Raw genomic sequence first — 56593 nt, 5'->3', positions numbered from 1 at the left:
CAGGATGCGGAAGGCGACGCTGTAGGCCTCGGTGGCCCCGGCCGCGACCAGGATGATCGGGCTGAGGACCGACAGCAGCGCCGCCAGCCACCACCGCGACGGCGCGCCCCGCAGCGTGCGGAAGCCCGCCCAGAAGAACCCCGGCGCGCCCAGGAGAGCGCCCAGCGCCACCCGGCGCATCGTCTCGGAGTCGACGGTCTCGGCGAGAACGACGCCCCATGAGGATGTCATCGCCACAAGGAACGCGATCGACCACAGCAGCGTCGAGCGATGCGGTCGATCCAGGAACGCCACCCCGATCATGATGACGACACCGAGCGTCGCGACCGTGGCCTGCGCCAGCGCGAGATTCGGCCCGCTGAACGAGGGGATGCCGTCGATCATGCGTCGGCCGCCCGGGGCAGGACGACCTGGGCCGTGGTCCCCGCACCGACTTCCGAGGCGAGGGTGAGGGTTCCGGCATGCGCCTCGACGATGTCGCGGGCGATCCCGAGGCCCAGGCCCGTCCCCTGCGCCGTCTGCCCCGCTTCGGGCGAACGGAAATACGGCTCGAACACCCGGTCGATCTCGTCGGCCGGGATCCCGATCCCCGAGTCGATCACGTCCACACGCACGACGTCGCCGGCGACGGCCGCCCGCACCGAGACCGTCCCCTGGCGAGGCGTGTACTTCACGGCGTTCGTGAGCAGGTTGTCGAAGACCTGGCGAAGGCGGAAGGCGTCGCCCCGCACCGGCAGGACCGGCGGCAGCTCGGTGTGCAGGGTGATGTTGCGCGCCCGCGCGTTGGCCTGCACCCCGACCAGAGCCGCCTCCAGCACGCTTCGGAGGTCGATCTCATCCGTTCCCCGTGGCGCGGTGAACGACGATCGAGAGTCGCGGAGGGTCTGTTCGAGCATCGTGAGCATCCGCTCGGCCGAGGCCTCGATGACGGCGAAGTCGTCTCTGCTGGCGGGGTCGACGTCGCGTTCCAGCGCGAGCTCGGCGCGACCGAGGATGACGGTCAGGGGGTTGCGGATCTCGTGGGAGGCCATCGCGACGACCTGATCCCGCGCGCGCTGCGCCTGCAGCAGCGCGGTGACCTCGCGCGCGACCAGGAGCATGCTGGCCTCACCCTCGCTCCGCGATGCCAGCGGGCTCGCCGACACCGTCACGGCCCGCCACGCGCCCTCGGCGTCGAGGAGCCAGTAGGTCTCGGGCTGGAAGGCCTCGCCGCGTGCCGCGCGGGCGAACGGGCGCTCGTCGACCGGCACCTCCGGTCCGTCGATGCCGGTGTGCTCCACCACGGCCGCGTCGGTCGGGCTCTCCTGCTCGCCGAGTCCGTAGAGACCGCGGTAGGCGGCGTTCAGCGCAAGCAGTTCGCCGGTGGGAGACAGACGCACGATGCCCAGATCGATGCCGTCGATCATCTCGGCGATCCGCCGCTCCTGCGCTGTCGCGCGATCCAGCGTCGACCGCAGTCGGCGTGCCTGCTGACGCAGCAGCCGCTTGAACGCCCGGGTGCGCCGGGACCCCACGTGCAGGGTGATGCCGATGAAGCTCAGCACGATGACGATCAGCACCACGCGGATCGTGGAGTCGGTGCCGGGGCCGAGGCTGGCGACGACGAGGAGGAAGAGGCCGACCGCACCGAGCGCGACGGCGAGGGTGCGGGCGCCGTAGTGCAGCGCGATCCACACGATGGGGAAGGTCCACAGGAACGCGAACCGCAGGTCGCCCTCGAGGTTGAGCAGCCCGACCGCGAAGAGGTCGGCGAAGGGCACGATCAGAACCGCCGCGGCCGACAACCGCCCCCACGGCGCGATCATCGTGGCCGCGGTGATCGCCACGAGCAGCAGGATGCCCCCGCTGAAGGTCCAGCTGGCCAGCTGCCCCGGCTGGATGAACAGCAGCAGGATGACCACGGCGAGGACCGTCGCACCGAGCACGAGCTGGCTCAACCAGATCGATCGGGTTCGGCTGGAGATCGGCGCCGGAGCCAGCACGCGCGTATCCGGAGAGGTCGACCACGTCGCGGCCGGCGCGGGGGCGACGTCGACCGTTCGCGACCTGCCCCCCGACGACATACGCAGAGTTTAGCCACGGACGCCGAGGCACTCAGCCCGCCGTCGGAACCTCCGCCGGCTGCGCCGCCGTGATGTTCGCCGTCACCAGGATCGGCAGGTGATCCGACAGGCCCTGCGGAAGGGTGCGGACCCGATCGATCGTGAATCCGGATGAGGTCACGAAGTCGTAATGGCCGCGGAAGAATCGATAGCGGGTGTATGTGCGGGAGTCGCTGAGGCTGAGCTCGTACCCCTGCTCGCGCACCTTCTGCCCGAGGTTCTCCTTGAACACCGGGTAGTTGTAGTCGCCCACCATCAGCGTCGGAAGGCCCACCCCCAACTGCTCCAGCTCCGACAGCGCCGTGCGGATCTGATGACGGCGTAGCGAGTTGAGTGCCGTCAGGGGCGCCGCATGGAAGGACGCCACGATCAGGTCGGTGCCGTGATCGATGTCGTGCAGCCGCACCCCGAGCATCCGTTCCTCGGCGGGCTTCAGCAGGTGATCGTGCAGCGACTTCTTCAGCGCCAGGGCCCGCACCTCGACCGCGCGGAACGTGTTGGCGCGGTAGTAGACCGCAAGACCCAGCCGGTTGCGCGAGGTCGCGTCCGCGAGGCGGAGCCCCGCGATCTCGTCGGGGATGTCGGAGGTGTCGTACTCCTGCAGACACAGGACGTCGGCACCGTGGCGTTCGACGAGCTCGGCCAGCTCGCCCGCGGCGCGATGCTTGCGCAGGTTGTACGAGATCACTCTCATCGACGCCCAGCCTACGGCCGCGACGGGAGACGCGGGCTGACCAGGAGGTGTCCCATAAGCGATGATCAGGTTTCGTCACTCCGCTTCGCGTCGCGCCCGGGTCTGCTCGGCGCGGGCGGCGAGCAGGTCGTCGGAGGGGTAGCCCACCTCGGCGAGGGTCAGTCCGCGCGCGGCGAGGACGTGGATCTCGGGCACCTTCCCGCCGCGATCGCGGATCGCGGCGAGGTCTCCCGGATCGAGGCGCCCCTCCCCCACGGCGACGCACCCCCCGACCAGGGCCCGCACCATGCTGTGGCAGAACGCGTCGGCCCTGACGTCGGCGATCAGCACGCCGTCGGCGTCGCGGCGCCAACCGAAGTCCAGCAGGGTGCGGATGGTCGTCGCCTCCTCGCGCGGCTTGCAGTAGGCCGCGAAATCGTGGAGTCCGATGAGCGAGCGCGCCGCGACATCCATCCGCTCCTCATCGAGGTGCGACCGCACGCTCGTGGTGCGGTGGCGCTCGAGAGGGTCGTATCCTGTGGCGCGGTCGGCGATGCGGTAGACGTAGCGCCGCCAGACCGCCGAGAAGCGGGCGTCGAACCCCGCGGGGGCGAGCGTGGTCGCCCGCACCGCCAGATCGGCGTACGCGCCCAGCACCCCGTTGATGCGACGCGCGAGCTGCGCGACGGGACCGTGCGTCGTGCCCGGACTCGCCGCGCCGCGCGGCGCGCGCGCGGCGGCCAGACGTTCCTCCTGCGCCGGGTCGAGGTCGAGGTGGGCGACCTGCCCGGTGGCGTGGACGCCGGCGTCGGTGCGCCCGGCGACCACGACGCGCGGATCGCCGCTGAGCACGCGGCCGAGGGCGGACTCCAGCGTCCCCTGCACCGTCCGAAGGCCCGGCTGACGGGCCCACCCGCGGAAGTGCGTGCCGTCGTAGGAGAGATCGAGGCGGATGCGCACCGCACCAGCGTAGTTCGCCCCGGCCGAACGCCCCGAGCCATCGCCACGGGGCGTTCGCGAGAGCATCGCTCTCGGAGATTCCTCGGGGGCCGGGACGAGGACCGACGTACACTGTGGTGTCCCCCCGCAGGATCGTCGACCTGACCGGTTACCTCATGACGCTCACCGCCCCCATACGTCTCAGCGCCCCCAGCTCGCCGACCGCCGATCTTCCGCGCCGGTATGCGGGATTGGACGGGATGCGAGCGGTCGCCGTGGCGCTCGTGGTGATCTACCACCTCTTCCCCGCCATGCTGCCGGGCGGGTTCATCGGCGTGGACGTCTTCTTCGTCATCAGCGGGTTCCTCATCACGAGCCTGCTGCTGCGCGAGCACGCTCGGAACGGCCGGATCGCGCTGGTCGGGTTCTGGCGCCGACGGGCACGGCGGCTCCTGCCGGCGCTCGCGCTGGTGGTGCTCGTCTGCTCCAGCGCGGCGCTCTTCGTCGGCGGCGATGTGCTCGTGCGCCTGGGGGCACAGGTGCTCGGAGCGGCGACCTTCAGCTACAACTGGGTCTCACTGGCCGGTGACAGCGGCTACTTCTCCGCCGCCACCCCCGAACTCTTCCGTAACTTCTGGTCGCTCGCCGTCGAGGAGCAGTTCTACGTCATCTGGCCGCTCCTGCTGCCGCTGTTCCTCCTCCTCCCCCGCGCGTGGGCGCGTGCCGGGGCGGCCGTGCTGCTGGCGGCGGCCTCGGCTGCGTGGATGGCGGTGCTGGTGACCTCCGCTCTCGGCACGCCCGGCGGCGACCTCACCCGCGTGTACTTCGGCACTGATACCCACGCCTTCGGCATCCTGCTGGGGGTGGCCCTGGCGTTCGCCACGACGAGGGTGCTCGCGCGTCCGTCGGCGACATCGCGTCCGCGGTGGACCGGGCCGGTCGGCGCGGCGGCGATCTCGGGACTCGTGCTGCTGTCGTTCCTCGCACCGGTCGACGGGCTGGTGACCTTCCCCGGCGCGCTGGTGGCGGCGAGCCTCCTCTCCGCCGCGGCGATCATCGCCGGGGTGTGGCCCGGTTCGCGGTTCGGCACGGCCCTCGACACCCAGCCGCTGCGGTGGATCGGCGACCGCTCGTACGGCATCTACCTCTGGCACTGGCCGATCCTCGTCCTGCTCCTCGCGGGGCTCCAGGGCACCGGTGCCGAAGCCGGGGTCCCCGGGAGCGTCGGCCTCACCGCCCTCGCGCTCACCCTCCTCGCCGCCGAGCTGTCGTATCGCTTCGTCGAGACGCCGGTGCGTCGGCACGGGTTCCGTGGATCGCTCCGCCGGCTCGGGAGGGCGCTGCGCGCTGGCGCGGGCGCGCGCATCGGTGCGGTGACCGCCGGCGCCGTCGCGATCGCACTCGTGGCCGGGACCGGTGCCGCGGTCGCCGCGGCACCGACGGTGTCGTCGGGACAGGCGATGGTGGATGCCGGTCAGCGCGCGCTCGCCGAGGTCGACGCCCCCGCAGCGCCCGCTCCGACCCCGTCACCGGAGGCGACGGGGTCGACCGGCGTGGAGGGTGCCCCCGCGGCATCCGGATCATCACCTCCTGCCGTGCCGGGCGTCCCGTCCGGCGACAGCGTGCCCCGCCCCGCCCCGACGCCTGTGACGGGGGATCAGATCTCGGCGGTCGGCGACTCGGTCATGCTCGCCTCGGCCCCGGCGCTGCTCGAGCGCTTCCCCGGCATCGCCGTCGACGCGGCCGTGTCGCGCTCGGCGTGGGCGGGCCCGGGCATCCTGCAGCAGCTCGCCGACAGCGGGCAGCTGCGCCCGTACGTGGTCCTGGGCCTCGGGACCAACGGTCCGGTCGATCGCGACGCCCTGGAGCGGATGGCGACGATCGCGGGGACCGAGCGCACCCTCATCCTCGTCAACGCCTTCGCGCCGCGGGACTGGATCCCCGGCGTCAACGCCGAGCTGGCCGACTTCGCCGCGACGCACCCGCGCGTGTTCATCGCCGACTGGTCGGGGGCGATCACCCCGAAGCCCGAGCTGCTCGCCGGCGACCAGATCCACCCCGACTCCGGTGGCGGGACGGTCTTCGCCGACGCCGTCGGGCAGGCCGTCGAGCGCGCGGAGGAGCATCGCGCCCTCCTCGCCTACGAGCAGGAGCTGCGCGCCTGGCGGCGCGCGCACTTCACCGTCGGCCGCGAGTTCGAGTAGCCCCCGGCGGGGCCCCCGCACCAACGACGAGACCCGCCGCCCCTGGGGGCGGCGGGTCTCGGTACGACCGGGGTCGTTACTTCTTGTCGGCGTCGGCGTCGGCGGTGGAGTCGCCCTCCACCACGGCGTCCTCTGCGGCCTGCTCGGCGGCGGCACCCTCCTCGGGCGACTCCGAACCGGCGTCGGCACTCTGGTCAGCGGTGCTGTCTTCCACGGCGGCCTCCTCGGTGGTGTCCTCCGAGACAGTCTCCTCCGCGGCGGTGTCCTCCGAAGCGGGCTTGACAGCCGGGGCCGCGGTGGTCGACGTGCGCGAGCTCTTCACCTTCGGGGTGACCGGCTCCAGCACGAGCTCGATGACCGCCATCGGGGCGTTGTCACCCTTGCGGTTGCCGATCTTGGTGATGCGGGTGTAGCCACCCGGGCGGTCGGCGACCAGCGGCGCGATCTCGGTGAAGAGGACGTGCACGACCTCCTTGTCACCGATCACCGACAGCACCCGGCGACGCGCGTGCAGGTCGCCGCGCTTGGCGAAGGTGATCAGGCGCTCAGCCAGGGGACGCAGCCGCTTGGCCTTGGTCTCCGTGGTCTGGATCGACTTGTGGGTGAAGAGGGCCGCGGCGAGGTTCGCAAGCAGCAGGCGCTCGTGGGCGGGGCCGCCTCCGAGGCGGGGACCCTTCGTGGGCTTGGGCATGTCAGTTACTCCAGTCGAAAGTCAGTCGGGACGCCGCAGCTCAGGCGGTCTCGTCGTCGTAGCCGCCGTAGAAGTGCGCGCCGTCGAACCCGGGGACCGAGTCCTTCAGCGACAGGCCGAGCGAGACGAGCTTGTCGCGCACCTCGTCGACCGACTTCTGGCCGAAGTTGCGGATGTTCATCAGCTGCGTCTCCGAGAGGGCGACGAGCTCGCTGACGGTGTTGATGCCCTCGCGCTTGAGGCAGTTGTACGAGCGCACCGACAGGTCGAGGTCCTCGATCGGCATCGACAGCTCGTTGGACAGGACGGTCTCGACCGGCGCGGGGCCGATCTCGATGCCCTCGGCCTCGACGTTCAGCTCGCGGGCCAGGCCGAACAGCTCGGTCAGGGTGCGACCGGCCGAGGCGACGGCATCGCGCGGGGCGATGGAGGGCTTGGACTCGACATCCAGCACCAGCTTGTCGAAGTCGGTGCGCTCACCGGCACGGGTGGCCTCGACACGGTACGACACCTTCAGCACGGGCGAGTAGATCGAGTCGATCGGGATCTGCCCGGCCTCGGCGTACTCGTTGCGGTTCTGGGTCGCCGACACGTAGCCACGGCCGCGCTCGATGGTCAGCTCCAGCTCGAAGCGCGCGGTGTCGTTGAGGGTCGCGATGACCAGCTCGGGGTTGTGCACCTCGACGCCGGCGGGAGCGGAGATGTCGGCGGCGGTGACCTCACCGGCGCCGGTCTTGCGCAGGTACGCGGTGATGGGCTCGTCGCGCTCGCTGGAGACGACCAGCTGCTTGATGTTGAGGATGATCTCGGTGACATCCTCCTTCACACCGGGGATGGTGCTGAACTCGTGGAGGACGCCGTCGATGCGGATCGACGTCACGGCAGCGCCGGGGATCGACGACAGGAGGCTGCGACGCAGCGCGTTGCCGATGGTGTAGCCGAAGCCCGGCTCCAGCGGCTCGACGACGAAACGGCTGCGGAACTCCCCGATCTTCTCCTCGGTCAGAGTGGGACGCTGTGCGATGAGCACGATGTGTTCCTTTCAATCACGTGCCCGCTATATGACACGTGCGGTGGGTGAAGTATTGAGTTGTGTTCAGGGATGCCGCGGGGGCGCGCACCACGAGGGACCGCGCCCCGCGGCATCCGTGAGTCAGAGAGCGAGCGTCAGACGCGGCGACGCTTGGGCGGGCGGCACCCGTTGTGCGCCTGCGGGGTGACGTCCTGGATCGAACCGACCTCGAGGCCGGCGGCCGTCAGCGAACGGATCGCGGTCTCGCGACCCGAGCCCGGACCCTTCACGAAGACGTCGACCTTCTTGACGCCGTGCTCCTGCGCCTGGCGGGCGGCCGACTCGGCGGCCATACCGGCGGCGTAGGGGGTGGACTTGCGCGAGCCCTTGAAGCCCACACCACCCGAGGACGCCCAGCTGATCACGGCGCCCGACGGGTCGGTGATCGAGACGATGGTGTTGTTGAACGTCGACTTGATGTGGGCCTGACCCACGGCGATGTTCTTCTTCTCCTTGCGGCGCGGCTTGCGCGCGGCGGACTTGGCCTGTGCCATGTGCGTGTTCTCCTAAACCCTGCAGGCCGCGCTCAGCGCGCCTTCTTCTTGCCGGCGACGGTGCGCTTCGGGCCCTTGCGGGTGCGCGCGTTGGTCTTGGTGCGCTGTCCGCGCACCGGGAGGCCGCGGCGGTGACGCAGGCCCTCGTAGGAGCCGATCTCGACCTTGCGGCGGATGTCGGCGGCCACCTCGCGGCGGAGGTCACCCTCGACCTTGAAGTTGGCCTCGATGTAGTCGCGGAGGGCGATGAGCTGGTCATCGCTGAGGTCCTTCACGCGGATGTTCTCGTCGATCTGCGTCTCGGCGAGGATCGCGTGCGAACGGGTACGGCCCACGCCGTAGATGTAGGTCAGGGCGATGACCACGCGCTTATCGCGCGGGATGTCGACGCCGGCAAGACGTGCCATGCGGCTCTCCTAGGAGTTGGTGGAGGTGTGGAGCAGGATCGGTGCCCGGGCCTCCGCCCCGAGGTGTCCCCCTTGCGGGTTCTGATCCTGCCTGTGTGTGTTCAGTTATGGGTCTTCGTCGTGAGGTCTGAGCTCAGCCCTGACGCTGCTTGTGGCGCGGGTTGGACTTGCAGATCACCATCACGTTGCCGTGGCGACGGATCACCTTGCAGTGATCGCAGATGGGCTTGACGGAGGGGTTGACCTTCATGATGTTCCTGTTCGCTGTCTTCGCCGGGCACGCGGGCTCTCCCGAGCCGCGAGGGGCGTTACTTCTCGACCGGTCTAGCGGTAGCGGTAGACGATCCGGCCGCGGGTGAGGTCGTAGGGGCTGAGCTCCACGACCACGCGGTCCTCCGGAATGATGCGGATGTAGTTCTGCCGCATCTTGCCTGAGATCGTGGCGAGCACCTTGTGACCGTTGGTGAGCTCCACGCGGAACATCGCGTTCGGCAGCGCCTCGGAGATGACACCCTCGATCTCGATGACACCGTCTTTCTTCGCCATAAACTCGCTAACGCTTGCATGCAGACCGGCCGGTCTGCGGTGGATGGGATTGTGGTGCGGCGACACGCCAATGAAGGCGCAACGCACCAAAGATCAACTATAGGTGATATCGCACCCCGCGGCAAACCGTCCTTGCCCTTCGCCGGCGCACTTCCGCCGCCCGCCCTTCCGCGACGCGCCCTTCCGCGCCACCATGGGGATTCATCCGTCGCAGATGCACGCTACATGCGCCCTCGGCGTACATCTGCGACGGATGAAGGAACGGAGAGGGGCGCGCGAAGCGCGCGGGAGCGGGTGGGCGCGGGTCGCGGGTCAGGAGAAGAGCGGGGCGAGATCGACCGATGGATCGCCCGTGAGTTGCAGGAACTCACCGTTCAGCAGGACCGTCGGCGTTCCCACTCGCCCGGTCTCGGGATTCGGCGGCGTCTGCTGCGTCATCGATGACACGAACCCGCTGTACCGCTGCTCGCTCACGCACGCGTCGACACCCTCGGCGCCGACCGACCCCGCGATCTCGATCAGCTGCGCGTCCGTCAGGCCCGACGAGCCCTCCGCCGGCTGGTTGGCGTACAAGGCCTGCATGTACGACACCGCGGAATCGGGCGCCGTCTCTGCGACGCAGTACATCGCGTTGGCCGCGCGCGTGGAGTACTCGGTGCCCTGGGAGTACCGGTCGAGGATCGCGATCGGATGGATGCCCAGGGTGATGGTCCCGTCGTCGACGAGCTGCTGCATCGACTCGCCGTAGGCCTGCTCGAACTGGTTGCAGATCGGGCACATGAAGTCGATGTAGGTGTCGAGGGTCTGCTCGCCCGTCCCGACCTCGATGGCACCGGTCTCGGCGTTGATCGAGGCAGACTGGGGCGCCGGCCCCGCGTCATCCGTCGCGTTGTTCGACCACACCACGATCGCCGCCGTCACGACGAGCGCCAGAACCACGGCGACACTCACGAGAATCGCGAACCAGTTGACCTTGCGCGTGGCGGTTGCCATCGGCGTCCTCCCTGAAAATCCCGGCGCTACCGGATCGGTGCCGGGGTGACGCCGAACGGCGCGAGCCCGGCTGCGCCGCCGTCGGGCGCGGTGAGCACCCACACACCCTCATCATGCACCGCGACGCTATGTTCCCAGTGTGAGCCGGCCGAGCCGTCGACGGTCGAGACGGTCCAGCCGTCGTCCTCGACGAACGTCGCATCCGACCCCGCGACGACCATCGGCTCGATCGCGAGGGCGAGCCCAGGCCGCACCTCGGGGCCGGGGTCGTCGACGCGGTAGTTGAACACCGACGGCGACTCGTGCATCTTCCGGCCGATGCCGTGACCGACGTACTCGCGGAGAATCCCGTAGTCCTCGCCGTGAGCCCGGATGTAGTCCTCGATCGCCGCGCCGACGTCGGCGATGTGCCGGGCGGAGGCGAGCGCCGCGATGCCCGCCCACAGCGACCCCTCCGTCACCCGCGAGAGCTGCTCCCGCTCGGCGACGAGCTCGGGGCGCGACGGGTCGGGCAGGACGACGGTGAACGCCGAGTCGCCGTTCCAGCCCTTGTACTCCGCGCCGGCATCGATCGAGAGGATGTCGCCGGGTTCGAGCGGGCGGTCACCGGGGATCCCGTGCACCACCTGCTCGTTCACCGACGCGCAGACGGTGTGCCGGTACCCGCGCACCATCTGGAAGTTCGATTTCGCCCCGCGCGAGACGATCAGATCGGATGCCGCGGCATCCAGCTCCCGCGTCGTGACGCCGGGTGCGATGAGAGCCTTCACGGCGGCGAGGGCGTCGGCCGTGATGAGGCCGGGTTCGACCATCGCCCGCAGCTGCGCGGGGGTCTTGTAGATCGAGCGGCGCAGTCCCACGTTCAGACTCACGCGGCCGCGGGGCTCCCGAGCCCTCGGGCCCGGAGCGCGGCGAGGATGCGCTCGGTGATCTCGTCGACCGTGCCGGTGCCGTCGATCTCGTCGACGATGCCGCGCGTGGCGTACACGCCGATGATCGGCGCCGTCTCGCTCTCGTAGATCGCCAGGCGCTGCGCGATGACGGCCTCGGTGTCATCGGCGCGTCCCTGCTCGAGCGCACGCTTGCTCAGGCGGGCGATCGACTCCTCGCGGGGCACCTCGAGCACGATGACCGCGTCGAGCTCCTCCTCGCGGCCGCCCAGGAACTCGTCGAGGTGCATGACCTGCGGAAGGTTGCGCGGATATCCGTCGAGGAGGAAGCCGCTCGCGGCATCCTCCTTCGACAGTCGATCGCGCACGACCGCGCTCGTCAGCTCATCGGGGACGAGCTGCCCGGCGTCGATGATCTCCTTGACCTGCACACCGAGCTCGGTGCCGCCCGCGACGTTCGCGCGGAAGACGTCGCCGGTCGAGACGACCGGCACGCCGAGCGCCTCGGCGATGCGGACGCCCTGGGTGCCCTTGCCCGAGCCCTGTGGCCCGACGATGAGGAGACGAGCCATCAGCGCAGAAGCCCTTCGTAGTGACGCTGCTGCAGCTGGGCGTCGATCTGCTTCACGGTCTCCAGACCCACACCGACGATGATGAGGATCGAGGCACCGCCGAACGGGAAGTTCTGGTTCGCGCCCACCAGTGCCAGCGCGAACAGCGGCAGGAGTGCGACCAGGCCCAGGTAGATCGAACCCGGCAGCGTGATGCGGGTCAGCACGTAGTCGAGGTACTCCGCCGTCGGACGTCCGGCGCGGATGCCCGGGATGAAGCCGCCGTACTTCTTCATGTTGTCGGCGACGTCGACCGGGTTGAAGGTGATCGCGACGTAGAAGTAGGTGAATCCGACGATGAGCAGGAAGTACAGCGCCATGTACAGCGGGTGATCGCCCGAGACGAGGTACTGCTGGATCCACGCCACCCAGCCCGGAACCTCCTGGCCCGGCTGCGGCTGGTTGAACTGCGCGATCAGCGCGGGGATGTACAGCAGCGACGAGGCGAAGATGACCGGCACCACACCGGCCATGTTGACCTTGATCGGGATGTAGGTGTTCGTGCCGCCGTAGGTGCGCCGGCCGACCATCCGCTTGGCGTACTGCACCGGGATCCGCCGCTGCGACTGTTCGACGAACACCACCAGCGCGACCACGACCATGCCGACGGCGAGGACGAGGAGGAAGACCTCGAAGCCGCGCGACTGCGCGATCGCCCACATCGAGGCGGGGAACGCGGCGGCGATCGAGGTGAAGATCAGCAGCGACATGCCGTTGCCGATCCCGCGCTCGGTGACCAGCTCGGCGAACCACATGATGAGGCCGGTGCCGGCGGTCATCGTGATGATCATCAGCAGCTGCGCCCACCACACGTCGTTGGTGAGCAGCTGCTCGCACTCGGGGATGCCGGTGATGCCGAACAGCTGGCCGCTGCGCGCCACGGTCACCAGGGTGGTGGACTGCAGCAGCGCAAGGGCGATGGTCAGGTACCGGGTGTACTGCGTGAGCCTGGCCTGACCCGCCTGGCCCTCCTTGTACAGCGCCTCGAAGTGCGGGATGACCACGCGCAGCAGCTGCACGATGATGGTCGCGGTGATGTACGGCATCACACCGAGCGCGAAGATGGACAGCTGCAGCAGCGCACCGCCCGAGAACAGGTTCACGAGCGACAGCAGGCCCTCGGTCCCGGCGCTGTCGCGCAGGCAGGACTGCACGTTCGGGAAGTCCACGAACGGCGCCGGCACGTGCGCACCGAGTCGGTACAGGGCGATGATGGCGAGGGTGAAAGCGATCTTCCGCCGCAGATCCGGAGTGCGGAAGACACGCGCGATGGCGCTGAACAAGAGGCTGCCTCCATTGGGGATGCCGACGACCACGCGGGCACGCCGACTCCCAGGGTAACGCGAGGAGGGGCCGGAGCGAACTCCGACCCCTCCTGCAGGCCTTACTGGGCGGTGCCCGCCGACTCGCCGGCGGAGACCGAGCCGCCCGCGGCGACGATCTTCTGCTCAGCGGAGCCCGACACCTTGTCGACCGAGACGTTGAGCGCGACCGAGATGTCGCCGGTGCCGAGCACCTTGACCTTCTCGTTCTTGCGCACCGCGCCCTTGGCGACCAGGTCGCCGATGGTCACGTCGCCGCCCTGCGGGTAGAGCTCGGCGAGCTTGTCGAGGTTGACCACCTGGTACTCGACGCGGAACGGGTTCTTGAACCCGCGCAGCTTCGGCGTACGCATGTGGAGGGGCATCTGCCCACCCTCGAAGCCGACCTTGACCTGGTAGCGGGCCTTGGTTCCCTTGGTACCGCGACCGGCCGTCTTACCCTTCGAACCCTCACCGCGACCCACGCGGGTCTTGGCGGTGTGAGCACCGGGGACCGGGCGGAGGTGGTGCACCTTGAGCACGCCCGGGCGCGAAGCCGGGGCATCCTTCTTCGGCGCGCTCTTCGCAGCGGTCTCCTTCTTGGGCGCAGTCTTGCGCGCCGTGGTCTTCTTCGGCGCGGACTCGACGGCCTCGGCCGTCTCTTCCTTCTTCTCCGCCATCAGTCGATCTCCTCAACCTTCACGAGGTGGGCGACAGTGCGCACGTACCCGCGGGTCTGGGCGTCATCGGGACGGACGACGGTGTCGCCGATCCGCTTGAGACCCAGGCTCCGGAGGGTGTCGCGCTGATTCTGCTTCTCGCTCACCTTGGACTTGATCTGCGTCACCTTCAGACGCGCAGCCATCAGGCACCTACCTTCGCTGCTGCCGCGGCCTCGGCCTCGGCGCGGACCAGACGGGCGGGAGCGACCTGGTCGAAGTCCAGTCCACGGCGCGCGGCGACGTGACGGGGCTCCTCCAGCTGCTTCAGCGCCTCGACGGTCGCGTGGACGATGTTGATCGTGTTCGACGAACCGAGCGACTTCGACAGCACGTCGTGGATACCCGCGCACTCGAGGACGGCACGCACCGGGCCGCCCGCGATCACACCGGTACCGGCGGCGGCGGGGCGCAGGAGCACCACACCGGCGGCAGCCTCACCCTGGACGGGGTGCGGGATGGTCGAGGCGACGCGGGGCACGCGGAAGAAGTTCCGCTTGGCCTCTTCGACGCCCTTCGAGATCGCCAGCGGCACCTCTCGGGCCTTGCCGTAGCCGACGCCCACGAGCCCGTTGCCGTCGCCGACGACGACGAGCGCGGTGAAGCTGAAGCGACGACCACCCTTGACGACCTTCGACACGCGGTTGATCGTCACGACGCGCTCGAGGAACTGGCTCTCGCTGCGGTCGCGCGACCCACGGTCGCGGTTCGGGTTGCGCTCACGTCCACCGCGGCGCGGCTCGCGCTCACGCTCGGCGGGAGCGGTGGCGGCCTCGGCCGGAGCCTCGGCAGCGGCCTCTGCGGTCACGTTGTTCTCCTTGTTGTCACTCACAGGTTGAGCCCCCCTTCGCGGGCGCCGTCGGCGATGGCCGCGACACGACCTGCGTATCGGTTGCCGCCGCGGTCGAACACCACGTCGGAGACGCCGGCGGCCTTCGCGCGCTCAGCGACCAGCTCGCCGACCTTGCGGGCCTTGGCGGTCTTGTCACCGTCGAACCCGCGCAGGTCGGTTTCGAGCGTCGATGCGGATGCCACGGTGTGGCCCTTGCTGTCGTCGACGACCTGGACGAACACGTGGCGTGCCGAACGGGTGACGACCAGGCGGGGACGCTCGGAGGTGCCGACGACCTTCTTGCGAAGGCGGGCGTGACGGCGCGACCGCGCGTCGGACTTCGTCTTCACAGCCATGGTTACTTACCAGCCTTTCCGGCCTTGCGCCGAACGACCTCGCCGGCGTAGCGCACACCCTTGCCCTTGTACGGCTCGGGCTTGCGGATCTTGCGGATGTTCGCAGCCACCTCGCCGACGGCCTGCTTGTCGATGCCGCTCACGGTGACCTTGTTGTTGCCCTCGACCGTGAGCGTGATGCCCGCGGGGGGCTCGACGAGCACCGGGTGCGAGAAGCCGAGCGCGAACTCGATCGAGCTGCCCTTCTGCGCGACGCGGTAGCCGGTGCCGACGACCTCGAGGCCCTTGGTGTAGCCCTGGGTGACGCCGATGATGTTGTTGTTGATGAGCGTGCGGGTCAGGCCGTGGAGCGACCGCGACTCGCGCTCGTCGTCGGGACGGGTGACGATCACCTGGTTGTCCTCGACCTTGACTTCGATGGGACGGGCCACGGTGAGCGCGAGCTCGCCCTTGGGGCCCTTGACCGCGACGTCCTGTCCGGTCACCGTGATGGTGACGCCGGAGGGGATGTCGATCGGGAGACGTCCGATACGCGACATGTCAGATCACCACACGTAGGCGAGGACTTCCCCACCCACGCCCTTCTGCTCGGCCTGACGGTCGGTGAGAAGACCGGAGGAGGTGGACAGGATGGCAACGCCCAGACCGCCGAGGACCGTGGGGATCTCGGAGGACTTCGCGTAGACGCGCAGGCCCGGCTTCGACACGCGCTTGATGCCGGCGATGGACCGCTCGCGGTTCGGGCCGTACTTCAGCGTCAGGGTCAGCGTCTGGCCGACACGGGCGTCCTCGACGGCCCAGTCGGAGATGTAGCCCTCCTGCTTGAGGATGTCGGCGATGTGGGTCTTGAGCTTCGAGCTCGGCAGCGACACGGAGTCGTGGTGCGCCGAGTTCGCGTTGCGCAGACGGGTCAGCATGTCAGCGACCGGGTCTGTCATCGTCATTTCTTAGCTTCTTTCGTTCATGAGGTATCGGCAGCCGTTACACGACTGACGACCTTCCATGGTCAGGTGTTACTGCTGTGCGCCCTCGGCGCGGAAGGGGAAGCCGAGGTGGCGCAGGAGCGCGCGGCCCTCGTCATCCGTCTTCGCCGACGTCACGATCGTGATGTCGAACCCGCGGACGCGGTCGATCTTGTCCTGGTTGATCTCGTGGAAGACCGACTGCTCCTGCAGGCCGAAGGTGTAGTTGCCGTTGCCGTCGAACTGCGTGCCCGACAGGCCGCGGAAGTCGCGGATGCGAGGCAGAGCCAGGTTGACCAGGCGGTCCAGGAACTCCCACGCGCGGTCGCCCCGCAGGGTGACGTGCGCGCCGATGGCCTGGCCCTCACGCAGCTTGAACTGCGCGATGGACTTGCGGGCCTTGGTCACGACCGGCTTCTGACCGGTGATCTTGGTGAGGTCGTCGACCGCACCATCGATCACCTTGCTGTCGCGAGCTGCCTCGCCGACACCGGTGTTGACCACGACCTTCACGAGGCCCGGAATCTGCATGACGTTGGCGTAGCCGAACTCGTCCTGCAGCTTCTTCTGGATCTCGGACTTGTACTTCTGCTTCAGGCGGGGCTGGATTTTGCCAGCCTCGACGGCAGTTGCGCTGCTCATATTCAGAGGTCCTTGCCTGACTTCTTCGCGTAGCGCACGCGGACGGTGCGCTTCACGCCGTCCTTGACCTGCTCCTCGACGCGGTGACCGACGCGGGTCGGCTTCTTCGTCTGGGGGTCGACCAGGGAGACGTTGGAGATGTGGATCGGGGCTTCCATCGTTTCGATGCCACCCGTCTTGGTGCCGCGCTGGGACTGGCCCACGCGGTTGTGCTTGGTGACGAAGTTCACGCCTTCGACGATCACGCGGTTCTGCTCGGGAAGGACCTCGAGGACCTTGCCCTGCTTACCGCGGTCTCCGCCGCGCTCGGGCTTGGCGCCCGAGATGACCTGAACCAGGTCGCCCTTCTTGATCTTCGCCATGATCAGATGACCTCCGGGGCGAGCGAGACGATCTTCATGAACCGCTTGTCGCGCAGCTCACGGCCGACCGGCCCGAAGATGCGGGTGCCGCGGGGCTCCCCGTCGCTCTTCAGGATGACGGCGGCGTTCTCGTCGAACTTGATGTATGAGCCGTCGGCACGTCGGGTCTGCTTGACCGTCCGGACGACGACCGCCTTGACGACGTCACCCTTCTTGACGTTGCCGCCGGGGATGGCGTCCTTCACGGTGGCGACGATGACGTCGCCCACGCCGGCGTACCGACGGTTGGAGCCGCCGAGCACGCGAATGGTGAGCAGCTCCTTGGCGCCGGTGTTGTCGGCGACCTTCAGCCGGGATTCGTTCTGAATCATGTCTTACTTCGCCTTCTCGAGGACCTCGACCAGACGCCACCGCTTGGTGGCCGACAGGGGTCGGGTCTCGTTGATGAGGACGAGGTCGCCGATGCCGGCCGTGTTGGCCTCGTCGTGCGCCTTCACCTTGGACGTGCGGCGGATGACCTTGCCGTACAGCGGGTGCTTCACGCGGTCCTCGACCTCGACGACGATGGTCTTGTCCATCTTGTCGCTGACGACGTAGCCGCGGCGGGCCTTGCGGTACCCGCGGGCATCGGCGTCGCGCACATCGTGCTCGGCGCTCTCGTGGCCCTTGACCTGCTCCTTGGCGGCGTCGGCCTTCTTCGCGGTGGCCATCACTCAGCCCCCTCTTCCTTCGCGGCCGAGTCAGCGGCATCCGCCTTCTTGGCCTTCGTCTTCTTGGTCTTCGTCGCGGTCTCCACCGGCGCGGGCGTGGCACGGATGCCGAGCTCGCGCTCACGGATCACGGTGTACAGCCGCGCGATGTCGCGCTTGACGGCGCGAATGCGGCCGTGGCTCTCGAGCTGGCCGGTGGCCGACTGGAAGCGCAGGTTGAACAGCTCTTCCTTGGCCTTGCGCAGCTCCTCGACCAGGCGCTGGTCTTCGAACGTGTCGAGCTCGCTCGGTGCGAGCGTCTTGGTGCCGATCGCCATTACGCGTCGCCCTCCTCGCGCTTGATGATGCGTGCCTTCAGGGGCAGCTTGTGGATGGCACGGGTGAGCGCCTCACGAGCGAGCTGCTCGTTCACGCCCGAGACCTCGAAGAGGACCCGGCCCGGCTTGACGTTGGCGACCCACCACTCCGGCGAACCCTTACCGGAACCCATGCGGGTTTCGGCGGGCTTCTTGGTGAGCGGTCGGTCGGGGTAGATGTTGATCCACACCTTGCCGCCACGCTTGATGTGACGGGTCATCGCGATACGAGCGGACTCGATCTGACGGTTCGTCACGTACGCGGGGGTGAGGGCCTGGATGCCGAACTCGCCGAAGGAGACCTTCGTGCCGCCGGTGGCCTGGCCCGAGCGACCCGGGTGGTGCTGCTTGCGGTACTTGACCTTGCGGGGAATGAGCATTACGCCGACGCTCCTTCTGCGACGGGGGCCTCGCTGCGGGGGCCACGGCGGCGGTCGCCGCGGTCGTCACGACCGCGCGACTTCGGCGCGTTCGCCTGCTCGCGTGCGAGTTCCTTGTTGGTGAGGTCGCCCTTGTAGATCCAGACCTTCACGCCGATGCGGCCGAAGGTGGTCTTAGCCTCGTAGAAGCCGTAGTCGATGTTCGCGCGAAGCGTGTGCAGCGGCACACGGCCCTCGCGGTAGAACTCCGAACGGCTCATCTCGGCGCCGCCGAGGCGACCGGAGACCTGGATGCGGACGCCCTTGGCGCCGGCGCGCTGCGCGCCCTGCAGACCCTTGCGCATCGCGCGGCGGAACGCCACACGAGCCGAGAGCTGCTCCGCGATGCCCTGGGCGACCAGCTGAGCGTCGGCCTCGGGGTTCTTCACCTCGAGGATGTTCAGCTGGATCTGCTTGCCGGTGAGCTTCTCGAGGTCGGCGCGGATGCGCTCGGCCTCGGCGCCGCGACGACCGATCACGATGCCCGGGCGGGCGGTGTGGATGTCGACGCGGACGCGGTCACGGGTGCGCTCGATCTCGATGTTGCTGACACCGGCGCGGTCGAGCTGCTTCTGCAGCAGCTGACGGATCTTGATGTCCTCGGCCACGTAGTCGGCGTAGCGCTGACCCGGCTTCGTCGAGTCGGAGAACCACCGCGACACGTGGTCGGTGGTGATGCCGAGGCGGAAGCCGTACGGGTTGACCTTCTGTCCCATTACTTGCTCGCCTTCTTGCTCGTGGCAGCCGGAGCCGTCTCGGCGACCTCGGGGGTCGACAGCACGACGGTGATGTGGCTGGTGCGCTTCTTGATCTGGAACGCACGACCCTGGGCACGGGGCTGGAAACGCTTGAGCGTCGTGCCCTCGTCCACGTACGCGTTCTTCACGTACAGGTCGGCGTCGTCGAGGTACTCGTTCTCCTTGTCGGCCTTGACGCGAGCATTCGCGATGGCCGACTCGACGAGCTTGTAGATGGGCTCACTGGCGCTCTGCTGAGCGAACTTCAGGATGGCCAGGGCCTCCTGAGCCTGCTTGCCCTTGATGAGAGCGACGACACGACGAGCCTTCTGAGGGGTCACGCGGATGTGTCGCACGCGTGCGATGGACTCCACCATTTCTCTCTCCTTGCGCCCCCGCGTCAGCGGCGGCGGCCCTTCTTGTCGTCCTTCTCGTGACCGCGGAAGGTGCGGGTGGGCGCGAACTCGCCCAGCTTGTGGCCGACCATCGTCTCGGTGACGAAGACCGGGATGTGCTTGCGGCCGTCGTGCACGGCGATCGTGTGGCCGAGCATGGCCGGCACGATCATCGAGCGACGTGACCACGTCTTGATGACGTTCTTGGTTCCCGCCTCGTTCTGCGAAACAACCTTGCGAAGCAGGTGCTCGTCGACGAAGGGGCCCTTCTTAAGACTGCGTGGCATCTGAAGTTCCTACCTACTTGCGCTTCTTGCCGGCGTTGCGACGGCGGACGATGAGCTTGTCGCTCTCCTTGTTGGCGTGGCGGGTGCGGCCCTCGGCCTGACCCCACGGCGACACCGGGTGACGACCACCCGAGGTCTTGCCCTCACCACCACCGTGCGGGTGGTCGACCGGGTTCATGGCGACACCACGCACGGTCGGGCGGACGCCCTTCCAGCGCTTGCGGCCGGCCTTGCCCCAGTTGATGTTGGACTGTTCGGCGTTGCCGACCTCGCCGATCGTCGCGCGGCAGCGGACGTCGACGTTGCGGATCTCACCCGAGGGCAGACGCAGCTGGGCGTACGGGCCGTCCTTCGCGACCAGGCGCACAGCGGCGCCGGCCGAGCGGGCCATCTTCGCGCCGCCACCGGGGCGGAGCTCGATGGCGTGGATGACGGTACCCGTGGGGATGTTGCGCAGCGGCAGGTTGTTGCCCGGCTTGATGTCCGCCGACGGACCCGACTCGACCACGTCGCCCTGCGCCAGCTTGTTCGGCGCGAGGATGTAGCGCTTCTCACCGTCGACGTAGTGCAGCAGCGCGATGCGCGCGGTGCGGTTGGGGTCGTACTCGATGTGCGCGACCTTGGCGTTCACGCCGTCCTTGTCGTCCCGACGGAAGTCGATGACGCGGTACTGGCGCTTGTGGCCACCACCGATGTGACGGGTCGTGATACGGCCCTGGTTGTTGCGGCCACCGGTCTTAGCCAGCGGGCGGAGGAGGGACTTCTCGGGCGTCGATCGGGTGATCTCGGCGAAGTCCGCCACCGACGAGCCGCGGCGACCGGGGGTCGTGGGCTTGTACTTGCGAATAGCCATGTTCTCGTCCTTATCCCGCCGGTCAGCCGACCGCGGTGAAGATGTCGATGGTGCCCGACTTCAGGGTCACGATGGCGCGCTTGGTGTCCTTGCGCTTGCCCATGCCGAAGCGGGTGCGACGGGCCTTGCCCGTGCGGTTCAGCGTGTTGACCGAGGCCACCTTGACGCCGAAGATCTTCTCGATCGCGAGCTTGATCTCGGTCTTGGTCGCCCGCGGGTCGACGAGGAAGGTGTACTTGCCCTCGTCGATGAGCCCGTAGCTCTTCTCGGACACGACCGGCTTCAGGATGATGTCGCGCGGGTCCTTATTGACGGCGATGTTGCTCATGCCGAGACCTCCTGGGTGGTGGCCGTGCGAGCCGAGACGAAGGCGTCGTACGCGGCCTTGGTGAAGACGATGTCGTCGGAGACGAGCACGTCGTAGGCGTTGAGCTGATCGAAGGACAGCACGTGGACGTACGCGAGGTTGCGGACGCTCATGACGCTGACCTCGTCGGTGCGCTCCACCACAACCAGGACGTTCTTGACGGCGCCGAGTGCGGTGAGCACGGACGCCGCGGCCTTGGTCGAGGGCGCATCGGTCACGCCGAGGGACTCGACGATGTGGAGGCGCTCACCACGGGCGCGGTCGCTCAGGGCGCCCAGGAGCGCCGCGGCGATCATCTTCTTGGGGGTGCGCTGCGAGTAGTCGCGGGGCTGCGGACCGTGGACGGTGCCACCGCCGCGGTGCTGCGGCATGCGGACCGAACCCTGACGGGCGTTACCCGTGCCCTTCTGCTTGAAGGGCTTGCGACCCGAACCCGAGACGTCGCCGCGGGTCTTGGTGGCGTGCGTCCCCTGGCGGGCGGCGGCGCGCTGGGCGACGACGACCTGGTGGATCAGCGGGATGTTCGTCTTGACGTCGAAGAGCGCGGCGGGCAGCTCGACAGAGCCGGCCTTCTTGCCGTCGGCCTTCAGGACGTCGAGCGCGAGAGTGGAGTCAGCCATGTCGATCAGGCACCCTTCACTGCGTTGCGGACGTAGACGGTACGGCCACGGGCACCGGGGACGGCGCCCTTGACGAGCAGCAGACCCTTCTCGGCGTCCACGGCGTGCACCGTGAGGTTGAGAACGGTCACGCGCTCGCCGCCCATACGGCCGGCCATGCGCATGCCCTTGAAGACGCGGCTCGGGGTCGACGATGCGCCGATCGAACCGGGCTTGCGGTGGTTTCGGTGAGCACCGTGCGAAGCCGAGACACCGGCGAAGTTGTGACGCTTCATCACACCCGCCGTGCCCTTGCCCTTGCTGGTGCCGACGACGTCGACCAGCTGGCCGGCCTCGAAGACGCCGTCCACCGTGAGCTCCTGACCGAGTGAGTAGTCAGCGGCGTCAGCGGTGCGCACCTCGGTGAGGTGACGGCGGGGGGTGACGCCCGCGGCCTCGAAGTGGGCCGTCAGGGGCTTGTTCACCTTGCGGGGGTCGATGGCGCCGGCGGCGATCTGGACGGCCGAGTAGCCGTCCTTCTCCGCGGTGCGGATCTGGGTGACCACGTTGGGGGTCACCTCGATGACGGTGACGGGAACGAGCTTGCCGTTCTCATCCCAGACCTGGGTCATGCCGAGCTTGGTGCCCAGCAGAGCCTTGGAGACTTTTTCGTTGATGTGTGCCATGTCGACGAACCTCAGAGCTTGATCTCGATGTTGACGTCGGCCGGCAGGTCAAGGCGCATCAACGAGTCGACGGCCTTGGGCGTGGGATCGATGATGTCGATCAGACGCTTGTGGGTGCGCATCTCGAAGTGCTCGCGGCTGTCCTTGTACTTGTGGGGCGACCGGATGACGACGACGACGTTCTTCTCCGTCGGGAGGGGCACAGGGCCCACGACCGTCGCGCCGGCACGGGTCACGGTGTCGACGATCTTGCGCGCCGACGAGTCGAGACCGGCGTGGTCGTACGACTTCAGTCGGATGCGGATCTTCTGTCCCGCCATGTGTCTGCTCACTCTCTTTCCGCGTCGTACCGTCCCGGAGGGCCCGGGGGCATTGGACGCACGGTGGCGCTGACGCGCCGTGGCACTTTCGCACCGCTTGCGCAGTGCGTGCTGCACCGCTGTTCTTCTGTCAATCCGGGCACGCGCGGCACCCGGCATCCGTGTCCCCTTCGGCACGCGAACGCGCGGCTCACGAGCCGGATGGGGAAGGATTTGTGCTGTTCTGCTGCCCGCGGCCTAGGCCTGTGGCGCTTGCGCACCGCCTATGCACTGCCCTGGCAGTGATCCGTCGCACGCCGAAGCGCGCCGGAATGTGGAACTGGAACAGTCTACGTGTCGCCCGGGCGTGTCGCAAACTCGGGCGTGTCGCGCCCGCGTGCCGGGCAGGATCGGCCTGCTACTGGTTGCCGATGTGCTTATCGATGTTGTCCCGGACGCCGTCGACGTGCTGGTCGACGCTGTCGGGGGCGACCTTCTTGACGAATTCCGCCGCGGCGTCGAGAGCCTTGTCGCTGACGCCCTCGGCCTGCTCCGACTTCAGCGTCTCGGCGATCTTGTCCTTGTTCTGGTCGAGGAATTGCTTCCCCTGATTCATCAGGTCGTCGATGCCCATTGCCTGCTCCTTCGCGAGGGTGTGGCCTCCATCATGCTCCTCCCCGCGCCGGATGGGGAGTGTCGGCGACACATCGGAGGAGATCGACAAGTGGGAGGCCGCCCACGTCGCATCCGCCCTCCCGTGTGCCGATCTCCTCCCGTCTGCGCGGCGTTCTCTCCTGCACACCCCGGCCGGCGCGTCATCCGTCCACAGATCGCCTCCCCATCGCGCCGACGCCGAGCGAGGCGCGCGAGGCTCGAATGGTGAGCAGGCCGGAGTCGATGAGGGATGCCGCGGTGCGGCGTCGACGCCAGGAGGTGCTCGCTTGCGTCGCCCGGACCGACGGCATCGCTTCCGTCGCGACCCTGACGCAGGGCGGCCACAGCCGCCACGTCATCGACGCGCTGTGCGCCGATGGAGCGCTAATCCGGCTCCGTAAGGGGTGGGTGGCGCTCCCGTCCGCTGATGCTCAGCTGATGGCAGCCGCCCGGCACGGGGTCGTCCTCACCTGCGTCACCCAGGCCGAGCGGCTCGGACTCTTCGTGCTGCACTCCCCCGCCGCACCGCACGTCGCCGCCCCACCGCATTCCGGTCGCGCCGGCCGTCTCGCCGCGACGGTCCACTGGGCGACGCCGGTGGTACCGCGGCATCCCCACAGCCTCATCGACGACATCGAGAACGTGCTCGTCTCGGTCGCATCCTGCCTCCCCGTCGAGGACGCGCTGGTCGTCTGGGAATCGGCGTTCCGCCAGGGGATCACGACACCACAGGCGCTCGCGCGCCTCCCGCTCCCGCCCACCGCTCGCGCCGTTCTCGACGCGGCCGACATGTTCTCGGACTCGGGCCTGGAAACACTCGTCGTGCCACGGTTGCGCTGGCTCGGGCTGCCGCTGCGCCGCCAGGTGTGGATCAGCGGCCACCGGGTCGACCTCCTCATCGGCGATCGCCTGGTGCTGCAGATCGACGGGGCGACCCACACGGGTCCGCAGCGCACGAGCGACATCACCCACGACGCCGAGCTGATGCTGCTCGGCTACCACGTGATCCGCATCGGGTACGAGCAGGTGGTGCACCGCTGGCCCGAAGTGCAGGACCGCATCATGCGCGCCGTCGCGCAGGGCCTTCACCGCGCGTGAACGGCGACGCTCGTCGGTGGGCCGCCGACGAGCGGGCGACACACGGGAGGAGATCGACGCACGGGAGGGCATCTCCGACCGCACAGTCAGTCGGTGAGCCGATCTCCTCCGCTCCGCGGCTGCGGTTCCGACCTCGGTCGCGCAGGCCTGCCCGACAGCCAGATGTAGACCACCGCGCCGGCGACGACGGCTGCCGAGATCAGAATCCACCAGGGGAAGGTCGGGATCTCGGGGCGCTTCCCGGCGTCGTCGACGTCTCGTTGCGGGGTGGGGATGACGCGCTCCGCCGTGACGAGGATGCGGTGGCTGTTGACTCCCAACGGTGTGCAGGTCACGAGAGTCATCAGGTCGCGCCCCGCCTGAGGCAGAAGCGCTTCGGTGTCTTCGGGCTGTACGACCACGGTGCGGACGACACGGTAGGTCAGCACCTCACCGAACACCTCCACCGTGAAGGTGTCATCGACCTCGACCCGGTCGAGATGGGTGAACAATTCGGATGTCGCGAGGCCGCGATGAGCAGTGAGGACCGAGTGGGTGGAAGCTCCTCCGACCGGAAGGGCGGTGCCCTGAAGATGGCCGACACCCCGACGCAGGACCGTCTCGCTCGTGCCGTGGTAGATCGGCAGGTCGATCTGGACGGAGGGGATCTTCAGACGGGCCATGAGGCCGTCGGCGTCGGCGGCGAGGACGGAGTCGTAGTCGGAGGGGTTCTCAGCGTCGCGCGCCAGCGGAAGGCGCTCGTTGGCCGCGACGTCGGCGCCGCCCGTGATCTCAGCGTTGTACGCCCGCGCGCGATCCAGTTCCTCGCGAAGGGTGTCGGCGCCCAGATCGCGGATGCCGTCGGAGTACCCGTCGATGCGCTGGGACTGCTCGTACTGCGAGAACCAGGCGGCGATCGACGGGTACTGCAGAAGACCCGCGCCGAGGATGCACAGCATGGCGATGACGCTCGGGATGAGGGGCATCCGCCACGCGCGCGCTGCGCGTGCCTCCCGCGCGTCGCGCCGCAGTCGCGACGACGGGGGCGGAGCGTCGGAACGCTCCACCCCCGCCTGTGTCATGCCAGTGATGCTACGCCCGGTGTCAGACCGCAGCGCTGTCCGCGACACGCGCCTGCGCGGCGCGACGACGAGCGACGATCACTGCGGCGCCGAGCGCGGTGAGGATCATCGCGGCACCACCGACGCTGAACCACAGACCGCCGTCGCCACCGGTGAGGGGCAGCGCGAAGGCCGGGACCTGCTGGTGCTGGAACTCGACGTAGTTGCGCACCGGAGGTACCGTCGAGGTCTCGCCCGCGACGACCTGCGTGACGACGCGGTCGGGCGTGGGGAGCTGGAAGCCGGCGGGCGGCGTCACCTCACGCACGTAGTAGGTGCCCGGCGTGATGATCGGGATCTCGACGAAGCCGTCGGCGCCGGTCGTCCACTGCGAGATCCCGTCGATGACGATCGGGTTCTGGTTGCGGTCGGCATCCTGCTGAGTGAGGTACACCTGGTAGACCGCACCCTGGAGCGGGGTCCGCTCACCGTTGCCGACCGCCTCGAAGGCGAACACCGTCAGCTGACCGATCGGCGTCACACCGATGACGGTCTCGGTCGAGCCGTTCACCGTGCCCGTCGCGATGTTCTCGATGCTGCCGTCAGCCGGAATCGAGACCGCGCGGGTCAGCACGTTGAAGCTCACATCCCCGCCCTGAAGGTTCGACAGGCGAAGCAGGCCCGCCGACGTGAAGGTCAGCGTCTGGTCGGCACCCGTGGTGGTGATCGCGTAGTCGGTCTCCGCGACGAAGTTCTGCGGGATGCCGGCGGCGTTCGTCACGACGACATTCGTCGGCGTCACGCCCGCAGGGGGCGTTTCCACGTACTCGAGCTCGGCGGGGATGGTGTCGGTGAGCACGAAGTTCTCAATGGTGTCGCCGGCCGCCAGCGTGGGGATGCTCGCGGCGATCCCCCAACGGATGAGGTCGGGGTTGCGTGCCTCGACGGAGTTGGCCGCCGGGGCGATGCGTGTCTTGGTCAGCTCGGTCACCGCGTTCTTCGGGTAGACGTGAACGTCGTAGATCCACTCATTCGCCGGAGCGCCGCTCGGACCCGTCGGGAAGGGAAGAGTCACGAGGAACGGAGCGACGGGGTTGGTCGCCTCGTCGGGGAGAGTCGTCTCGGTGACGAGGTAGAGACCGATCGGCAGATCTGCGGGGAAGGTCGCGACACCGGCGGTGTTCGTCGGGCCGGACGTGAACGATGTCGTGGACAGCCGCGTCGCCGCCTGTGCGGGCGTCAGGTTGGCGACGATCTCCCACCCCTGCGGGGTCAGCAGGTCGACGTCGGTGACCAGGGTCGCGGTGAACTCGGCGCCGGCGAGCGGGGTGCCGGGAACATTCGCGAGCTCCTGGCCGGTGCCGATCTGCTGAGGGCTCTCGGGCCCCAGGGCGTACTTGTGCACCGTGAGGCTGCGCGCCTGGTCGGGGTCGATGTTGCCGGGCAGGGTGACCGCCTGCGCGGGTGCGACCGCCGCCAGGGCGGTGAGCACACCGAGCGTCAGCGCGCCCAGGGCGGCTGTCGCTCGGCGGGCGATGGATGTGGACATTTTCTTTTCCCCCTTGGGTGTGGTGGTGGAGTGCGATGTTTTCGCGTCTGTGGTGGAACGGATGGGATGGGATGGACTCATGGGCGTGCCTCCTTGGGGCCGGGTTCTTTACGGCGCCAGGCGTTCAGCACGCCGCCGATGAGAGCGAGGATGAGAAGGGCCCCGCCGGCGAAGAGGAACGCGTCGGCGCTCGTTCCTCCGGTGAGCGGTAGGGCCGGTGGCTGGACGGGCGCGTTGACGAACCGGTAGATCACGCTCTGACCGGGAGCCGGGGCAGTGACAGACGCAGACTCGACCGTGACCCAGGTCGTCCCCACCAGTCGCTCGAGCCGGAGCTGCCGGTAGGCGAGCCGGCTGTTCGGATCCGTCGTCGTCTCCGACAGGGTGTAGGCGTGCCCGGGGCGCACCTCGAACGTGCTCGCCGGATTGCCCGAGGCGCTGAAGGCGGCGCCGACGCGGCTCTGGGTGGGAAGCGCGGCTCCCGGCAGCGCCGCCGGAGCAGCGGTGAGCCGCCAGTCGGCGACCTGGAATCCCGGTCGCGGGTCCTCCACCTGTTTGAGGAGCGTCATCGATGCGGTGGCGAAGGTGACGGTGCAGACCACCGCCGCGCCCGGGGCGGCGGTCACTTCGCTCGTCGCTGACACGGCCACGGACTGGCCCGCACCGTCGACGCACTGCCAGGGCCCGGTCGGCACGTAGGCGGGGTTTCCACCGTTCGTCGCGAGACGATAGGCAACGCCGGGGGTCACTCGCCCGCTCGCTGAGGGTGCCCCGGAAACGCCCGACGGGCCCGGCAGTGCTCCCGCCGGCGCGCTCGCGGCGAGCGTCCATTCGGTCGGCTGAGCCGAACCGAAGGCCACGGCCGCGACCAAGGTGAGGGTCGCCGACGGCCTGTTCGTGAAGACACAGTCCACCGTGTTCCCCGGCGCGATATCGGTGTTGACGCTCGCGCGGACCACTCCCGCCACGGTCGTCACCGTCACCGGCGCATTCGCCCCGTTCACGGTGCACACGACGCTCTGATAGCGGAAGCCCTGCTGCTCGGTCTCGGTGACGGTGATGCGCCCGCGGTTGTTGGCCGCTCCGAAGAGGAGCCGCCAATTCGCGGAGCCATCCGCGCCGGTCTGCTGCTCGGGGTTTCGCGACGGCAGGGCCGTCACCGTGCTGCCGGTGTTGGCCTGCACCGTCGTGCCGACGGTCCATCCGGCCGCCGGTGTGCGGTTGGCTCCTGTCTCGTCCTCGATGATCTTCGTCACGCGGACCGTCGCGAACGGCTGAGGTGTGTTGAAGAACGTGCAGGCCACCCCGACGCTCAGCCTGTTGGGGATGCGCACAGCCACGGAGCGCTCGGTGCCGTTGGCGATGCGGACACCCTCCGCCCAGCATTCGTAGACGGTGGTGTAGCTCGTGATCGGGGTGAGGGAGCCCGCCGCCATCGTCTCGGCGATCGTGACCGTGGTGTCGATCTGCACCGGAACCGGGCCGACGCGCGCGGCCTGCAGACCCGTCGCCGATCCGCTCGTGGTCGCCACCGCCGATTCCACGACCGGCGAGCCGGTCGACAGGGCGAGGCGGAACTGATCGGTCGTCGACACCCGCGACCCCACGAGGTTCTTCTCGATCGAGATGGTGGACGGGGTGGCGCAGCCCGCGAGATCCGTACTGCCGCTGGCAGGAGTCGCACTGTTGATGGCGGCCCGCGGACTGCCGGGCACCCGCACCCAGGTCGTGGGATCGAACTGGTAGGCGAGAGTGCCGTTGCCGAGGTAGACCGTGCCTCGCGGCGAGAAGGCCATGCCGTTCACACCCGTGAGTGCGTTGTTGGCGTCGGTGCCGCTCAGTCCGCGGCGCACCGTACTGCTCGCTGCCAGGGTGCCGCCCGACGCCTGCGAGAGCGTCTGCTGCGTGACGGTGAACAGCCCGACGCTGCTGGAGTCGGTCGGTGTCTGCACGATGTGGAGGTTCCCCGCCGCGTCGAAGGCGATGTCGCCGTTCTCCCCCGCGGTCGTCCCGGTGTTGACCTGTCCGAGGTAGAGGAAGTCACTCGTGCCCGGTGCGTCGGGCGCGTACTGCCACAGGCGCACCGATCCGGCGTCGGTCTTGCCGATGATGTACGTTCCCGTGAGAGGGTTCACGGCGCCGGCGATGATCGTTCCTGCGAGGGCGGCACCGCTGCGGTTCTGCAGGGCGCCCTGGGCCGTCGTCAGCGCCGTTCGTGTCGCCTGCAGCGCCCCCGCAGCCGACGCCGTGTATCGAATGACCGCCGTGACGTTCGACGATCCGGCGTCGCGATCCAGGGCGAAGGCGACGGTTCCGTCGTTGTTGATGCCCAGGGCATTGGCGTCGGTGGTACCGGCGACCGCGCCGAGGATCTGGCTCACGCTTCCCGCACCTGATCCATTCACCTGGGCGATCGAGCCGTTGGCGCGAAGTGCGTAGAAGTAGGTGCCGTCGCAGTACAGCCGGGCCACCTGCGGCGTGTTCGTGAACGTGCATTCGATGGCCGCGCCTGCCTCATCCGGGATGGTGATCGACCCCGACACCGACGACCCGGTGGCGATGGTCACGCCACCCCGCGAACACTCATATCCGGTGGTGTAGGTGCTGAGGCTCGCGCTCGTGACGACCGTTTCGCTGATGGTGTACGTCTGACCACGCGTGACAGGGACCGGACCGAGCTGCACGGACTGGATCCCCGTGGCCGAGCCGGTGGTGGTCGCCGCCGTCACCTCGGTGCCACCGAGGCTGAGCGCCAGGCGGAACTGGTCGTTCGCAAGCGCCCGGCCCGCGACGTTCTTGCGGATGGTGAGCGTCGCGGGCGCTTCGACGGTGAGAGTGGCGCTGTCGGGGGCGACGAGGGCGGTCGTGACGTTGCCCGGGCCGTTGGTGTAGCTCCCCGCCGTCGCCGCGACGACATGCACCGTCACGGTGCAGCTCGTCGTTCCCGTTGCGAGGTCGCCACCGGTGACGGCGATGGTCGACGCCCCCGCGGCCGCCTGCACGTTGTACGCCGCGCCGGTGCTGCTCGTGCAGGAGCCCCCGACCGCCGGGGTCGGCGCGACGACGAGGCCGGAGGGGAGGGCGTTGGTGAAGCTCCAGTCCGGCTTGGCCGCGAGTTCGGCGGTGTTCGTGACGGTGAAGGTGAGCGTTGTGGGGGTGCCGGCCGTCACCGTCGCGGGGCCGAAAGCCACGTCAAGACTGGGGGTGACATCCAGCAGACGAAGATTGTCGACGGCGAAGTCGTTGCCCGCCGAGGCCAGGACCTGATTGGAGATGCGGACGCGCGCAGACGCAGCGTCCGCCGGTGTCAGCTGCGCGGCGGTATCGGTTGTGAACCGCCCCGCGCGCACCGAGAGTGTGCTGCCGAAGTTCGCGGTCTGACTCTCGCCGCCGTTGATGAGCGGCGAGTTGTAACGGCCACCGGTGACGTTGCACGCGACGATAGGCGCGGCGGTGAGCGGCCGGGTCGACGCGCCGGCGAGCAGGGCGACGTCCAGGCGGGAGTTGTTGTTCGCTCCCCCGGGGCGCAGCGGGCAGGAGTCCTCGGCGACGTCGAGCGAGACGGCGTAGTAGCGGTTGGTCGTCGGGGCGGGGCTCGGCGCCGCCCCGGCACGGGCCTCGAGCACCACCGTCTGCGCGCTCGTCGCGGAGCCGGTCATCGAGAGCTCCGCCGTGGCACGGTTGCCGCGCGTGGTCGCTGTGGAGCCGTTGACCGGGGCGTTGTCCGCCGCACCGCCGGTCACGCCGGCGTTCACCTGCCCCAGGACGTCGGCGAGGCGGCGAGCCTGCCGCTGGGTAAGGGCGTCGACGGTCGCGGTGTCGGCGTCGCAGAGCGCCGTCGTACCGGCGAAGCTGCTGTCGTAGCGCAGCAGAACGCCGTTGCACGCGGCGGCGTTCCCCCAGAAGGTCGATGCGGTGTACCGGAACGTGGCGGGCGCCGGGTACTGGGAGAGCGCGAGCGGTGCGGTTCCCGCAACGTCGTCGAACGACTCGCTCCAGACCACGACGGGGGCCTCTGGAATCCCGGCCGCGAGAGGACGGATGCCGCCGGGCGCAGTGTCGCGCACAGCGACAGGTGCAGCGGGGGCGACCGCGGAGGCAGGTCGGGTCTCCAGCGCGGCCGCAGGCGCCACTGCACCCGGCACCAGACCGGCGCCGACGAGCACCAGGGGCGCGATCACCCCGAGCGCGCGCAGCAAGCGACGCCGCTCGGGGCGCGCGCGAGCGCGACCGCCGAAGAGCATGAAGAGAACCCCGAGCCAGGCACGCCGGAGCGCGCGCGAACATGGACAGAGGTGCCGTGCGAAGCGCACCGGTGCGGGGTTGAGAAGCTGCTGTGCGAGGTGAGATACCGTCACGACCAGTGACGGGTTATGCGTTTTCCGATCCCTGCGATCAGCAGTAAACCAAAGAAGCCAGGTTCAGGCAAGCGTTGATGTCACCGAATGGGAAAACGGTTGGTGAACACGACGTCGCGACCTCATCCCGGGTCGCCGCGCACGGCCCGGCCGCGCGCGGGAGGAGATCGACGCAGGGGAGGCCCCACACGCCGTGACCGTCCTCCCCTGTGCGGATCTCCTCCCCTGTGCCTGCGAGAGGCCGTGGGTAGGGAGGTGAGAAGGGCGAGAGCGGGGGGGGAGGGAGAGAGCGAGGCGGGAAGTGAGGACCCAGGGGGGAAAAAGAAGGCCCCCCGGGAGACCCGGGGGGCTTTCGTGGGTGCGCCTAGGGCGCGGAGATCACTTGAGGATCTTGGTCACCGTGCCGGCGCCGACGGTGCGGCCACCCTCACGGATCGCGAAGCCGAGGCCCTCCTCCATGGCGATCGGCTGGATCAGCTCGACCGTCATGTCGGTGGTGTCACCGGGCATGACCATCTCGGTGCCCTCGGGCAGCGAGATGACGCCGGTGACGTCGGTGGTGCGGAAGTAGAACTGCGGACGGTAGTTCGTGAAGAACGGGTTGTGACGGCCGCCCTCCTCCTTGGACAGGATGTACGCCGTGCCCTCGAAGTTGGTGTGCGGGGTGACCGAACCGGGCTTCACGACGACCTGGCCGCGCTCGACGTCGTCGCGCTTGAGACCACGAAGGAGCAGACCACAGTTCTCGCCGGCCCACGCCTCGTCGAGCTGCTTGTGGAACATCTCGATACCCGTGACCGTGGTCTTCTGCGTCGGGCGGATGCCGACGATCTCGACCTCGGAGTTGATGGCGAGGGTGCCACGCTCGGCGCGGCCCGTGACGACGGTGCCGCGACCGGTGATGGTGAAGACGTCCTCGATGGGCATGAGGAACGGCTTGTCCTTGTCACGCACCGGGTCGGGGATGGACTCGTCGGCGGCGTCCATCAGCTCGACGATCGACTCGACCCACTTGTCGTCACCCTCGAGAGCCTTCAGGCCCGAGACGCGGACGACCGGAGCGTCGTCGCCGGGGAAGCCCTGGCTGGACAGCAGCTCGCGGACCTCGAGCTCGACGAGCTCCAGGATCTCCTCGTCGTCGACCATGTCGGCCTTGTTCAGCGCGACCATCAGGTAGGGCACGCCGACCTGCTTGGCGAGCAGAACGTGCTCACGGGTCTGAGCCATCGGGCCGTCGGTGGCGGCGACCACGAGGATCGCACCGTCCATCTGAGCGGCACCGGTGATCATGTTCTTGATGTAGTCGGCGTGACCCGGGGCGTCCACGTGAGCGTAGTGACGCTTGGGGGTCTCGTACTCGACGTGCGAGATGTTGATCGTGATGCCGCGCTGACGCTCCTCGGGAGCCGAGTCGATCGACGCGAAGTCGCGCTGCACGTTGGTGGCCGACGGGTACTTGTCGGCGAGCACCTTCGAGATCGCGGCGGTGAGCGTGGTCTTGCCGTGGTCGACGTGACCGATCGTTCCGATGTTCACGTGCGGCTTGGTCCGCTCGAACTTGGCCTTAGCCACTGGGTCCTCCTCAGGACGGTCGTGTAGAAGTTCCGGGCACTGGTTTGCGACCGGTCGTCTACGGGGATGGCTCTCAGTGTAGTAGAGAGGGTTTCTGGTGGTTGGTGTGCGCGTGGCCCCGGAGGGTCACTCGCCCTTGGTCTTCTGGACGATCTCGTCCATGACGTTGCGCGGAACCTCGGCGTAGCTGTCGAACTCCATGGAGTACACAGCACGGCCCGAGGTCTTCGAGCGCAGGTCGCCGATGTAGCCGAACATCTCCGACAGCGGCACGTTGGCACGCACCACCTTGACGCCGGCGGCATCCTCCATCGACTGGATCTGCCCGCGACGGGAGTTCAGGTCGCCGATGACGTCGCCCATGTACTCCTCGGGAGTACGCACCTCGACGGCCATGATCGGCTCGAGGATGACGGGGTTCGCCTTGCGGATGGCCTCCTTGAAGCCCATCGACCCGGCGATCTTGAACGCCATCTCCGACGAGTCGACGTCGTGCGCCGCGCCGTCGAGGAGGATCGCCTTCACGCCGACCATCGGGTAGCCCGCCAGGACACCGACGTTCATCGCGTCCTGGAAACCGGCGTCGACCGAAGGGATGTACTCGCGCGGGATGCGGCCACCGGTGACCTTGTTCTCGAACTCGTACGTCTTGTCGGCCGTGACCTCGAGCGGCTCGATCGCGAACTGGATCTTCGCGAACTGACCCGAACCACCGGTCTGCTTCTTGTGGGTGTAGTCGTGACGCTCGACGGTCTTGCGGATCGTCTCGCGGTACGCGACCTGGGGCTTTCCGACGTTGGCCTCGACCTTGAACTCGCGCTTCATGCGGTCCACGAGGATGTCGAGGTGCAGCTCGCCCATACCGCGGATGACGGTCTGGCCGGTCTCGGCGTTCTGCTCCACACGGAACGTCGGGTCCTCTTCGGCGAGCTTCTGGATCGCCAGACCCAGCTTCTCCTGGTCGGCCTTGGTCTTGGGCTCGATGGCGACCTCGATGACCGGCTCGGGGAAGGTCATCGACTCCAGGACGACCTGGTTGCTGCTGTCGGACAGCGTGTCGCCCGTGGTGGTGTCCTTCAGGCCGATGACGGCGTAGATGTGCCCCGCGGTGACCGAGTCGACCGGCATCTCCTTGTTGGCGTGCATCTGGAAGATCTTCCCGATGCGCTCCTTCTTGCCCTTGGTCGCGTTGACGACCTGGGCACCGGAGTCGAGGTGACCTGAGTACACGCGGATGTAGGTGAGGCGACCGAAGAACGGGTGCGTGACGATCTTGAACGCCAGCGCCGTGAAGGGCTCATCGCGGTCGGGGTGACGCTCGATGATGATCTCTTCGTTCTTGGGGTCCTTCGCCTCGATGGCGGGGACGTCCAGCGGCGAGGGGAGGTAGTCCACGACCGCGTCGAGCATCGGCTGCACACCGCGGTTCTTGAACGCCGAGCCGCACAGCACGGGGTAGACCTCGCTGGCGATCGTCATCTTGCGGATGGCGCCCTTGATCTCGTCGTGGGTGAGCTCCTCGCCGCCGAAGTACTTCTCCAGGAGGACCTCGTCGCTTTCGGCGACGGTCTCCATGAGCTTCTCGCGGTACTCGTTGGCCTTGTCCACGAGGTCGGCCGGGATCTCCTGGATCTCGTACTTCGCACCCATGGTCACGTCACCCTTGGCGTCACCGGGCCACACCAGCGCACGCATGTAGACGAGGTCCACAACGCCGACGAAGTCGTTCTCGGCGCCGATCGGGATCTGCAGCACGAGGGGCTTTGCCTTCAGGCGGTTGACGATCGTGTCGACCGTGAAGTAGAAGTCGGCACCGAGCTTGTCCATCTTGTTGACGAAGCAGATGCGGGGGACGTCGTACTTGTCGGCCTGACGCCACACCGTCTCGGACTGGGGCTCGACGCCCTCCTTGCCGTCGAAGACGGCGACGGCACCGTCGAGCACGCGGAGCGAGCGCTCCACCTCGACGGTGAAGTCGACGTGCCCGGGGGTGTCGATGATGTTGATCTGGTTCTTCTCCCAGAAGCACGTCACCGCGGCGGAGGTGATCGTGATGCCACGCTCCTGCTCCTGCTCCATCCAGTCGGTGGTGGCAGCGCCGTCGTGGGTCTCGCCGATCTTGTGGTTGACGCCCGTGTAGAAGAGGATGCGCTCGGTCGTCGTCGTCTTGCCGGCATCGATGTGCGCCATGATGCCGATGTTGCGGACCTTCTTGAGGTCGGTGAGCACTTCTTGTGCCACGGGGTGTCTTCCTTACCTTGTGTCGGGCTTCACCGGCCGGAGGGGTGGCCTCCGGCCGGTGAGAGGATGCTGGTTACCAGCGGTAATGCGCGAAGGCGCGGTTCGACTCGGCCATCTTGTGGGTGTCCTCGCGGCGCTTGACCGCGGCACCCAGGCCGTTCGAGGCATCCAGGATCTCGTTCTGGAGGCGCTCGGTCATGGTCTTCTCACGACGGCCCTTGGCGTAGCTGACGAGCCAGCGCAGCGCGAGCGTGTTCGCACGGTGCGGCTTGACCTCGACCGGCACCTGGTAGGTCGAACCACCGACGCGGCGGCTCTTGACCTCGAGGGTGGGGCGGACGTTGTCGAGCGCCTTCTTGAGGGTCGCGACGGCGTCCTGGCCGTTCTTGGCCTCCACGCCGCGCAGGGCGTTGTAGACGATCGACTCGGCGATGGACTTCTTCCCGTCGACGAGGATCTTGTTGACGAGCTGGGTGACGATCGGCGCGCCGTAGACCGGGTCGTTGACGACGACGCGGCGAGGAGCGGGTCCCTTACGAGGCATCTAACTCAACCCTTCTTCGCGCCGTAGCGGCTACGGGCCTGCTTGCGGTTCTTCACGGCCTGGGTGTCCAGGGCGCCGCGGACGATCTTGTAGCGGACACCGGGGAGGTCCTTCACACGACCGCCGCGCACGAGCACCAGCGAGTGCTCCTGCAGGTTGTGGCCCTCACCGGGGATGTAGGCGGTGACCTCGGTGCCGTTGCGCAGCTTCACACGGGCGACCTTGCGCATCGCCGAGTTCGGCTTCTTAGGGGTGGTGGTGTACACGCGGGTGCACACGCCCGCCTGCTGCGGGTTCGCCTTCAGGGCGGGCGCCTTGGTCTTCGAGACCTTGGGCGAGCGACCCTTGCGAACCAACTGCTGAATGGTTGGCACGTTCTCTCCTTGTCAGTGCTGCACGGTGACAGCGTCGTGGTTTCACCACAGATCCACCGGCGCAGCAGAATGACCTGACGCGATTTCGAGGGTGGATATGCCGTGGGGGTGGCCTGTTCGCAGAACCAATCCCTGTGCGGCGCCGGGACGGCCGCTCGCCGGACTCGATTGTCGTGAGGCACAGCGGACGGCGCGCGTGAGCGCACACCCGCTCAATGATACGCCCCTTTCGGGGACCGGGCAATTCAGGCGGGAAGCGCGAGGAGCGCGACCACTCCCGCGACCGCCGCCGCCATGACGATCGCCGCCACGATCACCACCACCGCGGCCCGCCAGCGCGTCCGCCGTCGCCGCTCGGCCGCCTCGCGGGCGGCGTCGACGACGGGTTGCGCCGGCTGCGGAGCCGGGGCCGTCCGCGGCACCCGGGCGGCGGTGTCGGCGCGGGGTGCGTACGCGTGGGCGTCGGCGCCCGGGCGGCGCGCCGTGCGCGAGGACGCGTCGGCCTCGCTCCCCTCGGCGTCAGGAGCCGGACGGATGACACCTGTCGACCGCGCATCCGCCGTGCGCACCGTCCACTCGTCGACACCGTCGCCCCGACTGCGCGCGCGCCCCGAGATCGCCGTCTCCTCGGCGGGGGCGCGCCTGGCCGAGGGCTCGGTGGTCTCGGCCGGGGCTTGACGCCGCGACAGCACGGTCTTCTCGACCGGCTCCTGCGCCGGCGGGGCGTGGCGCTGCGACGGCGCGGTCCGTTCGTCGGGGTGGTCGGTCATGTCAGCTGTTGCTGCGCACCAGACGGATCTCGGCGTCGCCGAGGAAGAACCGGTCGCCCGCCTCGACCTCGACGCCCGAGGGCGCCTCCACCTCGGTGCCCATCAGGGTGGCGAACACGACGCCGTTGGTGGAGCCCAGGTCGGTGATGTACCAGGTGTCCTTGCGCAGCTCGAGCCGCGCGTGCGTGCTCGAGACCGTCGAGTCGTCGATGCGGATCAGCTGGGCGCGCGGGTACTCGGCGTCGGGTGCGGGCCGGCGGCCGAGGATCGCGACGTCGGAGGAGATCGCGATCGACTCCCCCGCCGGCGTCACGACGGCCCAGTTGGTGCGGCGGCGACGCGCGACGATCGTCTGGTCGAGACCGTCGTCGAGGTCGGGCACCCCGGGGCGTGCGTACTGCGCCGACACCGCGCCGCCCGCGGCACGGGGGGCACCGGCCACCGGCGCGCCCGCGATGGCCGACACCGGCCCCGAGGTCTCGGGGAACGGCTCCGACTCGGGCATGGGCGAGTGCGCGGGCCGCCACGGCTCGTCATCGTCGGGCGCCGAGGGTGCAGGGCCCGCCGCGGGAGCCGGATCTGCGGACGGCACCCGGGTCAGGGGCGCCTGGAAGAGCGGGACGGATGACGCGGGGTCGGCGTCTTCGCCGGCATCCGTCGTATCGGCGGTGCCGCGACGACGGATGCCCGGGACGTCCTCGCCGCCGGCGGACGGCGTCGCGCCGTCGGAGGGAGCGGCGCCGTCGGAGGGGGTGACGGCGCCGGGGACGGCGGCGATCGGTGCGGGCGCCCCGGTGACGGCTCCGGTGACCTCTCCGGTGACGTCCTGGTCGAGGACGAATCCGTTCCACACCGACGCGGAACGACGGATCTCGGCGCGCGAGGCGGCAGCGCCGCCCGGTTCCGACGCGGCATCGGGCTCGCGCTCGTCGGCGCGGGCGCCGGAGACCCCCGCGGCGACGGCCTCGGCCCCGGAGGCGCCCTCGACCGGCGGGGCGGGGGGCGCCTCGTCGACATCCCCGCTCGCTGCGGGCTGCTCCGCCGGGTCGGGGTCCCACGACCGCACCGGGCGGAAGGGCTCGACCGACGGCCACACCGGTCCGGAACGCACCGGGCTGTCAGGTCGAGATGCGGCCGGCGCCGACGGCCACGACGGGAGGGAGAAGGGGTCGGATGCCGCCGGCGCGGCCTCCGGCGCAGGCTCGGGATCCGTCGCCGGATCCGCTGCGGGCACGTCCTCCGCTGCGGGAGGGGTGAAACGCGGCGGCTCGGGCGCGGCGAACAATCCACTCAGCACGTCGTCATCGCCGGACTTCCGACCGGCTCCGGCCGACGCCGTCGCGATCGGCGCCGTGTCGCTGGGTTCGACCGCGAGGGTCGCGGCAGGAGGGGCCGACCGGCGCGCCTCGTCGGTCGAGGAGTCCTCGTCCAGTTCCGGATCGCCGAGATCGACGTCAGCGGCCTCCCCCGCGCCGGCGCCACGGACGGTGTCCTCCCACGACGCCTCACTCCGGGTCGTCTCTCGCGAGCCGGCGTAATCGGGGGCCGGAAGGAGCGGGGTGTACACCGCTCCGCGCGCGGTCGGGACTCCGTAGACCCGGTCGTCGAACTCGTCCTCGTCCGAGCCGCCGGCCACGGAGACCGAGCCGCCGAGGTCGGGGTTGACGCTCCGGCGCGGGCCGGCGTCGTCGGTTCCCACCCACCGGGCCGATCCGAAGCCGAGTACCGAAGCCCACACCGGCAGGAGGAGCGCCGCCAGCACCGTCATCCCGGCGCCGTAGCCGAACTCCCGTCCGATGCGGTAGCAGGCGACGATCATCGCCACCCACACCAGCAGCTGCCCGAGCACGGGCAGCAGCAGGAGGAGCACCAGCCACCCCGAGAAGCCGCCGAGCTGCAGCAGCACCGCGATGTTCAGGATCGGCACCCACGCCTTCCAGCTCTGCTCGCCGGACTTGCGGAAGACCGCGCCCAGAGCCAGGGCGGTCCACACGTAGAGCACGACCGCGACGAGGGCGCTGGAGACCCCCAGTGTCACGACCAGCGATGCGTCGGTTGCGCTCATGTCGTTGCGCGCGCAGGGAGGAGTCCCCGGCGCTTCCCCCTCTCGACGGTGCGCGGGCTGTCGCCCCCAGGCGACAGATGTCGGATGAACGATCTCAACGATACGGTCGCGGCAAGTCCGCGCCAGAAGCCACGCTCACGGCGCAGCCGCCGCCGCTCCCCGTCGACGCCCCGCCAGAACTCGCGGACGTCAGCGTCGGAGAGGTCGGATCGCGAGAAGACCGCGCGATCGGCGGTGACCGCGAGCGCCCGTCCCGTCGGCGAATCGAGGCCGGCGGCGAACTCCGTTCGGGTCAGTGACGCGGGGGCGTCCCGGCCGGCGTCGACCGCCGCGTCGACGTACTCGTCCCATCCGGAGGCCACGCGCGTGGGCGCGTCTCCGCGACGACGCCGGCCCCGCCGGCGCAGCGACTTGGCGAGGATGATCGCCAGGAACGGCCCGAGGACGAGCACCAGGATGAGGAGCACGAGTCCGGTGATCCGCAGGATCGGCCAGAGCCACGCGAGGTCCAGACCCGCCTGGTCCTCGTCGGTGTCGTCGCGCGCCGAGTCCTCCTGCGTCGGGTCGGGCGGCACGACCTCCTCGACCGGGTCGGGGAGCACTTCGGTGACGTTCTCGGGGTCACGCTGCTCGGTGACCTCGAGGCTCGGCGACTGCGCGTACTGCGGGGTGACGTCGATGGGCACCCAGCGTCCGTCGCTTCCCTGCACCTCGGTCCAGGCCGAGATGTCCTGCGCGCGGCACGCGCCCGCCTCGCACACCGACACACCCGTGTCGGCCGATGCCAGTCGCGCGCCGACGACGACCCGCGAGGGGAAGCCGACCTCTCGCGCGATCAGGGCGACGGCGACCGCGAACTGCTCGTCGTCGCCGATCGCGGCGACGTAGTTGCCCGTCTCTGCGGCGCGCGGGTCGCTCTCGCGCTCGAGGAGGGTGTCGAACATGTCGTCGATGCGGGCGAGCGAGTGCCCGGCGGTGCTCGGCTGGAACCGGTAGTCGGGCAGGTCGCTCATCCACAGCGGCGGCTGCTCGCCGATCTCGAGGGCGTGGCTGAGATAGCCGCGCTCACGCAGCAGCGACACGAGCCCCTCGAGGGCCGCGCCGCCTTCTCCGGCGGCGTGCCGCTCGACCCACCGCGAGAGGTTCTCGGGTGCGGCCGGGGCGCCGTCATTCGGGGCGCCCGGCGCGGTGAGGCTCGACAGGGCGGGGAGCGCGGGCTCGACGCCCTCGACCGTGTACCGGTCACCCGGTGCGAGCCCGCCGTCGGCGGTCTGCACGGCCGCGGCGAGATCGGCGTTGTAGTAGAACCGGTCGGTGAGGGCGTCAGCCCGATCGCCGCCGAAGCGCACCGCAGCGACCCGGCCGAGCGTCGGCATCCAGATCCCCTCCCACTCACCGATCTCGATCCCTGCCGTCGCCGGAGTGCCGGCTCCGGGATCGAGCGCGGAGGGGAGCCGCACGAACCGGGATGCCGCGTCGGCGCCGCTGCGGAAGACCTCGCCGTCGTAGGTGTCGAGGGTCGCCAGCCGCACGCGATCGGGCGCGCGCTCCCCGTCGGCGGTGACGGTGAAGAGCACGTCGCCTGCCCGATCGTCGGCGAACAGGGCACGGTATTCGGCGAGGGGGCTGACCTCGCGCGAGAGGTCGAGGTCGGGTCCGGTGGTCGAGCGCAGCACGTCGCGCGACCCGCCCTGAGCGAGGAGCGGCACGACCCCGGCGCCGACCACGAGGGCGATGACGATCATGCCCGCGCCGAGCAGGGTGCGCCGCCGCTCGCTCCGCGAGGGGCGGCGGGTGATGCGGACTCCGCTGGAGAGCGCCGCGCGCTGCAGGGCGCGGGTGCGTTCGTCATGGCTCCGCCAGGCCATCCACAGGATGCCGGTGAGCACCGCCAGGGCCCCGACCGCCGTCTCGACGGGCGCGGTCAGGGTGAACGGCCCGACGACGAGCGGGGGACTCACGACGGCCTGCCCGAAGAGCAGGCCGAAGCCGGTCATCGCCAGACCCACGGGCACCGCGGCGTAGGCGAGACGGTCTTCGCGCCACGACAGCCGGAGCGCGGCCGCCGTGCCGACGAGGAAGACCACGAGGGCGGGAACGAGGAGGTTGCGGTACGACCCGACCGGCAGCTCGACGGTGACGAGGTCCTTCCAGCCGACGACGGCCCCCGCACCGAGCTCGGCGAGCCCCCTGAGGAACTCCCCCGGGCCGGTCAGGCGGGTGGGTACGGCGAGGGGGACGCCCACGACGACGAAGACGCCCGCCAGGAGGGCGGCCACGAGCCATCCGCTCCATCGCCGCAGGTGCGCGAGAACGACGATCGCGGCGGCGAGCGAGGCGGCGACCGCCACGAGGAGGATGAACGAGGTCGACCGGTAGACCGGCCATGCCGCCACGGCGGCGATGAGCACCATGAGGAGGGTGAACACACCCCCGGCGATCAGGCGCGGGAGATCGCTCCGCCGATCCGCGCGGGGATCCGCGGCGCGCTCGGGCGCCTCGACGACCCGGCTCACGAGGCCGCTCCCCGCACCAGGAGGCCCGAGAGATCGTCGAGTGTGCCGACGGTGAGGACGCTGAGTCCCGTGAGCACCCGCATGCGCGGGTGGGCCCGCTCGTCGCAGATGACCGCGGCTACGGCGGTGTCGGCGGGGAAGGTCAGGGCCGCCTGCTGCAGGCGTGGCAGGGTCACGGTCGACCCGACGACGAGGAAGGCCACCGACAGCCGCTCATTGGCCTCGGCCGTCAGCCGGCAGACATCGACGATCGGCATGGTGCTCTCGAGCCGTTCGACCCCGCTGAAGCCGTCGAGCATCGCGCGCGGCGAGATGGTCGGCAGGTGACGGATGGCGCGGAGCCGCCCCCGCACGACGCGGGGGATCTCCGACCCCACCGCGATGTCGAGGTCACGGGCATCGCGGACGGCACGGAGGCCGAGCGAGGCGGCGGTGCTGACGGCGAGCTCGAACTCGTCGTCGTCGAGGTACTCGTTCTCGGCGACGCCGAGCACGACCGCCATGCGCGAGCGCCGCGTCTCCTCGTACTGGCGCACCATGAGCCGGCCGGTCTTGGCGGTGGACTTCCAGTGGATGTGGCGGCGCGAATCGCCCGCGGCGTACTCGCGGATGGCGTGGAACGACATGTCCGCGTCGACGAGCCGTCGGGTGGGGCTCCCCTCGAGGTCGCGGACGAGACCGGCGCTCGTGGAGGGCAGGGCGACGGTGCGCGGGTGGACGTACACCTCGTGCACGTCGTCGAAGCTGTGCTCGCGACGGAGGAGCCCGAGCGGGTCGGATCGCACCGTCGTCGCGGGCCCGACCGGTACGATGCCGCGCCGGAGCGAGGGGATGTCCAGCGGCTGGGCCACGGTGTGGCCGGGACGCAGGAGCGGCACGCCGAACTCGATCAGCCCCCGGCCGACCGGGATGTCCAGCCGCCCGGGGAGGGCGATCCGCCGGCTGTCGTTGCGGACGGTGATCTCACCGGAGATCCCCTGACCGGCGACGACCCGCTCGTGCGTGAGGGCGAGGTCGACGTCGTAGGCGCGGGCGCCGAAGAGGAACGGGATGCTGAGGACGACCAGCACCAGCGAGATGCCGCCGGCGACCACCCACTCCGTCCAGCCGAACACGATCCCGATCACCAGGCCCACCGTGGCGGCCAGAGCGACGAGCGCGCCCGCGGGACGGATCGTCCGCGCTGCCCACGAGGCGGCGACCCGCGAGGCGTCGCCCACGGCCCGCCCGGCCGCGGTGACGGCGACCGCAGCGCGGACGAGGCGACCGGAGCGTCCCCCCGGGGCCAGCTGCGTGGTGCTCTGCAGCCCCGTCCCCTGCACGGTGCTGTGCAGGGTGTGCCCGCCCGCGCCGGTCCGCCCCCCGGTGCGGGAGGTGCGGGTCACGCGGGACTCGGTGGCGCTCATGGGTTCGAGGGGGCGCCTCAGACGGTCGCTTCGCGACGGGTCGGGGGCGCGACGTCCAGCAGCACCTGGCCGACGACGGCCTCGGGTGTCACGCCGTCGAACTCCGCCTCGGGCTGGAGGATGAGGCGGTGCGAGAGCACCGCCACGGCGAGCGCCTTGACATCGTCGGGGGTGGCGTAGGTGCGTCCCTGCGAGGCGGCGCGGGTGCGGGTCGCGCGGGTGAGGGCGAGGGCGCCGCGGATGCTGACGCCGAGCCGCACCTCGTCGGCCGAGCGGGTGCCGTCGACCAGGCGCGCGATGTAGTCGAGCACGAGGGCATCGACGTAGACGTTCGCGGCGAGATCGGCCATCCCGACCAGGGCCTGCGGGGTGATGACCGCCGGCAGATCGGAGGTGGCGACCGCGGCGCCGTCGAGGATGCGGACGGTCGCGGCGTGGTCGGGGTAGCCGAGCGAGGTCCGCATGAGGAACCGGTCGAGCTGCGCCTCGGGGAGCCGGTAGGTGCCCGCCTGCTCGACGGGGTTCTGCGTGGCGAGCACGAGGAACGGCACGCCCACCTGGCGGCTGACACCGTCGACGGTGACCCGGCCCTCCTCCATGACCTCCAGGAGCGCGGCCTGGGTCTTGGGGCTCGCGCGGTTGATCTCATCGGCGAGGACGATGTTGGCGAAGATGGGCCCGGCGTGGAACTCGAAGGTACCGCTCTTCTGGTCGTAGACCGAGATGCCGGTGATGTCTCCCGGCAGCAGGTCGGGGGTGAACTGGATGCGGGTGTTCGTGCCCTGCACCGACTGCGCCATCGCTCGGGCGAGCGAAGTCTTCCCGGTGCCGGGTACGTCTTCGAGGAGCACATGGCCGTCGCTGAGCATCGCCGTCAGCACCAGCTCGACGACGTGGCGCTTTCCCAGCACCGCCCGCTCGACGTTGTCGGCGAGCTGGCTGAAGGTCTGCGCGAACCAGGTGGCCTGCTCCTGCGTGATGGTCATCGTGTCGTTCCTCGGTTGTCGGTGGAGCGTGAGATCAGGGGGTGGGAGGGGCGCCGCCGTCGCCGGGCTGGCAGTCGGCCGGGAACCGTTCGGTGACGTTCTGCAGGCCCCAGCCGCGAGCCGACCAGTCCACAGTCACGGTGATGCCCTCGACACGGTCGGCCCCGACCGGCACAGCGAAGGAGTCGGCGGTGTGCGGCAAGACGTTGTCGTCGGCGTCGAAGTACCGCAGGTTCGCCGGGCTGAAGGTGATGGCCGCGCCGTTGCCGCCGGGGCCGGTCGACGAGTCGCCGACGAGCGTGAGGGTGCTCCCGCCCACGCACGAGGTCGCTCGCCAGGACGCGGTCATCTGCCATGGGGCGCTTCCCTCGCGGGCGGTGACGGTCGCCTCGGCCGAGCGGGTGCCCCAGAACTGGTGCTCGTACCACACCCGGACGCGGGGGTCCTGTCCGAAGACGCTCGAGGGCAGGCCGGAGAAGCGCACCTGATTGCGGTTGGGGATCTCCTCGTTCGAGGTCGGCTGGTCTCGGATGACCCAGTCCGCCCGGTTGCCCGAAACGTTCGGCCGACCGTCCACGACGAAGGTGTACCCGGTCGGTGCCGCCGCCGACTGCGCCGCGCGAACCGTCGCGGTCGCGGTCGCGGTGCCGTAGACCTCGCCCTGGTAGACCGACTCGACGCACATCTCGAACTCGTACTCCTCGCCGTCCTCGAAGCCGGGGAAGGTCGCGGTCGCCCCGCCGTCGGCGGGGACGCAGCGGTCGCCCTCCTGCACGATGCCGAACCGGAGGGTGGACCCCGTACCGTTCGGGCCCGCGCTCGCGCGCGCGGTAATCGTCGAGGTGCCCTCCCCGTCGGAGACGGAGTCGAGGTCGAGCGCGGGGTTCAGCGGCGCGCCCACGCCGTTGGCGTTGACGGTCACCGACGCGCCGGCGTTCACCCCGCCACCGCCGAGGCCGGGCGGCCGGTCGAAGCGCGAATACGGCGTCACCGTCACGGGTGTGGGCGCATTGGATCCCACGCGGTACGAGCGGACCTCGACCGTGGTGTCGCGACTGCCGACGTTCACCACCGACCGGTCGCCTGTGGGACTGGTGATCTCCAGCGACCCGGTGCGAGAGGGGTCGACCCCCTCGATCCGCAGCGAGACGTAGCCGCCCTCGCCGCGCGTCTCCAGCGGTGTCCACCGGACCCCGGCCGGCGCGGGCGGGGCGTCGTAGGCCCACGCCTCGGTGCGCACCGCCCCGCGCGACTCGCCGACGGCGTTGACCGCGACCGCTTCGTAGGTGCGTCGCTCGCCGTTGGGCGCCGAGATGGCCGGGCACGATCCGGCAGGACCGCATTCGGCGACCACCTGGCCGTTGAAGCGGATGCGGAAGCCGCTCAGCCCCGGGTAGGCCAGCCGCGCGTCGCCCGGGTCGACGCGAAGCGTGACGGTCTCGTTGCCGAACGCCGTCTGCACGAGCGCGGCCGGCGGCCGCGGGAATCCCTGGAGATCCAGCAGCAGGCGGCCGTCGCGCTCGCCGGCAGTGCGCCGGCCCTGCGCATCGACGACGGAGAACGTCGCCGAACAGGTCGCCCCCGGAGCATCCGGCGCCCACGACGCCACGACCGTGCGCGGCGACGACACCTGGAAGCTCACGCCCGCGCACGCGCCCGTCGGGCGGACGTCGACGACCTCGAGGGGCGTGCGCGGCAGCGGATTGATCTCCCCCGCACCGCCGATGACCGTGATGGTGCACGACGACCCGCTCGCCTGCGAGCACTGCTGGGTCACCGACCCGCCCTGCGGGAGGGTCGACGGCGCCTGGCCGACCCGCAGGATGAGCCGCGACGGCGCGGTGTTGGGGTGGCTCGACGCCGAGACCCCGACGACCTCCTCGCGTCCGGGCACCGCGGTGTCGGTGCCCGTCACGGTGACGATCGAGCCCTCGAGCGACACCTCGAACGCGCCGCCCGGGTACGACAGGGCGTACGCGATGCCGTCCCAGTCCTCGCGGAGCTGCCACGTGGTCATGTTCCGCAGATCGAAGGTGGCGGTCTCGCCCGGTCCGACGGTGAGGGCGCCGGGTCGCAGCTCGGGCTGCGGGTCCTGGGCCTCGACCAGGATCGGCACGGCGAGATAGCTGAAGTCCTCGGTCCCGGCCACGCGCACCGGCACCTGGCAGGCGTCGGTCCACGGCGCCCCCGCCCCGGCGTCGTACCGGATCTGCCCATCGCCGACGGCGGTGCAGACCGCCTCGCCACGCGCGCCGGAGGCCCGCACGTCGTCGCCGACCTCGAGGTCGGCATTACGTGGGATGGCGACGAGGTCGTCCATGTCGAAGGTGACGGATTCGAGCTCGGGCACCTCGACGGGGCGCGCGGACGACCGCAGCGCCAGCGACAGGTCGGCGTCGCCGGGCACGCGGAGGAAGCCGTAGCTGGTCACCTCGCCGGAGGCCCCTTCACCGGTGACGGAGAACGGGATGACGCGGGTGGTGTCGGGGAGGGGACCCGAGATCTCCGCTCCGCGAACGGTGACATCGTCCGGTTCGCCCCAGAGATCGAGCTCGAGGTCGTTGATGTCGCCGCCCGACCAGGAGACGTTCCCCGAGAGCACGTCGACGCCGTCGACGAAGTCCTCGCGGGTCTCGGCGGTGAGCACGGTGTCCTCCACGATCGGGAAGTCCGGCACGCTCTCGCGCACGACCGTGATCACGATGAGCCCGCGACCGGTGTTGCCCGAGCTCGACGAGACGTCGTAGAGGAACGACATCGTGCCGGGCTCGGTTCCCGCCGCGATCACGACCTGGCTGTCGCCGACGGACCGGATCCGCCCCTCGAGCCGGGCGAACTCGGGGTTCTCCGAGCCGTCCTCGAGGGTCTCGGGCACGTCGGGCCGCACGTCGTCGACCGTCAGCTCTCCCATCGTGGGATCGCTGTCGTTGGAGAGCGGGTTGACGCGGATGGTGCTCTCGGCACCCGCCTGCACCTGCACGTAATCGGTGAAGGTCACCGGGCTCGGGTTGGCGTCGCTGTCGAGCACGCCCACGCGCGCGATGCCCTCGCCGCGCTGACCGAACTCGTCGACAACGCGGTAGGGGAAGGTCACCTGGCCGCTGAAGCCCGACACGCTGGTGTAAACGATGGCGTCGCCGTCGGCCGAAATGGTGGCGACCCCCGACTCCGGCTGGGCGATGATGCGGTCGAGCGCCACCGCGTCGCCGTCCGGGTCGACGCCGTAGCCGTCGAACTCGATCCGCGTCGACTGGCCGCTGAGGACGCGACCCTCCAGGGTGTCGGGAGCGGGAGCGCGATTCTCGTCATCGGGCAGCACCTGCACGATCACGCGCGCCTGATCCGACAGCGACGGCGCACCCGTGGTGTACACGTCGTAGTCGACGGCGTATTCGCCGGGCTCGTCGGGGGCGAGGTAGCGCAGCACGTCACCTGACCCGAAGGCCAGGGCCGCTGCGGAGGACGACGTCACCGTCGCGGGGTTGAGCGTGGGGCGTCCGCCGGCAGGGGCGACGTCGTTCTCGAGCACGGGGATGTCGATCTGCGTGCCGGCACGCACGACGACGGTGTCGTCCACCGCGATGGGAGCGAGCTCGGGTGCGGGAGGCAGCAGGTAGACGGTGGCCTGCCCCTCCACCGAGGAGCCCTGGTTCTCGGTGCCGTCGGTGACGGTGTAGGTGATCGTGCCGAGCCGCCCCGGCGAGCCGTCGGCGGTCGAACCCGACACGCGCAGGTAGTTCTGCGACAGCGTGTCGAACGACAGCGACGCTCCGGCGTCGGGCTGCGCCTGCACGTCGCTGAGGAGCAGGACGCGCCTCGTGGGGTTCGACACCGCGGCCAGGATGTCGAGCGTGGCATCCTGCTGCGGGCGGACGAAGGCGACCACCGGCGCCGTGGCCAGTTCGGTCGGGGCATCCGCTGCCAGCGCTGTGACGCGCACCGTGCCGTTCTCCTGTGTCGTGCCGTCGGTGACCGTCACATCGACGCGGTAGGTTCCGGGCTCTTCGGCGCGGAAGTCGAACGAGGTCGAGCCGCCGACGATCGTCGCGCTCGCGCGGGCGTCATCGAGCACGCGGACCGCATCCAGGCGGACGGTTCCGGCGGTGCCGGTGACGTGGGGACCGACGTCGACGGTGGTGGTCGCCCCGACGATGTCGACGACGGCGAAGGACTGCATCGACAGCGTCGGCTGCGGCGACACCCGGATGACCAGGGACTTCGTCGCCACCGCGCCCCGGGTGTCGGCCACCGACACGACGATCTCGATGAGCTGCTCGGCGCCGCTTCCGTCGTCTGCATGCTGGTAGACGATGTCCCCCGCAGGGGTCGCGGCGACCTTACCGACCCCCGAGGCGTTCTCGGCTGACAGCAGCAGCATCGGATCACCGTCGGGGTCGACCCAGCCCGTCATGACCGGCACGGTCACCGTGCCACCCCGCGCGACCTCGGGGCTCGGCCACTCGGCGAGACACCGCTCGACGCCGCACCATACGGGAGCGCCGTTCTGCTCGTCGCCGGCCACCAGCAGCGAGACCGTCGTCGGGCTCGAGGCGAGGCCGCCGGGGGCGGTGCCATCGGTCACGGCGTAGGAGAAACTCGCGGCCCCGCTCGCCCCGGGAGCGACGCGGACCGCGAGGCGCTGGCCGTCGTCGGTGATCGACACCGTCCCGAAGCCGGGGTCGAGCCCGGTCACCGAGGCCGGGTCGACGCTGAGGACATCCTCGTTCGGATCGTGATCGTTCAGCAGCACGGGAAGGCTCACGAGCGCTCCGGGGCGAACTCCGAACGCGTCGGGCTCGGCGATCGGCGCCTTGGGGTCGATCACGACGCTCAGCTGCTCTTCGCTCGGCTGCGCATCGGAGACGACCTCGTCCTCGAGGCTCCACTGCTGGCTGGAGGGGACCAGTCGCCCCTCGGGAACGGTCCAGACCCAGCCCGTCCGCGTCTCGTTGAGGATGACGGTGTCGCCGTTGGACGTGAAGACCGGACGCCGCTGATCGGAGAGCTCCTGCCCTGCGTAGTCGAGCGGGCTGAGGGTGCCGCGCTCGGAGGTCCACAGCTGGCCGCCGAGGTCCCCCTCCGCCAGCCACGCGGCGTGGACCACGCCGTCTTGCACGAGAGGCTGGGCCGGGGTGCCGAGGAGCGTGGTGTCGCCCACCACCGGTTCGGGATCGCCGCCGTCGACGGGGATGCGCGCGAGCCCGGTGTCGGAGGCGAGGTACACCGCCTCCCCGTCGGGGTCGGGGGAACCGGCGACCACGGCTCCGGTGACCGGCGCGGGGCGCGCGGCATCCGTCCCCTCCACCAGGTACGACCCGTCCTCGCGATCCACCAGCACCCACGTATCGCCGGCGCCGGTGATGGCGGGATCGGCGAGATCGTCGATCGACACGGCGTCGCGGGAACGCACGGTGGACGCGCCGATGTCGTAGGTCAGGACCGAGCCGTCGCCCTCGGAGAAGCTCAGGAGGATGCCGCGGTCATCGAGCGCGACGGCGTCGGCGGCGTACGACGGGGCGTCCTCGTCGTCGGACGGGAACGGCTCGAGCCGTGTGGCGGAGCCGCCCCCGTCGAGCGTGCCGGTGTACAGAACGCCTGACTCGGTCCGATAGACCACGAAGTCGCCCGCGGTGACGACCTCGACGGTGCCGTCCGGGGTGCTCGGCGACTCGCGAAGGGCCTCGTCGTCGAGGTCGACGGGGAGGGCCTCGTCGACGCGGGTCACCCGGCTGTTGCTTCCGGTGAAGAGGAACGTGCCCGAACGGGACTGGGCGACCTGGCTGGGGTCGGAGACGGTGCGGACGGTGTCGAGCTCGAGGATCGAGGTGTTCACCCGCGCATAGCGCGTGCCCTCGCCGGTCTGCAGCGCCCACACCGACGTGTCCACCGGCGGGGTCTCCTGCGCGTCGAGCCCCGGCCAGACGATGCTGGCCACCACGACCGTGGCCACCGCGACACCGCCCGCCACGAGGGCGAGGAGAGGGCCGCGGCGGGGGATCCGCGCCGCGCGGGGACGCACGGCGTGCGCGGGTCGAGCCCGCCGCGCCGCCATCACAGCACCCCTGCCGCACGGAGGGCGGCGAGGACGACGGCGATGAGCGCAGCGGCGCCGGCACCGCCGAGGATCCACGGCAGGGCGCGGTGCGGTGCGGGCGCGGGGGCCGGTGACGACAGCGAGGTGTCCTCGTCGCGCAGCAGCGAGGCAACCCCCGTCGTCGCGGTCCGTTTTCGGGTCACCTCCCGCTCGAGACGGCTGCGCGCCGGGCCCCGCAGGGCGTCGTCGGACAGGTCGATGCCGCCGCCCGCGGCCCAGTCGGCCACCGGCACCTCCAGGGGGGTCGGCGACAGGCCGAGCCCCGCCTGAACCTCGCGGAGCGCGTCGGCGAACCCTCGCGAGGTGGTGTGGCGCTCACGCGGGTCGCGGCTCATCGCGCGGGCCAGCACGTCCTGCAGGGCATCGGGCACGTCGGCCCGGTTGATCGGGGTGTAGCTGGCCTTGGCGATGCGGCGCCGGAGGAGCTCCTTGGTGTTCTGGCCCTTCTCGCGCCGCTCGAACGGACTGTGGCCCGCCAGCAGCGAGTAGATCGTCGCGCCGAGACTCCACACCTCACTGGCGATCGTTCCGGCCGTCTCCTCGGCGACCACCTCGGGGGCACTCCACGGGATCGACATCGCCAGCACCTCTCCGGCGGTCACCCGCGCGAGCGAGGAGGAGATGCCGAAGTCGGCGAGCACCGGGGCACCGAAGGTGGTGACGAGGATGTTGCTGGGTTTGACGTCGCGGTGCACGAGCCCCGCCCGGTGGGCGGACTCCAGGGCGCTGGCCATCTTCACACCGATGGTGAGGACCTCGTCCACCGGCATCCGCTCGATCCGGTAGCGCTGGGCCAGCGACCCGGGGCAGTACTCCATCACGATGTACGGGCGGCCGTCGGCGGAGATCCCGGCCTGGTAGACCGTCACGATCGACGGATGTGCTGACAGGTGCGCGAGGACGTCGGCCTCGGCGTTGAACATGCGCCGCAGCTCGGGGTCGCCCACGTCGCTGGGGAGGACCTTGACCGCGACGTCCCTCCGGGGCATGTCCTGCCCGTAGAGGAAGACGTCGGCGAAGCCACCCGAGCCGAGGGGCCGGATGTACGACAGTCCCGGCAGGATCGGGGGTGCGGAGGGCAGGCGAGTCGTCACCGTATCCCCTCCCCGCACATCCGCCCGCCGACCGGCGGGATCACAGCGCAACGACGCTGGAAACCCGGCCATGCTAACAAAGCCTGCCTGCACCCTCGTCCAGGGCTGCGGAGAGCCTCGGTAACGGCTCGAGGATCCTCACAGACCCGCTCGCCCGCTCAGGGCAGAGGATTCGGGTCGTTCGGGTCGAACGGAGCGTCGAGCGACCGGGTCAGCTCGTCGAGCATCGCCTCGATCTGGGGCTCGACGTATTCGGTGACTCCGGCCTGGATGCGCAGGCGATGGTGCAGCAGGATGGTGCAGACTTCGCGCCCGACCATGTTGGCGTAGTCGTCGGCGAGCCCCACCTCCTGGCGGAGCGCCGCCTTGGCCTCCTCGGTGAGCGGGGGAAGCTCGGGCACGTCCGAATCGGCCTGGGCGGCGAGTCCCGACAGGGTGAACAGGAACGGCGCACCGGGCGTCGGTTCCGGGTCGAGCGGCAGACCTTCGAACTCGGGCTCGAGCCCCTCGGCGGGCCGGTAGCTGCGTGCGCGGTTGCGGGCGGCCTGCTGGTCGAGCTCGGCCTGGAGCATCGGGAGGTTCACGGCGGTGTACTCCGCGACGGCGTGGTCGACGATCGTCTTGATGCGGGTCGAGAGGCCGTGCTGCACCCCGTGCGGCACGTCGGCGCCGAGCCCGGCGGCCGACAGGACGGGTGAGCCGAAGCAACGCCGGCATGGAGCGACGCGCCCCCGATGGGTCGCCGGCTCCCAGCGCGGCAACCACCGCAGCCAGGCGTCCACCGCCTGGCTGACCTGGGTCTCGAGCGACCGCTCCACCCCTACACGGTATCCCTGCGGATCGGCGGCGTCATGCGTCATCCCGCTCCTCCCCCTCCCAGGGCCACTGCCGCCGGCCGCCGCGGGTGCGCACCATCGCCACGCCGCTGACCCCGGCGATCGCCCCGGCGGCGGCGAGGACGAGTCCGAACCAGGATGCCGCGATGCCGCCGGCCACGGTCGAGGCGGTGCTCAGCTCCTCACCCGAGGCGACGACGGCGATCCAGACCACGACGACGTAGCCGAGATAGGCGCCGAGCCCCGTCCAGAGGGCGACGGAGTAGCGGGGCGACGCCGAGGCATTCGCGGGAGGCGGGGCGTCGGGCTGCGGAAGGAGCGGACGCGGCATGGCGCTCAGCAGAACGGCGGCGACCGCGAGTGTCGAGGCCGTGGCGGCGAAGACCCCCGGGAGCGGACCGAGACCCTGCACCTCGATGACGCTGCGATCGAGGGCGAGGCTGGTCATCCCCAGCCCGAAGATCATCAGGGCGACGTATCCCACGGTCGCGAACGTCACCGCGATGAGTGGGGGCACCGGCACGCGGGGGCGGTCGTCGACAGGCTCGATCACGTCAACCCGTCACTGCCGGCCGTCGCCTGCGTTCCAGCCTCGTCGCCTCAGCGCGCCCGGCTCACTGCCGGACGAGCTGGGGCCCCGCCTCGAGCGTGCGCTCGTACTCCCGCTGCGCCTCGTCGTTCAGCTCGGTGACCCGCCGTCCTCGCGATGCCACCCACGCGCCGAACCAGATCGTGAGCTCGCGTCCGAGGATGAACGCCACGATCGCCAGGGGTGCGAGCACCTGCTCCGCCGTGATCTCGGCACCCTCGCGCGCGGTGAGCGTCCAGAACGGCGCCTGGAAGAGCTGGCCCAGGATGTGACCCGCCCACGCGGCGAAGCCCACCAGCAGGCCGAAGATCACCCACGCGCCCCAGCGTCCGCGGTTGATGACGGCGCCGAGCAGCCAGAATGCGAGGAAGAAGACCAGGACGGGGATCCACAGCGACCAGCTCGCGAGGGCCGTCAGGGTCGTCGACACGAAGGTGTCGACCGTGACGTCTCCCGCGAGGGCGCCGAGACCCACCCAGGCGGCGAGGTAGAGCAGACCGAACACCAGTGCGGCCAGGAGGCCGATGGCGCCCGCCGCGGCGCGGTTGCCGCGGGGCCGGGGCGCCTCGGGCGCCTGCACGAAGATCGGCTGCGGCGCCGCGGTCTGCTGCGGCGGAAGGGGGGCGGAGACGACGGTGGGGGCGTCATATCCGCGGTCTGAGGCAGGTTCGCTCGGGGTCACCTGCGGGCGCGAGGATGCCGCGGCGGCACCGGCGGCGGCGCCTGCTGCGGCGGCGGGCGCGACGGAGCGGTCGGCGGAGGTGTCGGCCGAGGCCTCGTACGCCGCGAAGCGGTCGCGCTCGGCGTCGTCGCGGTAGTCGGCGGCGTCACGGTCGCCGGGAGCGTCCCACCGGGCGGTGGCGGGCTCGCTCGTCGGGGCGTAGGGCCGGTCATCCGCGGCGGGCGCGGCGGCCGCGCGGCCCTCACCGGCGTCGGTGTGCGCGGCGGAGTCGTGGTGCGAACCGTCGGTGGGGTGGCCGGGGTCGGCCTGGTCGGCCGCGCGGGCGGCGTCCTCGCGCACGGCGGCCTCGCGTGCGGCTTCGGCGTCGGCGAGACCCTCGTTCGCGCGCGTGACGACGTCGTCGTCCGCCGGACGGGGCTCCTCGACGGGGTCGCCGTACGACGACTTCGAATCACTCATCGTTCGCACTCCTCACGCGGGACTGGCGCCCCGCAGAGCGAAACTAGCGGCACCGATGCCCGGAACCGTGCAGGCGTGCCGCGCGGCGGCGGACCGATTCGCCGATCTAGCGCGAACCGGCCCCTCCGGCGCCATTCCCGGATGGGAATATGCGGCTGACGGGCTTCTCCCGCGCGTCGCCGAGAGCCGTCGCGACGGGTTCGTAGAGCGTGGCCATGACGCACCGTGCGGTCGTCGCGGCAGCGGCGGCATCCGTCCTTCTTCTCACCCTGGTTCTCGGCGGCTGCGCGCCCGAGGAGGGTGACGAGGGTGCGTCCACCCCCTCGGCCGGGGCCTCGGCGACACCGAGCTCCTCAAGCTCCGGTTCTCCCACTCCCTCCGCGACCCCCACGCCGTCTGTCGCCGTGGGGGCTGCGGCCGTGCCCGAGGATTGCGAGGCGCCGCTGTCGGAAGCTGTGCGCGCACAGCTGAGCGACGTGCCGCTGAACGATCCGGTGAACGGCGTGGCCGTCGGCCCTCAGACCGACGGGTCGCTGGTGTGCCTGTGGCGGGATCCCGGCGCCGACACCACCTTCCTGGAGACCTCCTACCTGCCGATGAACCGCGGGCCGGCACTCGACCTGCTGAACCAGCTGGCCGCGGACGAGGGGTTCACCTGCTACACCCCCGACGGGGGCACCCGCTGCGAGAAGACGTGGCAGAACGAGCAGTACCCCGTCACCGACGGACGGACGCTCTTCTGGCGAGACGACCTGCTCATCGACACGCGCTACTCGAATCTGGCCCCGAGCGGCTACACGGCGTCGATCGTCTCGTCGATCTGGCCTGCGGCGTAAGGCAGCCGATCAGCCCCAGAGTCGCGCCGCGATACGGCCGGCGTAATCCTCGGGGTGCCAGCCGCGCTCGACGCTCACGAGCCACCACCCGTCACGCAAGACGTGCGTCTCGATCGCGTCCGCGGTCGTCCGGGTGCAGGTGAGGCCGGGGGCGACGACGTTGCAGGCGAAACCCGCGCCGCGCAGGGCGGCCTCACCCGCGGCCGAGGCGTCGGGGGCGATGGTGGCGAGTGCCGTCTGCAGGGTCGCACCGTCGCGGGTGTGCCACCGGCACGAGACGCGGATGTCGGGGGCCAACGCCTCGACGAGGGGCGGCGCCGCGGTCTCGGGGACCGCCCCCGACTGGGCGAGCAGCGCCCCCGGGAACCAGGCGAGTTGCCGCCAGAGGTCGTCGGGGTAGATGTCCCGGCAGTCCAGGGGCGCCTCGCCGGCGAGGGCCGCCACCAGGGGGTCGTCGGGCGGCGCCGCTTCGGCGCGGGCGCTGGCAGCGCGCAGGGTGTCGCCGGCCCAGGTCACCACGGTCGGGACCATCGGGGCGGCCAGCCACACCAGTGCTGCGACGACCGCCGCGCAGAGAAGTCCGACCGGAGCGGAGAGCCACAGGCTCCGACCCGGGATGCGCGCCACCTTCTTCCACCTCCGGATCCACGGTACGGCGGCGCACCCGCGCCGCGCGTGACGGCTCGCCGGGACGCGCACCTCTCCCGCCAGCCCCCGCGCGTCGGCGCTGCGCACATCAGCGCCGCCGCGCCGCGGCATCCGTCCGTCCCCCGCCGAGACACCACATCTCCGCCGAGGCACCACGCCGCGGGAGCGATCTCGGCGCGGATACGGTTTCTCGGCGCAAAGCCGAAGGGCCCCGGCGGATGCCGGGGCCCTTCGGGACGTACTGCGGAGATTCGACTCAGTTGTAGGTGCCGAAGTCGTCCGTGGAGAAGCTGTCGAAGTCGACGTAGCTCAGGTCCGCGTCGCTGTAGGCGCCGTCCGAGGCGAAGATGCGGTTGGGGTACCGCTCGCTCTTGGCCTCCTCCGTCGCCTCGACCACGACGTTGCGGTACTTCGCAAGGCCGGTGCCGGCGGGGATGAGCTTTCCGATGATGACGTTCTCCTTCAGGCCCACCAGCGGGTCGCTCTTGCCCTCCATGGCGGCCTGCGTGAGAACACGCGTGGTCTCCTGGAACGACGCGGCCGACAGCCACGACTCGGTGGCGAGCGACGCCTTGGTGATACCCATGAGCTCGGGACGACCCGACGCCGGACGCTTGCCCGAACCGACCGCTTCGCGGTTGATGCCCTGGTAGCGCTTGAGGTCGACCAGCTCGCCCGGAAGCAGCGTCGTGTCGCCGTGGTCGACCACGGTGACCTTCCGCAGCATCTGGCGCACGATGACCTCGATGTGCTTGTCGTGGATCGGCACACCCTGCGAGCGGTACACGCCCTGGACACCGTTCACGAGGTACTTCTGCACCTCGCGGGCACCCATGACACGCATGACCTCCTTGGGGTCGAGCGTGCCGACCTGCAGGGGCTGGCCCACGGTGACGTGCTGGCCGTCCTCGACCAGCAGCGTCGCACGCTTGAGCACCGGGTAGACCACGGGCTCGTCGCCGGAGTCGGGCGTGAGGATGATCTTCTTGCTCTTGTCGGTCTCCTCGATCGTGATGCGGCCGTCGGCCTCCGCGATCGGGGACGCACCCTTAGGGGTACGGGCCTCGAAGAGCTCCTGCACGCGGGGAAGACCCTGCGTGATGTCATCCGCCGACGCCGAACCACCGGTGTGGAAGGTACGCATCGTCAGCTGGGTACCGGGCTCACCGATCGACTGGGCCGCGATGATGCCCACGGCCTCACCGATGTCGACCATCTTGCCGGTCGCCAGCGAGCGGCCGTAGCAGCGGGCGCAGACACCGACGGCGGAGTCGCAGGTGAGCACGGAGCGCACCTTGATGGTCTCCACACCCGCCTCGACCAGCGCGTTGATGACCACGTCGCCGACGTCCGAGCCGGCCGCGGCGAGCACCTCGCCGGAGGCGCTGACCACGTCGGCTGCGAGCGTCCGTGCGAACACGGAGTTCTCGACGTTGGCGTCCTTGACCAGGGTGCCGTCGAAGCCGGGAGCGGCGATCGGCAGCTCCAGCCCCTTCGACGTGCCGCAGTCCTCCTCGCGGATGATGACGTCCTGCGAGACGTCGACGAGACGACGCGTGAGGTAACCCGAGTCGGCCGTACGGAGGGCCGTGTCGGCCAGACCCTTACGGGCACCGTGCGTCGCGATGAAGTACTCCGCCACCGACAGACCCTCGCGGTACGAGGAGATGATCGGGCG

General features: G+C 70.0%; 57 protein-coding genes (2 of these 57 only partly in view). 3 read left to right on the top strand and 54 right to left on the bottom strand.

Annotated features, from left to right (window positions below; genetic code table 11):
• The 4 genes from V6S02_RS00525 to V6S02_RS00510 form a co-directional block, all read right to left on the bottom strand.
• A protein-coding gene (locus tag V6S02_RS00525; protein WP_336399423.1) for a hypothetical protein crosses the window boundary here: on the bottom strand, positions 1–384 show its 5' portion. Its footprint begins 762 nt before the window's first position; 384 of the gene's 1146 nt are visible here — the first part of the coding sequence; it begins with the start codon at positions 382–384; its stop codon lies off the left edge, out of view.
• Entirely contained in the window at positions 381–2063 is a 1683-nt protein-coding gene (locus V6S02_RS00520; protein WP_336399422.1) for a sensor histidine kinase, read from the bottom strand. Before V6S02_RS00520 ends, V6S02_RS00525 begins: the two co-directional genes overlap by 4 nt.
• Before the next feature lie 31 nt (positions 2064–2094).
• Positions 2095–2796, bottom strand: coding sequence for an endonuclease/exonuclease/phosphatase family protein (locus V6S02_RS00515; RefSeq protein WP_124291688.1), 702 nt, complete (start codon positions 2794–2796; stop codon positions 2095–2097).
• A 75-nt stretch (positions 2797–2871) separates the two neighbouring features.
• On the bottom strand, positions 2872–3735 hold the full coding sequence (locus V6S02_RS00510; RefSeq protein WP_336399421.1) for a tRNA pseudouridine synthase A: 864 nt from the start codon (positions 3733–3735) through the stop codon (positions 2872–2874).
• Positions 3736–3851: 116 nt separating this feature from the next.
• Here V6S02_RS00510 and V6S02_RS00505 point away from each other — a divergent pair, with 116 nt between their 5' ends.
• A complete protein-coding gene (locus V6S02_RS00505; RefSeq protein ID WP_336399420.1) occupies positions 3852–5918 on the top strand; it encodes an acyltransferase family protein in 2067 nt (688 codons plus the stop codon).
• A gap of 76 nt (positions 5919–5994) precedes the next feature.
• Here V6S02_RS00505 and rplQ read toward each other — a convergent pair whose 3' ends face one another.
• From rplQ to V6S02_RS00350, 31 genes are all read right to left on the bottom strand, one after another.
• Positions 5995–6609 (bottom strand): 50S ribosomal protein L17, encoded by a 615-nt coding sequence (rplQ, locus tag V6S02_RS00500; protein ID WP_336399419.1) that lies wholly within the window; start codon positions 6607–6609, stop codon positions 5995–5997.
• 40 nt (positions 6610–6649) lie between these two features.
• A complete protein-coding gene (locus V6S02_RS00495; protein WP_124291691.1) occupies positions 6650–7639 on the bottom strand; it encodes a DNA-directed RNA polymerase subunit alpha in 990 nt (329 codons plus the stop codon).
• Positions 7640–7776: 137 nt separating this feature from the next.
• Complete coding sequence (gene rpsK, locus V6S02_RS00490; protein ID WP_013583990.1) at positions 7777–8175, bottom strand: 30S ribosomal protein S11; 399 nt, start codon at positions 8173–8175, stop codon at positions 7777–7779.
• A 32-nt stretch (positions 8176–8207) separates the two neighbouring features.
• Positions 8208–8582 (bottom strand): 30S ribosomal protein S13, encoded by a 375-nt coding sequence (gene rpsM / locus V6S02_RS00485; RefSeq protein WP_124291692.1) that lies wholly within the window; start codon positions 8580–8582, stop codon positions 8208–8210.
• A gap of 133 nt (positions 8583–8715) precedes the next feature.
• Entirely contained in the window at positions 8716–8832 is a 117-nt protein-coding gene (gene rpmJ, locus V6S02_RS00480) for a 50S ribosomal protein L36 (RefSeq protein WP_022893853.1), read from the bottom strand.
• A gap of 74 nt (positions 8833–8906) precedes the next feature.
• Positions 8907–9128, bottom strand: a complete 222-nt coding sequence (infA, locus tag V6S02_RS00475; protein ID WP_028496510.1) for a translation initiation factor IF-1 — start codon at positions 9126–9128, stop codon at positions 8907–8909.
• Positions 9129–9440: 312 nt separating this feature from the next.
• Positions 9441–10121 carry a DsbA family protein gene (locus V6S02_RS00470; protein ID WP_336399418.1) on the bottom strand — a complete coding sequence of 227 codons (681 nt, stop codon included), beginning with the start codon at positions 10119–10121 and terminating at the stop codon, positions 9441–9443.
• Between the two features lie 26 nt (positions 10122–10147).
• Complete coding sequence (gene map, locus V6S02_RS00465; RefSeq protein WP_124294272.1) at positions 10148–10981, bottom strand: type I methionyl aminopeptidase; 834 nt, start codon at positions 10979–10981, stop codon at positions 10148–10150.
• Between the two features lie 8 nt (positions 10982–10989).
• Positions 10990–11583, bottom strand: coding sequence for an adenylate kinase (locus tag V6S02_RS00460; RefSeq protein ID WP_124291694.1), 594 nt, complete (start codon positions 11581–11583; stop codon positions 10990–10992).
• Complete coding sequence (gene secY / locus V6S02_RS00455) at positions 11583–12905, bottom strand: preprotein translocase subunit SecY (RefSeq protein WP_124294273.1); 1323 nt, start codon at positions 12903–12905, stop codon at positions 11583–11585. The genes V6S02_RS00460 and secY overlap by 1 nt, the downstream gene beginning before the upstream one ends.
• A 101-nt stretch (positions 12906–13006) precedes the next feature.
• Positions 13007–13603 carry a 50S ribosomal protein L15 gene (gene rplO / locus V6S02_RS00450; protein ID WP_124291695.1) on the bottom strand — a complete coding sequence of 199 codons (597 nt, stop codon included), beginning with the start codon at positions 13601–13603 and terminating at the stop codon, positions 13007–13009.
• A complete protein-coding gene (gene rpmD / locus V6S02_RS00445) occupies positions 13603–13788 on the bottom strand; it encodes a 50S ribosomal protein L30 (RefSeq protein WP_124291696.1) in 186 nt (61 codons plus the stop codon). The genes rplO and rpmD overlap by 1 nt, the downstream gene beginning before the upstream one ends.
• Positions 13788–14450, bottom strand: a complete 663-nt coding sequence (gene rpsE, locus V6S02_RS00440) for a 30S ribosomal protein S5 (protein ID WP_124291697.1) — start codon at positions 14448–14450, stop codon at positions 13788–13790. Before rpsE ends, rpmD begins: the two co-directional genes overlap by 1 nt.
• A gap of 20 nt (positions 14451–14470) precedes the next feature.
• Positions 14471–14830 carry a 50S ribosomal protein L18 gene (rplR, locus tag V6S02_RS00435; protein ID WP_124291698.1) on the bottom strand — a complete coding sequence of 120 codons (360 nt, stop codon included), beginning with the start codon at positions 14828–14830 and terminating at the stop codon, positions 14471–14473.
• Between the two features lie 2 nt (positions 14831–14832).
• Positions 14833–15369, bottom strand: coding sequence for a 50S ribosomal protein L6 (gene rplF, locus V6S02_RS00430; protein ID WP_124291699.1), 537 nt, complete (start codon positions 15367–15369; stop codon positions 14833–14835).
• 6 nt (positions 15370–15375) lie between these two features.
• The gene (gene rpsH, locus V6S02_RS00425) at positions 15376–15774 is read right to left on the bottom strand and encodes a 30S ribosomal protein S8 (RefSeq protein ID WP_124291700.1); all 399 of its coding nucleotides are present in this window, start codon (positions 15772–15774) and stop codon (positions 15376–15378) included.
• 69 nt (positions 15775–15843) lie between these two features.
• Positions 15844–16434: a 50S ribosomal protein L5 gene (gene rplE, locus V6S02_RS00420; protein ID WP_124291701.1), complete on the bottom strand. Its 591-nt coding sequence runs from the start codon at positions 16432–16434 to the stop codon at positions 15844–15846.
• A 2-nt stretch (positions 16435–16436) separates the two neighbouring features.
• Positions 16437–16796 carry a 50S ribosomal protein L24 gene (rplX, locus tag V6S02_RS00415; RefSeq protein ID WP_124291702.1) on the bottom strand — a complete coding sequence of 120 codons (360 nt, stop codon included), beginning with the start codon at positions 16794–16796 and terminating at the stop codon, positions 16437–16439.
• Between the two features lie 2 nt (positions 16797–16798).
• Complete coding sequence (rplN, locus tag V6S02_RS00410) at positions 16799–17167, bottom strand: 50S ribosomal protein L14 (protein WP_124291703.1); 369 nt, start codon at positions 17165–17167, stop codon at positions 16799–16801.
• A gap of 3 nt (positions 17168–17170) precedes the next feature.
• Complete coding sequence (gene rpsQ, locus V6S02_RS00405; protein WP_164478113.1) at positions 17171–17506, bottom strand: 30S ribosomal protein S17; 336 nt, start codon at positions 17504–17506, stop codon at positions 17171–17173.
• Positions 17506–17823, bottom strand: a complete 318-nt coding sequence (rpmC, locus tag V6S02_RS00400; protein WP_124291704.1) for a 50S ribosomal protein L29 — start codon at positions 17821–17823, stop codon at positions 17506–17508. Before rpmC ends, rpsQ begins: the two co-directional genes overlap by 1 nt.
• Positions 17823–18242, bottom strand: coding sequence for a 50S ribosomal protein L16 (gene rplP, locus V6S02_RS00395; protein WP_124291705.1), 420 nt, complete (start codon positions 18240–18242; stop codon positions 17823–17825). The genes rpmC and rplP overlap by 1 nt, the downstream gene beginning before the upstream one ends.
• Positions 18242–18997, bottom strand: a complete 756-nt coding sequence (rpsC, locus tag V6S02_RS00390; RefSeq protein WP_124291706.1) for a 30S ribosomal protein S3 — start codon at positions 18995–18997, stop codon at positions 18242–18244. The genes rplP and rpsC overlap by 1 nt, the downstream gene beginning before the upstream one ends.
• The gene (gene rplV / locus V6S02_RS00385) at positions 18997–19395 is read right to left on the bottom strand and encodes a 50S ribosomal protein L22 (RefSeq protein WP_124291707.1); all 399 of its coding nucleotides are present in this window, start codon (positions 19393–19395) and stop codon (positions 18997–18999) included. The genes rpsC and rplV overlap by 1 nt, the downstream gene beginning before the upstream one ends.
• A gap of 23 nt (positions 19396–19418) precedes the next feature.
• The gene (gene rpsS / locus V6S02_RS00380; RefSeq protein ID WP_124291708.1) at positions 19419–19700 is read right to left on the bottom strand and encodes a 30S ribosomal protein S19; all 282 of its coding nucleotides are present in this window, start codon (positions 19698–19700) and stop codon (positions 19419–19421) included.
• A 13-nt stretch (positions 19701–19713) separates the two neighbouring features.
• Complete coding sequence (gene rplB, locus V6S02_RS00375) at positions 19714–20553, bottom strand: 50S ribosomal protein L2 (RefSeq protein WP_124291709.1); 840 nt, start codon at positions 20551–20553, stop codon at positions 19714–19716.
• Between the two features lie 22 nt (positions 20554–20575).
• Entirely contained in the window at positions 20576–20881 is a 306-nt protein-coding gene (rplW, locus tag V6S02_RS00370; protein ID WP_124291710.1) for a 50S ribosomal protein L23, read from the bottom strand.
• Positions 20878–21540 (bottom strand): 50S ribosomal protein L4, encoded by a 663-nt coding sequence (gene rplD / locus V6S02_RS00365; protein ID WP_124291711.1) that lies wholly within the window; start codon positions 21538–21540, stop codon positions 20878–20880. The genes rplW and rplD overlap by 4 nt, the downstream gene beginning before the upstream one ends.
• A 5-nt stretch (positions 21541–21545) precedes the next feature.
• Positions 21546–22205: a 50S ribosomal protein L3 gene (gene rplC / locus V6S02_RS00360; protein ID WP_124291712.1), complete on the bottom strand. Its 660-nt coding sequence runs from the start codon at positions 22203–22205 to the stop codon at positions 21546–21548.
• An 11-nt stretch (positions 22206–22216) separates the two neighbouring features.
• Complete coding sequence (gene rpsJ / locus V6S02_RS00355) at positions 22217–22525, bottom strand: 30S ribosomal protein S10 (protein WP_045246810.1); 309 nt, start codon at positions 22523–22525, stop codon at positions 22217–22219.
• A 397-nt stretch (positions 22526–22922) separates the two neighbouring features.
• Complete coding sequence (locus tag V6S02_RS00350) at positions 22923–23138, bottom strand: Rv0909 family putative TA system antitoxin (protein ID WP_322410116.1); 216 nt, start codon at positions 23136–23138, stop codon at positions 22923–22925.
• A gap of 245 nt (positions 23139–23383) precedes the next feature.
• Between V6S02_RS00350 and V6S02_RS00345 the strand changes: the two genes are divergently transcribed.
• Positions 23384–24256 (top strand): endonuclease domain-containing protein, encoded by an 873-nt coding sequence (locus tag V6S02_RS00345; protein WP_336399417.1) that lies wholly within the window; start codon positions 23384–23386, stop codon positions 24254–24256.
• 86 nt (positions 24257–24342) lie between these two features.
• Here the strand turns inward: V6S02_RS00345 and V6S02_RS00340 are convergent, their stop codons facing one another.
• The 17 genes from V6S02_RS00340 to V6S02_RS00260 all read right to left on the bottom strand — a co-directional run bounded on the left by V6S02_RS00340 (position 24343) and on the right by V6S02_RS00260 (position 53431).
• Positions 24343–25317 carry a class C sortase gene (locus V6S02_RS00340; RefSeq protein WP_336399415.1) on the bottom strand — a complete coding sequence of 325 codons (975 nt, stop codon included), beginning with the start codon at positions 25315–25317 and terminating at the stop codon, positions 24343–24345.
• A 22-nt stretch (positions 25318–25339) separates the two neighbouring features.
• Positions 25340–26845 carry a SpaH/EbpB family LPXTG-anchored major pilin gene (locus V6S02_RS00335; RefSeq protein ID WP_336399414.1) on the bottom strand — a complete coding sequence of 502 codons (1506 nt, stop codon included), beginning with the start codon at positions 26843–26845 and terminating at the stop codon, positions 25340–25342.
• A 77-nt stretch (positions 26846–26922) separates the two neighbouring features.
• Positions 26923–31203, bottom strand: a complete 4281-nt coding sequence (locus V6S02_RS00330; protein WP_336399413.1) for a DUF7933 domain-containing protein — start codon at positions 31201–31203, stop codon at positions 26923–26925.
• A gap of 378 nt (positions 31204–31581) precedes the next feature.
• Positions 31582–32775 (bottom strand): elongation factor Tu, encoded by a 1194-nt coding sequence (tuf, locus tag V6S02_RS00325; RefSeq protein WP_124291715.1) that lies wholly within the window; start codon positions 32773–32775, stop codon positions 31582–31584.
• 126 nt (positions 32776–32901) lie between these two features.
• Entirely contained in the window at positions 32902–35016 is a 2115-nt protein-coding gene (fusA, locus tag V6S02_RS00320) for an elongation factor G (RefSeq protein ID WP_336399412.1), read from the bottom strand.
• A 73-nt stretch (positions 35017–35089) separates the two neighbouring features.
• The gene (rpsG, locus tag V6S02_RS00315) at positions 35090–35560 is read right to left on the bottom strand and encodes a 30S ribosomal protein S7 (RefSeq protein ID WP_124291717.1); all 471 of its coding nucleotides are present in this window, start codon (positions 35558–35560) and stop codon (positions 35090–35092) included.
• A gap of 5 nt (positions 35561–35565) precedes the next feature.
• Entirely contained in the window at positions 35566–35934 is a 369-nt protein-coding gene (gene rpsL / locus V6S02_RS00310) for a 30S ribosomal protein S12 (protein WP_018171438.1), read from the bottom strand.
• A 245-nt stretch (positions 35935–36179) separates the two neighbouring features.
• On the bottom strand, positions 36180–36704 hold the full coding sequence (locus tag V6S02_RS00305; RefSeq protein ID WP_336399409.1) for a hypothetical protein: 525 nt from the start codon (positions 36702–36704) through the stop codon (positions 36180–36182).
• Position 36705: 1 nt separating this feature from the next.
• Entirely contained in the window at positions 36706–38769 is a 2064-nt protein-coding gene (locus tag V6S02_RS00300; RefSeq protein ID WP_336399408.1) for a DUF5684 domain-containing protein, read from the bottom strand.
• On the bottom strand, positions 38766–41285 hold the full coding sequence (locus V6S02_RS00295) for a DUF3488 and transglutaminase-like domain-containing protein (RefSeq protein ID WP_336399407.1): 2520 nt from the start codon (positions 41283–41285) through the stop codon (positions 38766–38768). Before V6S02_RS00295 ends, V6S02_RS00300 begins: the two co-directional genes overlap by 4 nt.
• Positions 41282–42691, bottom strand: coding sequence for a DUF58 domain-containing protein (locus tag V6S02_RS00290; RefSeq protein WP_336399406.1), 1410 nt, complete (start codon positions 42689–42691; stop codon positions 41282–41284). Before V6S02_RS00290 ends, V6S02_RS00295 begins: the two co-directional genes overlap by 4 nt.
• 17 nt (positions 42692–42708) lie before the next feature.
• Entirely contained in the window at positions 42709–43677 is a 969-nt protein-coding gene (locus V6S02_RS00285; RefSeq protein WP_124291721.1) for an AAA family ATPase, read from the bottom strand.
• 34 nt (positions 43678–43711) lie between these two features.
• Positions 43712–49729: an Ig-like domain-containing protein gene (locus V6S02_RS00280; protein ID WP_336399405.1), complete on the bottom strand. Its 6018-nt coding sequence runs from the start codon at positions 49727–49729 to the stop codon at positions 43712–43714.
• Entirely contained in the window at positions 49729–50865 is a 1137-nt protein-coding gene (locus tag V6S02_RS00275; RefSeq protein ID WP_336399404.1) for a serine/threonine-protein kinase, read from the bottom strand. Before V6S02_RS00275 ends, V6S02_RS00280 begins: the two co-directional genes overlap by 1 nt.
• A 158-nt stretch (positions 50866–51023) precedes the next feature.
• Positions 51024–51683 (bottom strand): spermidine/putrescine ABC transporter substrate-binding protein, encoded by a 660-nt coding sequence (locus V6S02_RS00270; RefSeq protein ID WP_124294276.1) that lies wholly within the window; start codon positions 51681–51683, stop codon positions 51024–51026.
• Between the two features lie 31 nt (positions 51684–51714).
• The gene (locus tag V6S02_RS00265; protein WP_336399403.1) at positions 51715–52254 is read right to left on the bottom strand and encodes a hypothetical protein; all 540 of its coding nucleotides are present in this window, start codon (positions 52252–52254) and stop codon (positions 51715–51717) included.
• A 61-nt stretch (positions 52255–52315) separates the two neighbouring features.
• Positions 52316–53431, bottom strand: coding sequence for an ABC transporter (locus V6S02_RS00260; RefSeq protein WP_336399402.1), 1116 nt, complete (start codon positions 53429–53431; stop codon positions 52316–52318).
• Positions 53432–53646: 215 nt separating this feature from the next.
• On the opposite strand from V6S02_RS00260, the gene V6S02_RS00255 reads away from it, so the two are divergent.
• Entirely contained in the window at positions 53647–54267 is a 621-nt protein-coding gene (locus tag V6S02_RS00255) for a hypothetical protein (protein WP_336399401.1), read from the top strand.
• 9 nt (positions 54268–54276) lie between these two features.
• On the opposite strand, the gene V6S02_RS00250 is transcribed toward V6S02_RS00255, so the two are convergent.
• Positions 54277–55026 carry a hypothetical protein gene (locus V6S02_RS00250; protein WP_336399400.1) on the bottom strand — a complete coding sequence of 250 codons (750 nt, stop codon included), beginning with the start codon at positions 55024–55026 and terminating at the stop codon, positions 54277–54279.
• Between the two features lie 145 nt (positions 55027–55171).
• Positions 55172–56593, bottom strand: the 3' portion of a protein-coding gene (gene rpoC, locus V6S02_RS00245; protein WP_124291727.1) for a DNA-directed RNA polymerase subunit beta'. Its footprint extends 2448 nt past the window's final position; the window shows 1422 of its 3870 coding nt (coding positions 2449–3870); its start codon lies off the right edge, out of view; the stop codon is at positions 55172–55174.

Origin of the sequence: Microbacterium sp. CCNWLW134 (assembly GCF_037083565.1) — a bacterium.
Lineage (GTDB): Bacteria > Actinomycetota > Actinomycetes > Actinomycetales > Microbacteriaceae > Microbacterium.
The sequence above is the reverse complement of the archived record's forward strand: the minus strand, read 5'-3'. Positions and strand labels throughout refer to the sequence as shown.

Bases quoted from the DNA above. Each gene is read 5' to 3' on its own strand.
- V6S02_RS00520 (WP_336399422.1), bottom strand. From the start codon at position 2,063: ATGTCGTCGGGGGGCAGGTCGCGAACGGTCGACGTCGCCCCCGCGCCG.
- V6S02_RS00515 (WP_124291688.1), bottom strand. From the start codon at position 2,796: ATGAGAGTGATCTCGTACAACCTGCGCAAGCATCGCGCCGCGGGCGAG.
- rplQ (WP_336399419.1), bottom strand. From the start codon at position 6,609: ATGCCCAAGCCCACGAAGGGTCCCCGCCTCGGAGGCGGCCCCGCCCAC.
- rpsK (WP_013583990.1), bottom strand. From the start codon at position 8,175: ATGGCACAGGCCAAGTCCGCCGCGCGCAAGCCGCGCCGCAAGGAGAAG.
- rpsM (WP_124291692.1), bottom strand. From the start codon at position 8,582: ATGGCACGTCTTGCCGGCGTCGACATCCCGCGCGATAAGCGCGTGGTC.
- rpmJ (WP_022893853.1), bottom strand. From the start codon at position 8,832: ATGAAGGTCAACCCCTCCGTCAAGCCCATCTGCGATCACTGCAAGGTG.
- infA (WP_028496510.1), bottom strand. From the start codon at position 9,128: ATGGCGAAGAAAGACGGTGTCATCGAGATCGAGGGTGTCATCTCCGAG.
- V6S02_RS00470 (WP_336399418.1), bottom strand. From the start codon at position 10,121: ATGGCAACCGCCACGCGCAAGGTCAACTGGTTCGCGATTCTCGTGAGT.
- V6S02_RS00460 (WP_124291694.1), bottom strand. From the start codon at position 11,583: ATGGCTCGTCTCCTCATCGTCGGGCCACAGGGCTCGGGCAAGGGCACC.
- rplO (WP_124291695.1), bottom strand. From the start codon at position 13,603: ATGGCGGAGAAGAAGGAAGAGACGGCCGAGGCCGTCGAGTCCGCGCCG.
- rpmD (WP_124291696.1), bottom strand. From the start codon at position 13,788: ATGGCTGCGCGTCTGAAGGTGACGCAGATCAAGTCCAAGGTGAGCGAG.
- rplR (WP_124291698.1), bottom strand. From the start codon at position 14,830: ATGGCTGTGAAGACGAAGTCCGACGCGCGGTCGCGCCGTCACGCCCGC.
- rplF (WP_124291699.1), bottom strand. From the start codon at position 15,369: ATGTCGCGTATCGGACGTCTCCCGATCGACATCCCCTCCGGCGTCACC.
- rpsH (WP_124291700.1), bottom strand. From the start codon at position 15,774: ATGACGATGACAGACCCGGTCGCTGACATGCTGACCCGTCTGCGCAAC.
- rplE (WP_124291701.1), bottom strand. From the start codon at position 16,434: ATGAGCAGCGCAACTGCCGTCGAGGCTGGCAAAATCCAGCCCCGCCTG.
- rplX (WP_124291702.1), bottom strand. From the start codon at position 16,796: ATGGCGAAGATCAAGAAGGGCGACCTGGTTCAGGTCATCTCGGGCGCC.
- rplN (WP_124291703.1), bottom strand. From the start codon at position 17,167: ATGATTCAGAACGAATCCCGGCTGAAGGTCGCCGACAACACCGGCGCC.
- rpsQ (WP_164478113.1), bottom strand. From the start codon at position 17,506: ATGGCCACCGCGAAGAAGGCCGACGCCGCCAAGGAGCAGGTCAAGGGC.
- rpmC (WP_124291704.1), bottom strand. From the start codon at position 17,823: ATGGCGATCGGCACCAAGACGCTCGCACCGAGCGAGCTCGACACGTTC.
- rplP (WP_124291705.1), bottom strand. From the start codon at position 18,242: ATGCTCATTCCCCGCAAGGTCAAGTACCGCAAGCAGCACCACCCGGGT.
- rpsC (WP_124291706.1), bottom strand. From the start codon at position 18,997: ATGGGACAGAAGGTCAACCCGTACGGCTTCCGCCTCGGCATCACCACC.
- rplV (WP_124291707.1), bottom strand. From the start codon at position 19,395: ATGGTGGAGTCCATCGCACGCGTGCGACACATCCGCGTGACCCCTCAG.
- rpsS (WP_124291708.1), bottom strand. From the start codon at position 19,700: ATGCCACGCAGTCTTAAGAAGGGCCCCTTCGTCGACGAGCACCTGCTT.
- rplB (WP_124291709.1), bottom strand. From the start codon at position 20,553: ATGGCTATTCGCAAGTACAAGCCCACGACCCCCGGTCGCCGCGGCTCG.
- rplW (WP_124291710.1), bottom strand. From the start codon at position 20,881: ATGAGCAACATCGCCGTCAATAAGGACCCGCGCGACATCATCCTGAAG.
- rplD (WP_124291711.1), bottom strand. From the start codon at position 21,540: ATGGCTGACTCCACTCTCGCGCTCGACGTCCTGAAGGCCGACGGCAAG.
- rplC (WP_124291712.1), bottom strand. From the start codon at position 22,205: ATGGCACACATCAACGAAAAAGTCTCCAAGGCTCTGCTGGGCACCAAG.
- rpsJ (WP_045246810.1), bottom strand. From the start codon at position 22,525: ATGGCGGGACAGAAGATCCGCATCCGACTGAAGTCGTACGACCACGCC.
- V6S02_RS00350 (WP_322410116.1), bottom strand. From the start codon at position 23,138: ATGGGCATCGACGACCTGATGAATCAGGGGAAGCAATTCCTCGACCAG.
- V6S02_RS00340 (WP_336399415.1), bottom strand. From the start codon at position 25,317: ATGACACAGGCGGGGGTGGAGCGTTCCGACGCTCCGCCCCCGTCGTCG.
- V6S02_RS00335 (WP_336399414.1), bottom strand. From the start codon at position 26,845: ATGTCCACATCCATCGCCCGCCGAGCGACAGCCGCCCTGGGCGCGCTG.
- rpsG (WP_124291717.1), bottom strand. From the start codon at position 35,560: ATGCCTCGTAAGGGACCCGCTCCTCGCCGCGTCGTCGTCAACGACCCG.
- V6S02_RS00305 (WP_336399409.1), bottom strand. From the start codon at position 36,704: ATGACCGACCACCCCGACGAACGGACCGCGCCGTCGCAGCGCCACGCC.
- V6S02_RS00300 (WP_336399408.1), bottom strand. From the start codon at position 38,769: ATGAGCGCAACCGACGCATCGCTGGTCGTGACACTGGGGGTCTCCAGC.
- V6S02_RS00290 (WP_336399406.1), bottom strand. From the start codon at position 42,691: ATGAGCGCCACCGAGTCCCGCGTGACCCGCACCTCCCGCACCGGGGGG.
- V6S02_RS00285 (WP_124291721.1), bottom strand. From the start codon at position 43,677: ATGACCATCACGCAGGAGCAGGCCACCTGGTTCGCGCAGACCTTCAGC.
- V6S02_RS00280 (WP_336399405.1), bottom strand. From the start codon at position 49,729: ATGGCGGCGCGGCGGGCTCGACCCGCGCACGCCGTGCGTCCCCGCGCG.
- V6S02_RS00260 (WP_336399402.1), bottom strand. From the start codon at position 53,431: ATGAGTGATTCGAAGTCGTCGTACGGCGACCCCGTCGAGGAGCCCCGT.
- V6S02_RS00255 (WP_336399401.1), top strand. From the start codon at position 53,647: ATGACGCACCGTGCGGTCGTCGCGGCAGCGGCGGCATCCGTCCTTCTT.
- V6S02_RS00250 (WP_336399400.1), bottom strand. From the start codon at position 55,026: ATGCCGCGGCGCGGCGGCGCTGATGTGCGCAGCGCCGACGCGCGGGGG.